We start from the raw sequence: 47,300 nt of genomic DNA on the forward strand, positions 1-47,300 counted from the left end.
GGTGTCGGAGTGCGGGGTGTCCGCGGCATGGATGCCGCGGCCAAGCCTACACGGACGTACTTGCGGCGTCCCCGCACTCCGACACCGCCCCGCCACCCCACGGAAAGCCCGCTGTTGCTGTTGCTGTTGAGGTTGCCGGCCAGCGGCCGGCACTACAGCAGGTGCAGGGCTGCAAGCCCTGCCAAACAACCCCTTACCTTCGCGGCAGGTAGGTCACCAGTGACAGGTCATGCCGGCTCTCCGGCACCAGCGCCACGTACTGCAGGTCCAGCAGCCCGCGCGTGGGATGGTTCAGCTTTTTCGCACCTTCGTCGAAACGACGCACATCGTGCTCGGGCCACCACTGGCGGAACTGCTCGCTGTGCGCACCGATGTCCTCGGCCAGTGCCAGGAACGGCGCCTTGTCCGGCGCCTGCGCCATCGCCGCGCGGAAGCTGGCCAGCAGCCCGCGGGTCATTTCTTCCCAGTTGAGGATCAACGTGCGGTAAGGCGGATACAGGAACATCAGCCGCAGCGTGTTGCGTTCGTGCGGCGCCAGCTGACCGTAATCAACAAACAGATCGGCGATGGCCGGGTTCCAGGCCAGGATGTCGAATCGGGTATTGCGCACGTAGGCGGGGATCGGCTGCATCGCCTCCACCAGCTGGCGCAGGCCGTCGGTCACCGTCTCGTCGGGCGATTCCAGCGGCACGCCATAGCCGGACAGCGCGAACGCGTAGGCGCGCTCGTCGTCGCTCAATCGCAGTACCTGCGCCAGGCGCTCCAGCACCTCGGGCGAGGCGCGCACTTCGCGGCCCTGCTCGATCCAGGTGTACCAGCTGACACTGACCCCGATCGCCAGTGCGACTTCCTCGCGCTTCAGGCCCGGCGTGCGTCGGCGGCCGGCTGGCAGCCCCAGCGTTGCTGGGTCGACCCGCGCACGGCAGGCCTTGAGAAAGCCTCCCAGTTCCTTGCGTTCGGCTTCACTGCGCATCATCGCCCTGCCCTGCAGGTTTCAACGGCGTTGCGGGACGCCGAAGACGTCCCGCAACGCATGGCCCGGGCAGCGGACGGTACCGCTGTCGCCGGGCACGCATCAGGCATCGATGCGCTTGGAGCCAACCGCCAGGCCGGCCTTCAGGCTGGCCTCGACGAACTCGTCCAGGTCACCGTCGAGCACCTTCTGCGTATCCGAACGCTCGATGCCGGTGCGCAGGTCCTTGATACGGCTCTGGTCGAGCACGTAATTGCGGATCTGGCTGCCCCAGCCGATATCGGACTTGGTGGCTTCCACCGCATCACGCTCGGCGTTGCGCTTCTGGATCTCCAGCTCGTAGAGCTTGGCGGCCAGCATCTTCATCGCGTTGTCGCGGTTCTGGTGCTGGCTGCGGCCGGTCTGGCAGGCCACGACCGTGTTGGTCGGGATGTGGGTGATACGCACCGCCGACTCGGTCTTGTTGACGTGCTGACCACCGGCACCGGACGAGCGGTACACGTCGGTCCGCAGATCGGCCGGGTTGATGTCGATTTCGATGTTGTTGTCCACTTCCGGCGACACGAACACCGAGGTGAAGCTGGTATGGCGGCGGTTGTCCGAGTCGAACGGCGACTTGCGCACCAGGCGGTGCACGCCGGTCTCGGTCTTCAGCCAGCCGTAGGCGTAGTCGCCTTCCACGCGGAGCGTGGCCGACTTGATGCCCGCGACGTCGCCACCGGACACTTCCATCAGCTCGGTCTTCCAGCCACGCGATTCACACCAGCGCAGGTACATGCGCAGCAGGATCTCGGCCCAGTCCTGGGCTTCGGTACCACCGGCGCCGGCCTGGATGTCGACGAACGCCGGGGCGGTGTCCATCTGCCCGGAGAACATGCGCTGGAACTCCAGCTTCTCCACGTGCGCCTGGTGCTTGTCCAGGTCGGCCACCACGGCCAGCGCGGTGTCCTCGTCCTGCTCGGACTCGGCCAGCTCCAGCAGTTCGGTGGCGTCGCTCAGGCCTTCCAGCACCGCGGCGATGCCGCCCACGGTCTTTTCCAAGGTCGAGCGCTCGCGCCCCAGGTTCTGGGCGTACTCGGCGTTGTTCCAGACGTCGGGGCTTTCCAGCTCCCGCGTTACTTCCTCAAGACGCTCTTTCTTGGCGTCGTAGTCAAAGATACCCCCGGAGCGACAACACGCGATCGGTCAGATCGGCGATGCGCTGGCGGACAGGATTCAGTTCGATCATGTCGGCGGTTATGCATTCAAAAGATGACTGCAAATGATACCGCAGGCCGGGGTGAACCGGCGCAGAAGCCGGTCCCGCCCTGCCACGCCCCTACCCGCCCAAGGCCTGGCGCAGCAACGGCAGCTGGCGCCGGCTGCAGGGCACCTTGGCCCCATCGGCCATGTGCAGCAAGGCCTCGCCGCCGTCCAGCGGCTCGATCGAGCGCAGCTGGTCACGGTTGACCAGCCAGCTGCGGTGGCTGCGTAGGAACAGGACCGGGTCCAGCCGCGCCTCCAGCACCGCCATGGTGATCCGCAGCGGGTAGTCATGCCCGCGCACCCGCAGGTTCACGTAGTTGCCGGCGGCCTGGGCGTACTCGACGTCGGCCGTGGCCACCAGGAACTCCTTGCCCAGCTTGCGCACCAGGAAATGGTCGGGGCGATCGACCGGTTCGACCGGCGGGCCCTCATCGGGGGCGGCCAGCAGGGTCGCTTCACCCTGGCGGCGGCGGCCGAACCAGGCCAGGGCATGGACTGCCGAGACCAGCAGCGCATAGGTCTGGATGTCCTTGAAGAACTCGTAGAACCATTGCGCCGGCCAGTCCCCAAAGGTGTAGTGGCTGCCAAGCACGGCGTGGGCGGCCTTGCGCAGCAGGACCATCGCACTCACATGCAGCAGCCACCACGCAACCGCGCCCAGCAGATACGGCGCCAAGCGCTGTCGCCAGGTATCGGTGTGCAGCGGCCAGCGCGACGCGGCGCGGATCAGCACCGCCAGCAGCAGCAGCGACACCAGCGCACTGCTGAACTCGTCAATCGTGGCCGCCATCCATTGGGAGGGCAGTCCATCGCGCGCCGCCATCATGGCCTTGGCCAGCACATTGGCCGCCGCCGTCCCCAGGAACAGTACGACCCAGAAAACGGCTGCCTGCCGCCCTTGCCTGCCGTTGCCCATCGATTCGCCACGCATGTCCGGGTCCTGCTGGTTGTACTCATCCATCACTGGATTATCGCCAACCACAGCCCCACTGACCCACGCCATTCGTCCCTCCGCCCCGCCATTGGGCCCTGCCGGGCATCCAATCGCCCCTTGCTGCTGGCGACAGCCCACAAGGACTTCCACTCTGCCAGGACGCCAACACGGATACCGCCATGACCCGCCGCCACGACCTCGACACCCTGCGTATCGGTGCCTTCGGGCTGTTGATCCTCTACCACGTGGCCATGGCCTACGTGGCCGGATGGGACTTCCACCTCAAGAGCATCCACACCGCGGAGTGGCTGCAATGGCCGATGATCGCGCTGAATCGTTGGCGCATGCCGCTGCTGTTTGCCATCTCCGGCATTGCACTGGGCCTGTGCCTGCCCGCGCAGGGCCGTTGGCGGTTCGCGTTGCGGCGCGGCGGGCAGCTGTTGTTGCCGCTGTTGTTCGGCATCGTCGCGGTCGTTTCGCTGCAGGCCTACTGTGAAGCGGTGGACAAGGGCGACGTCACGCCAGGGCTCGGTGCATTCCTGTGGCGCTACTGGCAGTTCCGGCCGTGGCCGGGAGCCAGCTTCACCGGTGCCGCCTATGGCTTCACCTGGAACCACCTGTGGTACCTGGCCTATCTGATCCCTTACACGCTGCTGGCGATCGTGTTGGCCAGCGTAGTGCGGCCGCTGCACCACCGCCTGCCGGGCCTGCCTGCGGGCGACCGCTGGGTGGCCACGCTGGGCCTGCTGCTGCCGGTGCTGTGGCTGGCGTGGGCGCTGCTGGTGATCCTGCCCGCCCACCCGCCAACCCATGCGCTGGTCGATGACCTGTACGTGCACGCCGAATCGCTGCCCCTGTTCCTCGGCGGCTTCCTCGCCGCGCGCTGGCAGCGCGGCTGGGATCTGCTGGTGCGCGGCCGGCGGTTGACCCTGGCGCTGGCCGTTGTCGGGCTGACTGTCGAACTGGGCATCCGCGCGTTGGGGCGGATGCCCGACCTCGGCGATCTGCCGCAGTGGGTGCTGGCGCTGCCGTGGGCGCAGACCGAGCGCGTTGGCCGAGCGCTGTACACCTGGTGTTCCCTGCTGGCCCTCTTCGGATGGGCGCAGGTCCTGCTAGCGCGGCCATGGCGTGGCCTGGGCTACTGCCGCGAGGCGGTGTTCAGCTGGTACATCCTGCACCAGACCGTGCTGATCGTGCTTCTGTACTGGTTGCGGCCCTTGCAGCTGGGCGCGTGGCTGGAGCCGGCGCTGGTGATTGTCGGCACCGTCGCCGGCTGCCTGCTGATCCACGAACTGCTGGTGCGCCGTGTGCGCTGGCTGCGGCCGCTGTTCGGGTTGCGTGCCGATCGCAACGGCGCAGTGAGCATCACGCAGGACCACAGCGCCGGCCGCCGGGCATGGCCCGGCGCTACCGCACCTCGAACTCGCCAACCAGCACCGTCTCGGCACGATCCTTCAGCCGCATCGTGATCATCTGGTCCTTCTGCTTCGGCGTGCCCCAATGGGTAGTCAGGCGCAGCATCAGCGTCGTCGCACCGGTCACCAGCTGCTGGCGGCTGCCGAAGTAGTTCGCCTCCACCTTGTACTTGCCCGGCTTGGCGTTGCGCAGCGAGAACTGTTCCGGACCATAGCCACCGGTGAAGTCCTGCGACATCTGCCCACCCTGGTAGGTCAGGCGGTTGCCGTAGTACGCACGCTCGCCGTTCGGGTCGGTGACCCACAGATCCATGTCGCTGTTGTCGGCATCCCAGGCCAGCACCACGCGCAGGTCCAGTGGCATCGCCTGCAGCAGGCGCGGGTCGATGCCGGTGGTATCCAGGCGCGGCTTGCTGCCGGCCACCAGGTTGGTCAGTTCATCCAGGGCGATCAGCGCAATGCCGTCGAAACGACCATCCCACGGCCGCACGACCACCTGGTACAGCGGCGCCAGCGCCTGCTGCGGCTTGCCCGCTGCGGACAGCGCCAGGCCCAGATCACGGAAACTCTGCGGTTCTTCCTGGCCCATCGCCAGCACCTGCTCGAACACCGGCACCGCCAGTGTGGGTGCATCGGCCTGCAGCAGGCGGTAGCCGAGAACGCGCAGCAGATGGCGGTTGTCCAGCTCCATCTCGGCCAGGTTGGACAGCACGCGCAGGGCAAGATCGCGCTGGCCCTGTTCGATCAACAGGTCGGCCACGTCGAGGAAGAACGCACTGCTGTTGGCGTTCGCAGCGCGCTCGGCCAGATAGCGGTCGTACAGTTGCGACGACGGTCCCTGGCGCAGGCGGCGGGCAACCGGCGAATCCGATTGCCAGGCGGCCAACCGGATTCCCAGCTGACCGTCATTGGCGGCGGCCGGTGCATTGGACGCCGTGGGTTCGATGGCAACGGCATCCATCGCGGCCTCCAGGCCCGCAGGTGCCCGCCGCGGCGGCGATCGACGGGCGCGCGCGCTGCTGGACTCCGCCCGCTGCTCGGCGGCAACGGCCATCGACGCTGGCGCGGGAGGAGGCGCGGCGAGCATCGCCACCGGGGCAGCCGCGTACGCGTCCTGACCGACCACTTCCAGCGCCTTCGCCTGCACGCGCATGCCCTTCGGCCAACGGCGGCTCCACCATTGCTGGCGCTGCTGCCACTGCGTCACCACCTTGTCCAGGCGCTGACGGTCGGCGGCATCGCGATCTGCAACCTGGCGTGCGAAGCGCTGGTCGTACTGGGCGCGCAAGGCACCTGCGGGGCGGATCGCGTAGCGCAGGTAGTCGTCCAGCGTTTCCAGCACGATCAGTGAAGTGTCCGGGCCCACCAGGCTGAACTGCTGCGACAGGCGCTGCATCGCCTCGCGATTGCCGCGCCGATCGGTCGACAACTTCTGCAGGCGTGCCTGTGCCCACAGGCCGGCCAGCAGATCGCCATCGGCGCTGGTGGAGCTCTCCGGCAGTGCCTGCCATTGCCCACCGGCAATGCGCACCCGCATCGGCACACCTTCGGCCGCCAACCGCGCATGCAACCACAGCCAGCCCTGGGCCTGGCTGCGGCGGTCGACCACCACGTCCTGCACGCCACGGCCGGCATCGATCTGGACATCCAGCGGCATCGACAGCAGCTCCCGTGCAGCGGCATCGATATCGCTGCCGAGCGCCACGAAACTGCCAGCATGCGCCTCGCTCCAACCGCGCAGGCGGGTGGCATCGGTGCGTGCGCCGGCACTACTGACCGCAAACAGGCGCTGATCGGCGGCCAACGCCGGCAGTGCTTGCGGCCCATAAGTCAGCAGGCCGTCGCTGACCATCAGGTACTCCTTCACCGAGGGCTGCGGCTGCCACTGCGCCAATGCACTGGCGCCATCCGGCTGCACCGCCATCAATGCGCGCCGCAGTTCACTCCAGTCACCGCTGCGTATACGGAAATGACGCACAGGCTCGGCGCGATCACGCAGCACGGTCAGCGCGACGTTGCCCTCGCCCATCGCAGCAAAGTAGCGATCCAGCAGCGCGAACTCGCGGGTGCGGTCGCGCTGGCCTGCGGAACCCGAACCGTCCCACAGCAGCCCCACTTCCGACGGCACACGGCGCGGCGCGGTCGACGTCGGCACCGGCAGCTGCGCCAACAGGTAGTGACCGTCCTGCCAGCGGGCAACCTGCACCTGTGCCTTGCGCTCGGCCGGCAGCGTCCATTGCAGCTGGGCCGGCAACTGCGCGCCACGTCCTTGCCAGTGCAGGCGGCCATCGGCGATGCGGAACGGCGCGCTTCCTGCCTCAGCCCCCTTCGGTGCCCGCACGTCCAGTTCGACGGCTGCGGCGCCGGCGACGAACTGCAGCGGCAGTGTCCAACGCCAGCCCTGCCCGGCATATGCCAGCGGCTCGCGTACGACCAACTGCACGCGGCGGCTGCCGCCGGCCGGCAGCGGATACACGCGCAGCCGGAACTGGTTGCCGGCGGTCTGCTCCAGCAGGCCCGGGTCGACGCCACGACGGGCGATCTCCTCGAACACCTGACGACCGCGGTCCTTGGGCACCGGTACTGCCTCGCGCAACTCGCCGTTGATGTCCAGGGCGAACCCCGTGATCTGCTGGCCCTCGGCCAGCGGGAACTGCAGCTCACCTTCCAGCACGCGCTGGTTGGGGTTATGGAACTCCAGGGTGATACGGGTCTGGGCGATACCGGCCTGGACCTCGCCTTCGATGCGGGCATGTCGCAGCTGCACGGGCTGTTCGGCGGCGGGCGCGATCAGCAGCGGTGTGGACGTCATCGGCGGTGCCGGACGCCGCGACGCCTGGGGCAGTGCCGGCCAGCTTGCCAGGGCCAACAGCAGTACGGTGCAGCAACGGGCGAAGACCATGACAGGACTCCAGTGGGATCGTGACTGCTTGAACGCACCAACCGGGAGGACGGGGTTAACGTGATTCGATGCTGGTTCTTCGCTGCCCCTGCGCGCACCATGTGCGACTTCCCGATCCCGTGCAAGGATGCCCATGCGTTCTCCCCTGCTTCCCACCCTGCTGGCCCTGTGCTGGCCGTTGGCCGCCGGCGCCGTCGATGCGCCTGCAGGCCTCTATTTCCAGCATCACGACTGGGTCGTGGCCTGCGACAACACGCGTACGTGCCGCGCGGCCGGCTACGCCAGTGGCGATGACAGCACCCTGAGCGTGCTGCTGACCCGGGCGGGCGGCCCCAATCAGGCCATCAGCGGTCGGATGTCGTTGCAGCCGATCGATGACCAGCCGCAGCCCAAGGGCGCGCTGCACCTGCGCATCCAGCAGCGTGACCTCGGTGTGCTGGCGCCGGCCACGGAGCCGCGTGTCCATGTGCTCAGCGCGGCACAGACCAGCGCAGTGCTGTCCGCGCTGGTGCGCGATGGTGGCATCGCGGTTGCCGATGCCGCCGGCCACACGTGGCCGCTGTCGGACAAGGGCGCAGCGGCTGTGCTGTTGAAGACCGACGAGTTCCAGGGCCGCGTGGGCACGCCGGGCGCGGTGATGCGCAAGGGGGCCGCTGCCGAAAGCAGCGTGCCTGCCGCCGTTGCCAAACCCGTGGTGCGCAAGGCACCGACGCTGTCGACGCCACCGGACGACCCGGCGTTTTCCAAGCTGGCCGCCTCGCCGGCGCTGCGTGCGGCGCTGCGCGCCACTCTGGAAGAACCCAGCTGCGAAGGCCTGCTCGACACCGACCCGGATCTTCCGATCAGCAATTCACCACTGCAGATCCAGCGCCTGGACACCAAGCATCTGCTGGTCAACGTCCCCTGCTGGCGCGCGGCCTACAACAGCGGTGATGGCTACTGGGTCATCGGTGAGAAAGCGCCCTACCAGCCGCAATGGGTGACCAGCGACGCGATCGACTACGGCGACGGACAGATCGTCGCCTCGCACAAGGGCCGCGGTCTGGCCGACTGCGTGTCGGATGAAACGTGGACGTGGGATGGCACCCGCTTCGTCGCGACCTCGGCGATCAGTGGCGGCCTGTGCCGCGGCGTTCCCGGGGGTACCTGGGAACTGCCGACGCGGGTGACCGACGTACGCTGACCCTTCCGAAGCGGTAGCGCCGGGCCATGCCCGGCATGGACTACGCCGGCAGGCAGTGCTCGACGATCAGCTGGATGGCGGCGCCGCCACGATAGTCATCGCAGGCGAGCCGGTAGGCGAGATGCACGTGGCGGCCGGGTGCATTGCCGTGCCAGCCACCGAAATGGATGGCGTTGATCGTGCCGGGTACGCCGGGCAGGCGCAGTTCCAGCTTCAGATGACGCTCCTTCAGCACGCGCCAGTTGGCCACTTCGAAGTGGCCATCGAACAGCGGCTCGGGAAAGCCCTGCCCCCATGGTCCCGCCAAACGCAGCGCATCGGCATGGCGATGATCGAGTTCGTCCGCGGCCAGTTCGCCGTCGCTGAGCACCTGCTGCTGCAGTGCAGCCGGGTCGAGCATCTCCAGCACGGTGGCGACGAACGCGGCTTCGAAGGCAGCCAGATGATCCAGACGCATGCTCAACCCGGCGGCCATCGCGTGACCGCCGAAGCGCTCGATCAAGCCGGGATGGCGTGCATCGACCAGCGCCAGCGCATCACGGATATGCAGGCCGGGGATCGAACGCGCCGAGCCGCGCAGGGTGTCGGCGCCCGGCTCGGCCGGAGCGAACGCGATCACCGGCCGATGCAGGCGATCCTTCATCTTTGAAGCAACCAGGCCAACCACGCCGGGGTGCCAATCAGCATCGAACAGGCAGGCCGCCACCGGGCGCTGCCCTGCGGTATCGAGCACCACCCGCGACAGCGCGTGTTCGGCGTCATCGGTCATCGACTGCTGGACCGCACGCCGCTCGGCGTTGATCTGTTCCAGCGTCTGCGCGATGTCGCGGGCCTGCCGCGGATCTTCGGTGAGCAACAGGGCAATGCCCAATGCCATGTCTTCCAACCGACCGGCCGCGTTCAAGCGCGGGCCAAGCCCGAAGCCGATGTCGGTGGCGGTCAGGCGTGCGGCGTCGCGACCACTGGCTTCGATCAGTGCCTTCAGGCCGACGCAGCCCTGGCCATTGCGCAGCCGGCGCAATCCCGCGCTGACCAGGGCGCGATTGTTGGCATCGAGCACCACCAGGTCGGCCACTGTGCCCACCGCCACCAGGTCCAGCAGCGTGGTCAGGTCCGGCCCTTTGCCATCGGCAAATACCCCCGCTTCGCGCATCTGCCGGCGCAGCGCCATCAGCACGTAGAAGATCACGCCGACACCGGCCAGCGCCTTGCTGGGGAAGGCGTCGCCGTCGAGGTTGGGGTCGACGATGACATCGGCCGGTGGCAGCTGTGGACCGGGCAGATGGTGATCGGTCACCAGCACCTGCCAGCCACGCGCCTTGGCCGCGGTCACGCCGGCATGGCAGGCAATGCCGTGGTCGACGGTGACCAGCAGATCCGGCTGCAGCGCAGCCAGCTCGTCCACCAGAGACGGCGACAGACCATAGCCGTGCACCATGCGGTTGGGCACTGCGTGGAAGACATGTTGCGCGCCCAGCATGCGCAGCCCACGCACACCAACCGCGCAGGCGGTGGCGCCGTCGCAGTCGAAATCGCCGACTACCAGGATGCGCTTGTCGGCGGCGATGGCTTGCACCAGCAGGTCCACTGCCGCGTCGATGCCGGTCAGCAGTTCCGGCGCATGCAGGTTGCCGAGCTTGGGCAGGGCCAGCTCCGGCGTCTGCGCACCGCGTGCGGCGTACAGGCGTGCCAACAGTGGCAACGTGCCCTCCGGCCAGCTATCGGGCGCGACTGCATCGCGACGGCGGATCATCGGGGTATCGGAAGACGGCAGCGCAGCATCGGCGGCAAGGGACATCGGCATCGCCGGGTTGCGGAAGACCCGCGCATGATACCCCGCTCGGCTCACCAGGCTCTTCCGGGCTTGGCGCAGGCGTGGCGATCGCCCATGCTTGTTCGCTTCTGAAACGGAATTCGCCATGTACCGCCTGCTGTCCGTACTGCTTGCCAGCCTCCTGCTGCCACTTGCTTCCCAGGCCGCAAACACGCCGCCAACCCCCGGTATCGAGTTCGTACACCACGACTGGTTCCTGGCCTGCGACAACACCGGCACCTGCCGTGCAGCCGGCTACAGCCCTGAAAAGGCGGACAGCCTGCTGGGCCTGATGCTGGAACGCGCCGGCGGCCCCGGCACGGCAGTGAAGGCGCGGCTGCGGGTCGGTGAGGATGGCGAAAGTGCAGTGCCTGAAGGTTCAATGCGCCTGCACGTGAACGGCCGTGATCTGGGCCCAGTGCAGGACACCGGGGCCGACGAGGCAGTGATGCTGCGGCCGGCGCAGGTAGAAGGCCTGCTGGCCGCCCTGCCCGGCCAGGCCCGTATCGAGGTGATCGACAGCAGGGGCACGCGCTGGCCGATTTCCGATCGTGGTGCCGCCGCGGTGCTGCTGAAAATGGACGAGGTCCAAGGGCGCGTGGGCACGCCCGGTGCGCTGGTACGCCGCGGCACGCGTGCCGAAGCGAGCGTGCCCGCCGCAGTGGCCAAGCCGGTGATCGTGCGCGGTGTGCTGGCGGCCGGCCGCCCCGGCGATAGCGGGCTGGGCAGCAGCGAAGCGCTGCGCGACGCGCTGATTGCCACGCTCGGCGACAACGACGACTGTCCGCGCCTGATCGAGTACAAGGGAACACCGGAAATGGTGATCGAGCGGTTGGACGACCACCACGTGCTGGTGCAGGCGTTGTGCCAGATGGGCGCGTACAACTACAGCAATGGCTTCTGGATCGCGCGCGATCAGCCGCCGTTCGCACCTGAGACGGTCACGCTGGAGGCAGAAGGCTTCTCGCGCTCCGATCGCACGTTGTACGCGCGCTACAAGGGCCGCGGCATCGGCGATTGCGTTTCCGGCTGGGACTGGGCCTGGGATGGCCGCAGATTCCAGCCAAGCAGTGCGTTCAGTACCGGTCTGTGTCGTGGCGTGGCGGGCGGGCACTGGACGCTGCCGACGCTTGTCAGCACGGTCCGCTGACCCGGAAACCTGGAACATGACTACGCTTCGATTTCCTCTACTGGCGCTGGCGTCACTGATGCTGGCACCTGTCAGCTTCGCCGGCACGCCCGCGCAGTTCACGTTCCTTGAACAGAACGGACACCTGGCATGCGATAACACAGGCACCTGCCGGATGGTGGCGTTCGGCCCACCGGCCGCGTTGATGCTGGGCGTGCTCATCGAGCGTGCCGCTGGACCAGACACCCCCGTGACGGCGCGATTGTCGCTGGCTGATGGCAGTGACGGCGCGCCCCGCAGCCCGCGGGTGCATCCAGAGGGCCGGCTACGGCTGCATGTGGATGGCGCGGACCTGGGTGATATCGGCCCGGTGGATGCGCTTGAGGCCGGCCTGGCTCTGGCACCACCACATGCGCAGGCGCTGCTGGATGCACTGGTGCGCGGGCGGCCGGTCAGGATGACCGACACGGCGGGCCAGGCATGGCCACTGGCAGAGAGCGGTAATGCCGCACTGCTGCTGAAGATGGACGAGGCACAGGGCCGCTTGCACACCCCAGGGGCGTTGGTGGGCAAGGGTTTGCGGCCGGAATCGCAGGTGCCGGCCGCACGGGTGGCACCTCGCCTGGTGCCGCCACCGCTGCTGGTTGAAGCCCACGACGAGGATGCCGCGCTGGCCGAACGTGCCGATCTACTGCAAGCGCTGCTACCGCGCGCCGAGGCCGGCGCGGGTTGCGCTGCAGCCTCTTCCCGCTACCTGCGCATCGAGCGGATCGATGCAACGCATGTGCTGGCGATGTTGAACTGCACGACCGGCCGCTACATCCGGCCAGCCGGCAGCTGGGTGATCCGCGACCGAACGCCCTTTGCGCCCGTGCCGATCACCGCATCCACGCTGTTCCCGCTCTACCCGCACGCCGTGTTCCTTGAAGAAGGCCTTGCAAGCGCTACGGACCGCTGCGGGACAGACCGGCATTGGGCGTGGGATGGAGCCCGCCTGGTGCTGGCGGCAACCTTCGTCGGCCGGCACTGCCTGGGCGCCGGTCAGCGCCACTGGCAACTGCCGACCTACGTTACGGAATTGCGCTAGGGCATCCGCCGGGCATAGCCCGGCGCTACCACCACGTCAGGCGTCGTGAAGCTGCCGTGGCTTCTTCCAGAACTGCCAGCGCTGGCCGCGATCCAGCTGGAACTGCAGGCCGTCCTCGAAATCCAGCACCAGCCGCTGCAGCTCGCCACGCTTGAGCGCGGCCAGCAGCGGCCGGATTGCATCGTTGCCCAGCTGCTGCAGCGAGCGCAGCTGGCGCAGGTCGACCAGTGCATCGACCGACTGCTCGCCATCCACCGCGACACCTGCGGCCTGGGCCAGGCCCTGCAGCAGCGCATCGCGGCTGCGCACCTGCGCGTGCGGCGTGGCCACCGATACCGGCATCACGCCACCACCCCAGAACCACAGCGAATTGATCGGCTGCTGGCCCTGCGCGGCGCGCTGCTGGTTCCACGAGTGGGTGTGCAGCAGCACCTGCGCTTCGGTCATCAGTGCGCGCCAGCGACGGCCCGCCTCGCCCGGCGGCAGGTGCGAGAACAGGTCATCACCCAGCACCTCGTCGGGGCTGTCGAACTCCGGCAGTTCAGTACCGATGGGCAGGCGCAGGTACCAGCGTGACGGATCGGGTGCATCCAGCACGAAGCCTGCATCCGCAAACAGCGGCTGCAGCACGGGCAGCAACGCCAGCGTATCGGCCAGGCTGGGCCGCAGCGTTTCGCCGTGGCCCATCATCCGCGCGCCATGCATGTCCGGCACCATGCAGGCCGGATCGGCACGCAGCCAGCAGGCGCCGGCGGCATCACCGACGTCACGCTGGCGGGTCAATGCGGCCACCGGCCAGTGCGGCGCGGCCACCGTGAAGTGGCGCAGCAGCTGCGCGCGTTCACCGGCGTCGCCCTGCGAGGTGGTGGCGCGGCCCAGGGCGCGCGCCACGTCATCCGGCAATGCAGCCACCGCAAAGCGGCTGCGTGCCGGCAACAGCAGGGTTGCCGTCGCCACGGATCAGTCCTGGTAGCTGACGCTGACGATCTCGTACTCGCGCTGGCCGGCCGGCGCATCGATCACGATCGAGTCACCTTCCAGCTTGCCGATCATCGCGCGGGCGACCGGCGAGGAAATCGCGATCAGGCCGAGTTTGATGTCCGCTTCCAGATCACCAACGATCTGGTACTTCTTCTCTTCGTCCGATTCCACGTCGGCCAGGATCACGCTGGCCCCGAACACCACCTTGGAGCCTGCATTGAGCTTGCTCACGTCGATGATCTCGGCGTGCGACAGCTCGCCTTCCAGCTGCTTGATGCGGCCTTCGATGAAGCCCTGTTCCTCGCGCGCGGCGTGGTACTCGGCGTTCTCCTTCAGGTCGCCGTGCTCGCGCGCTTCGGCGATCGCGGCGATCACCTTCGGACGCTTGACCGACTTCAGGTGATCCAGTTCGTCGCGCAGACGCTGCGCGCCCTTCATCGTGATGGGTGCTCTCATGCGTTCAACTCCTTGTGCAGTTCCTGCAGCGACCAGACCGGGCCGGTACCGCGGAATTCCAGTGAATCCACCAGCGCCTTGGCACCGGCAATGGTGGTCGAATAGGTGACACGGTGCTGCAGTGCCTCGCGACGGATCGAGAACGAGTCGTTGATCGCGGCACGGCCTTCGGTCGTGTTGACGATATAGACGATCTCGCCGTTCTTGATCGAATCGACGATGTGCGGGCGACCCTCGACCACCTTGTTGATGATCTCGCAGTCCATGCCGTGCTGCTGCAGCCACGCTGCGGTACCACGGGTGGCAACCAGGCTGTAACCACGCGCCAGCAGGGCCTTGGCCACCGGCAGCACGCGCTTCTTGTCCGGGTCGCGCACCGACACGAACGCCTTGCCCACTGGCGGCGCCTTGATGCCACCGGCTTCCTGCGCGCGCGCGAAGGCGGCGTTGAAGCTGCGGCCCACGCCCATCACCTCACCGGTGGAGCGCATCTCCGGCCCGAGGATCGGGTCGACGCCCTGGAACTTGGCGAACGGGAAGATCGCTTCCTTCACCGAGTAGTAGTCCGGCACGATTTCCTTGGTGGCGCCCTGCTCTTCCAGGGTCTTGCCGGCCATGCAGCGGGCCGCGATCTTGGCCAGCGGCATGCCGGTGGCCTTGGACACGAAGGGCACGGTGCGCGAGGCACGCGGATTCACTTCCAGCAGGAAGATGGTGTCGTTGCCTTCCTCATCGGTCTGGATCGCGAACTGGGTGTTCATCAGGCCCACCACGTTCAGGGCCTTGGCCAGCTCGACCACCTGGCGACGCAGCTCGGCCTGGGTTTCAGCCGACAGCGAGTAAGGCGGCAGCGAGCAGGAGGAATCGCCCGAGTGCACGCCAGCCTCTTCGATGTGCTCCATCACGCCACCGATCAGGACGTTGCCCTGGGCGTCGGCGATGATGTCCACGTCGCACTCGACGGCGTTGTCGAGGAAGCGATCCAGCAGCACCGGCGAATCGTTGGACACCTTCACCGCGTCACGCACGTAGCGGGCCAGATCGGACTCGCCGTAGACGATTTCCATCGCGCGGCCACCCAGCACGTAGCTCGGGCGCACCACCAGCGGGTAGCCGATCTCGCGCGCCAGCAGCAGGGCTTCCTGGTCGTTGCGGGCAATGCGGTTCGGCGGCTGCTTCAGGCCCAGCTGTTCCACCAGCTGCTGGAAGCGCTCGCGGTCTTCGGCCAGGTCGATCGAGTCCGGGCTGGTGCCGATCACCGGCACGCCGTTGGCTTCCAGCGCGCGTGCCAGCTTCAGCGGGGTCTGGCCGCCGTACTGCACGATCACGCCCTTCGGCTGCTCCAGCTCGACGATTTCCAGCACGTCTTCCAGGGTCAGCGGTTCGAAGTACAGGCGATCGGAGGTGTCGTAGTCGGTCGACACGGTTTCCGGGTTGCAGTTGACCATGATGGTTTCATAGCCGTCCTCGCGCAGCGCCAGTGCCGCGTGCACGCAGCAGTAGTCGAACTCGATGCCCTGGCCGATGCGGTTGGGGCCACCGCCGAGGATCATGATCTTGTCGCGGTTGCTCGGTGCGGCTTCACACTCGTCCTCGTAGGTCGAGTACAGGTAGGCGGTGCCAGTGGAGAACTCGGCGGCACAGGAGTCCACACGCTTGTACACCGGGCGCACCTTGTGTGCGCGACGCAGCGCACGCACGGCCGCTTCGTTGGTGCCGGTCAGCTGGGCCAGGCGGGCGTCGGAGAAGCCGGCACGCTTGAGCTTGCGCAGGCGCGCCGCATCCAGTGCGTCGATGCCATCGGCTGCGACCCGGGTCTCGGCGGCGATGACTTCTTCGATCTGGTCCAGGAACCACGGATCGATGTAGGACAGCTTGAAGATGTCCTCCACGCTCATGCCGGCGCGGAACGCGTCGGCGACGAAGAACAGGCGCTCCGGACCCGGCGCCTTCAGCTCGCGGCGCAGGGTCTGCAGATCGTCTTCACTGGTCAGGTCCAGGCCGGTCGGGTCGAAGCCGACCTTGCCGGTTTCCAGGCCACGCAGGGCCTTCTGCATCGATTCCTGGAAGGTGCGGCCCATCGCCATCACCTCGCCCACCGACTTCATCTGGGTGGTCAGGCGTGCATCGGCAGCCGGGAACTTCTCGAAAGCGAAGCGCGGAATCTTGGTGACGACGTAGTCGATGGACGGCTCGAACGAGGCCGGGGTCAGGCCCCCGGTGATCTCGTTCTTCAGTTCGTCCAGGGTGTAGCCCACGGCCAGCTTGGCCGCGACCTTGGCGATCGGGAAGCCGGTGGCCTTGGACGCCAGCGCCGAGGAACGCGACACGCGCGGGTTCATCTCGATCACCACCACGCGGCCGGTGTCCGGGTTGATGCCGAACTGCACGTTCGAACCACCGGTATCCACACCGATCTTGCGCAGCACGGCGATGGAGGCATCACGCAGGCGCTGGTATTCCTTGTCGGTCAGGGTCTGCGCCGGGGCCACGGTGATCGAGTCACCGGTATGCACGCCCATCGGGTCCAGGTTTTCGATCGAGCAGACGATGATGCAGTTGTCCGCGGTATCGCGGACCACTTCCATCTCGAATTCCTTCCAGCCCAGCACCGACTCTTCGACCAGCACTTCGGTGGTCGGCGACAGTTCCAGGCCGCGGTTGACGATTTCGATCAGCTCTTCGCGGTTGTAGGCGATGCCGCCGCCACTGCCGCCCAGGGTGAAGCTGGGGCGGATGATGGTCGGATAACCGACGCGGGTCTGGATCTCCAGCGCTTCGTCCAGCGTATGGGCAACGGCAGCGGTCGGGCACTCCAGGCCGATCTCGCTCATCGCCACGCGGAACAGCTCGCGGTCTTCGGCCATCATGATCGCTTCGCGCTTGGCGCCGATCAGCTCGACGTTGTACTTCTCAAGCACACCGTTGTCGGCCAGGTCCAGCGCGCAGTTCAGCGCGGTCTGGCCACCCATCGTCGGCAGCAGCGCGTCGGGCTTCTCCTTGGCGATGATCTTCTCGACGGTCTGCCAGTTGATCGGCTCGATGTAGACGGCGTCGGCCATCTCCGGGTCGGTCATGATCGTGGCCGGATTGCTGTTGACCAGCACCACGCGGTAGCCCTCATCTCGCAGGGCCTTGCAGGCCTGGGCGCCGGAGTAATCGAACTCACAGGCCTGGCCGATGACGATCGGGCCGGCACCGATGATGAGGATGGTCTTGAGGTCAGTGCGCTTGGGCATTTTCTTCTCTAAGTCAGTACAGCGTGACAAGGGGGAGTGATCGCACGCTGTCGATCAGGAAATCTCTTCGGGTTTCAGCGCAATCCCGCACTGGTCCTGCAATCCCTGGCTCAGTTTCACCGCAAATTCGTCAGGGACGCTCATTGCATCGAAACCAGCATCCAGGCGCTTGAAGGACGTACTGCCGAGAAAGGCGTCGAATCCGGCGGCGTACGCCTCGTCGTTGACGTTGACCGACGCGTCCGCTGCCGACTCCGGGAGCGCACGGGTGAGGATCAGGTAACCCTTTCCGGACGGTGTGGCCAGGAAGCGCGACCAGTCCGCGACGATCACGTCACCGTCCTCGCCAAGGCTGTTGATCAACGACTGGCGCGCATGAACGTAGAAGAACGACTGGATGGAGGTGCGGGCGCATTGGCGATCGCTTTCGGCCAGCGCTTTGAGCGTTGGCACCTCCTCGACCATCATCGCCGCCGACGACGCACCGACCGAGTCCTTCTTCAACGTGTGCAGCAGCGCGTCCATGTCCGCAGCGGACGCCGGCGCAGCCTGTGCCGCACCCGCGGCGCAGCACAGCGACAGCAGCAGAGCGGCGCTGCGCATCAAGCCTTCGCCTCGGCCATCAGGGTCACGAAACGATCGAACAGCGGACCGACGTCATGCGGGCCCGGCGAGGCTTCCGGGTGGCCCTGGAACGAGAACGCCGGCACATCGATGCGGGCGATGCCCTGGTTGGTGCCGTCGAACAGCGAACGGTGGGTCACCCGCAGCGTGGCCGGCAGACTGGCTTCATCGACCGCGAAGCCGTGGTTCTGCGAGGTGATCATCACCCGGCCGCTGTCCAGGTCCTGCACCGGATGGTTCGCGCCGTGATGGCCATGGCCCATCTTGATCGTCTTCGCGCCCGAGGCCAGGCCCAGCAGCTGATGGCCCAGGCAGATGCCGAAGGTCGGGATCTTCACGTCGATGAAGGTCTTGATCGCGGCGATCGCGTAGTCGCACGGTTCCGGGTCACCCGGGCCGTTGGACAGGAACACGCCGTCCGGCTTCAGCGCCAGCACTTCAGCGGCCGGGGTCTGCGCCGGCACCACGGTGACCTCGCAGCCGCGCTCGGCCAGCATGCGCAGGATGTTGGTCTTCACGCCGAAGTCGTACGCCACGACCTTGTACTGGGCCGGCACGCTGACGAAGGCGTTGGCATCCAGGTCCAGCTGGCCCTCGGTCCAGACGTAGGTCTTGTCGGTAGTCACGACCTTGGCCAGATCCATGCCCTTCAGCCCCGGGAACTTGCGGGCCGCTTCCAGCGCCTTTTCCACGTCGATGCCGTCGCCGGCCATCAGCGCGCCGTTCTGGGCACCCTTCTCGCGCAGGATGCGGGTCAGCTTGCGGGTGTCGATGCCGGCGATGGCGACCACGCCACGCTGGATCAGCCAGTCCTGCAGCGACACCTGGCTGCGCCAGCTGCTCGGGCGGCGCGGTACGTCGCGCACGATCAGGCCGGCCGACCACACCTTGGACGCTTCATCGTCCTGGTCGGTCATGCCGGTGTTGCCAATGTGCGGATAGGTCAGCGTGACCATCTGCCGGGCGTAGGACGGGTCGGTCAACACTTCCTGGTAGCCGGTCATGGCGGTGTTGAACACCACTTCACCGACGGACAGGCCGGGCGCGCCTACGGATTCGCCCTCGAATACGGTGCCGTCTTCGAGGACGAGGATTGCGGCTTGGGTCACGGAATTCTCACTTTGGCTACCGAGGGGGTGCCGAAGTCACGCCTGCGCTTCACGGAAATCCGGTTGCAAAAAAGCGCGGACGTACGGTCTGGGACCGGTCCGGCTTTCGTGATTCGGCGAGTGCGAATTGTAGCGGTGCCGGGGCGCTCGCGCCAGCGGTTATCGCCATTCATGAACAGGCGATTGCGCATTCATTTCAATCCGGGGCCGTATGCAGGCACCCAAGGGTAGCGGGGGGGGGGGGCCCCCCGGGGGGGCCCCCCCCCCCCCGGGGGGGCGGCCCCCGCCGCTACCGTTTACAGGGGGCCGTCCAGCAGGTCACGTACCCGGTAGCTGCCTGCCGCCCGGCCCTGCAGCTGGCGAGCGGCAAACAGCGCCCCGCGGGCGAAGATGTCGCGGTTGGTGGCCCGGTGCACCAGCTCGATGCGCTCGCCCAGGCCGGTGAACTGCACCAGATGCTCGCCGACGATGTCTCCGGCGCGCAGGCTGGCGTACTGCGGCTCGGCCCCGCCCCGCTGCGCCGCGGCCCCCAGGGTCAACGCCGTGCCCGAGGGCGCGTCCTTCTTCTGCGTATGGTGCGATTCGACGATGTCGCAGTTCCAGCCGGCCAGCGCCTGCGCCGCACGTTCCACCAGCTCATCGAGCACCGCCACGCCCAAGCTGAAGTTCGACGCCCACACCAGCGGGATCTTCGCCGCCGCCGCTTCCAGTGCCTGGCGCTGCACACTGGAAATACCGGTGGTGCCCGATACCAGTCCCGCACCGCGCTCCACGCACAGTGCCAGCAGCGCATCGAAGCCCTCGGGCAGGCTGAAGTCGATCGCCACATCGAACACCGGCGCCCCCGGCAACTCGCTGGCCGCGAAGAACGGCACGCCGTCGATCACCCGCTGCGCCGGCGCGCGGCCGGTCACCGCAGCGACGATCTGCAGGGAATCAGGATGTTCGGCGGCCAGCCGCAACAGGGCCTGGCCCATGCGCCCGGAGGCGCCGTGAATAAGCAATCGCAGGGGAGTCTGGTTCATGCACGCAGGCTAGCGGCAGCACGCATGGTCCGGCAAGCACTGTCGCTGCTACGCTGCGTGCCCCTTCAAGCGCTGGCCCGCACCTCATGCACCTTTGCAAACCGCCCGCGCCAAGCGCTGACGCCGTCATGCCGCCTGCGCGGATGCAGGGCTGAAACGGTGCGCATTTCCGAAGTCGCCCGCCGCACCGGCGCCAGCGCCAAGGCCATCCGCCTGTACGAGGCACGCGGCCTGCTGCCGCCAGTGCCGCGCCTGAACCGCTATCGCGACTACAGCGAGCAGGACGTGGCCTGGGTGCAGCTGATCCGACAGGCACTGGGGCTGGGCATCGGCTTGGCCGCCATCACCCGCCTGCAGCGCGGCGACGGCCAGCTGGACTGGCCAGCCGTGCTCGCCCTGCTGGAACGCCAGCGCACTGCGATTGCCGCCGAGCGCGAGCGCCTTGCCCGCACCGAGATCGAGCTGCTGCATGTGGCTGACGAGCTGCGGCAATGGCTGCAACAGGGCGATGGTCCCTGCGTGCTGGCCCCCGCTGGCTGCCCCGGCGGGGTTTGACTCTGCCCTTGGGGCATAGCGCAACGTCGGTCGCCTTCCAGCCTCCGAGACTGCCGTGTCCCGCTCCATCCTGATCCTGCTTGGCCATCCCGACCGCGACAGCCTGTGCGGCGCCCTCGCCCAGCGCTACGCGACCGCCGCCCGCAACGCCGGCCACCGCGTGCACTTGATCGCCCTGGGTGAACTGCAGTTCGACCCGGTGCTGCGCCACGGTTATCGCCAGATCCAGCCGTTGGAAACCGACCTGCAGGATGCAGCAGACGCGATCCACGCCTGCGACCACCTGGTGCTGGTCTACCCGACCTGGTGGGGCGCGATGCCGGCACTGCTGAAGGGCTTCTTCGACCGCGTGCTGCTGCCGGGCTTCGCCTTCCGCTACCGTCGCGATTCGGTGTGGTGGGACCGGCTGCTGGCGGGGCGCAGCGCGCGGGTCATCACCACGCTGGATACGCCGCCCTGGTACTACCGCTGGATCTACCGCGATCCGGGCATTACCCAGATCCGCGCCACCATCCTTGAGTTCTGCGGCATCCGCCCGGTGCGGGTCAGCCGGCTGGGCCCGGTGCGCAGCAGCACGCCGCAACAGCGCGAACGCTGGTTGGCACTGGCAGCGGAGCTTGGCACGCGGGCAGGTTGACGCATCGCCGCGAACCGGTCGCCTCACCCTGCCTGCAACGTAGATCCAAGTCCTGCGTGGATGATCAATTCCGACACCGCTGGAGGGCAGCGCTGGGGATGGGTAGATCCACGCCATGCGTGGATGATCAATCGGCAGTGCGGACCAAGGTCCGCACCCACCAGGGAAGGTCCGCACTCACCAGGGCAGCGCCCAGAAGCCTCTCTAATGCTGCTTCGGCGGTGTCGGTCCGCAGCTGTCGCAGCCGCCGCACGCCCCGCCACCGCCAGTGGCCGGCGGCGCGATCTTCCGGCCCAGCGCCTGCAGCCAGGCCGCACGGCCCGGCTTCAGCAGCGCCAGTGCCAGCGCGCCGCGCAGCTTGCGCACGGTGCCGGGCGCCTGCTTCTTCAACACCACCCACGCACTGACCAGCACGGCCACCGCGATGATCAGGTACTGGACCAGCAGGCCGGCATCCATCAGCCGCCTCCCAGCGCCACGGTCACCTGGTAGGTGATCAGCGCCGCGACATAGGCCGCAGCAAACAGGTAGAACGCCGAGAAGCCCATCGTCTTCCACGAGTTGGTCTCGCGCTTGATGGTGGCCAGCGTCGAAATGCACATCGGCGCGTAGATGAACCACACCAGCAGGGCCAGGCCGGTAGCCAGCGACCAGCCGTCGGCCACCACCGGCGACAGTGCGGAGATCGCCGCATCGTCATCGGCGGCCGACAGCGCATACACCGTCGCCAGCGAGGACACCGCTACTTCGCGCGCAGCGAGGCCCGGGATCAGCGCGATGCAGATCTGCCAGTTGAAGCCCAGCGCCGCGAAGATCGCGGTCATCGCATGACCGATCTGGCCGGCGTAGCTGTAGTCGATGGCCGGCATCGTCGCGTCGGCGGGCGCGCCCGGGAACGACAGCAGGAACCACAGCAGGATGGTCAGCGCCAGGATGATGCCGCCGACACGCTTGAGGAAGATCATGCCGCGCTCGTACAGGCCGACGGCGAGGTCGCGCGGATGCGGAATGCGGTACGACGGCAGCTCCAGCATCAGCGGGTGCTCGCTCTTGTCGCGACGCCACTTCTTCATCACCCACGACATCACCAGCGCGCTGAGGATGCCGGCCACGTACAGGCCGAACAGCACCAGGCCCTGCTGGTTGAAGATGCCGATCCTGCCGGCCGGTATGAACGCACCGATCAGCAGCGCATATACCGGCAGCCTTGCCGAGCAGGTCATCAGCGGTGCCACCAGGATCGTGGCCAGGCGGTCACGCGGGTCCTGGATGCTGCGGGTGGCCATGATGCCCGGCACCGCGCAGGCAAAGCTGGACAGCAGCGGGATGAACGACCGCCCCGACAGGCCGGCCGCCGCCATCATGCGGTCCAGCAGGAACGCGGCGCGTGGCAGGTAACCGGACTCTTCCAGCGCCAGGATGAAGGCGAACAGGATCAGGATCTGCGGCAGGAACACCACCACGCCGCCCAGGCCGGCGATGATGCCGTCGGTCAGCAGGCTGGTCAGCGGACCTGCCGGCAGCACGCTGGCGGCCAGTTCACCCAGCCAGGCAAAGCCGGCCTCGATGCCATCCATCAGCGGCGTGGCCCAGGCGAACACCGCCTGGAAGATCAGGAACATCACCACCACCAGCGTGATCAGGCCGAACACCGGATGCAGCAGCCAGCGGTCCAGCGTGTCGTCGATCTTCGCCGTCCGTGCCGGCATCCGCACGGCTGCGGCCAGGATCGCGCGCACCTGCGCGTGGTAGTCCACACCGCTCTCAACGCCGGCCAGCGGCGCATCCAGGTGCGGCACCATCGTATCCAGGCGTTCCACCAGTGCACGCGCGCCCTGCTTGCGTACCGCCACGGTTTCCACCACCGGCACACCGATCTCGCGCTCCAGCGCGGCCACATCGATCTGGATGCCGCGGCGCTGCGCGGCGTCGACCATGTTCAGGGCGATGATCATCGGCTTGCCCAGCTCGCGCAGTTCCAGGGCGAAGCGCAGGTGCAGGCGCAGGTTGGTGGCGTCGATCACGCACAGAAGGACGTCCGGCGCGGCCTCGCCCGGGTAGAACCCCCGGCACAGGTCGCGGGTGATCGCCTCGTCCAGGCTGGCCGGCTGCAGGCTGTAGGCGCCCGGCAGGTCGAGCACGGCGAACTCGCGGCCGGACGGCGCACGCAGGCGGCCTTCCTTGCGCTCAACGGTGACGCCGGTGTAATTGGCGACCTTCTGCCGGCTGCCGGTCAGCTGGTTGAACAGCGCGGTCTTGCCGCTGTTGGGGTTGCCGACCAGCGCGATGCGCAGCGGGGCGGCGGTTGCGGTGGCGCTCATGCACGTCCCTCCTGGCTGGCCGGGTCGATGACCACGCGCCGGGCCTCACTGATACGCAGCGCGAAACGGGTGAACCCGACCTGCACCAGCAGCGGCTCGCCACCAACCGGGCCTCGCGCCACCAGGCGCACTTCCTCGCCCTTGACGAAGCCCAGCTCGCGCAGGCGCCGGGCGATGGCATCGTTGGCATGCAGGTCCTGCACGGAATCGACCACGGCCGAGGCGTGCAGGGGCAGTTCGGACAGCGTCATCTAGCGTGTTCTCTGCTGGATGTAAATGGTTCTCGATTCTAACATTCCCGCGTCGCGTCATGGCCCATGACCAATGGCCCGCTATGATCCATACAGGTATGGAGCAACCCCCGGAATCCCATGAACGATGCTTTGCAGATCGAGCGCAACGGCGCTGTCCTGACCCTCTGGCTGAACCGGCCGGAGCTGCACAACGCCTTTGACGCCGGCCTGATCGCCCGGCTGACCGCAGCCCTGGAAGCGGCCGGCCGCGATGACACGGTGCGCACGGTGGTGGTGGCCGGCCACGGTGCCTCCTTCTCCGCCGGTGCCGACATGCAGTGGATGCGCGGCATGGCCTCCGCCAGCGAGGCAGACAACCGTGACGACGCCCTGGCCCTGGCCCGGCTGATGCGCACCCTGGACGAACTGCCCAAGCCCACCCTCGCCCGCGTCCACGGCGCCGCCTTTGGTGGTGGCGTCGGCCTGGTGGCCTGCTGCGATATCGCCATCGCCACCAGCGCCGCCCGTTTCGGCCTGACCGAAAGCCGCCTGGGCCTGCTGCCGGCAGTGATCTCGCCCTATGTGATCGAGGCCATCGGCAGCCGCCAGTCCCGCCGCTGGTTCGCCACCGGCGAGCACTTCGACGCCGACACCGCCCTGCGTATCGGCCTGATCCACCAGCTGGTGGAGCCCGAACGCCTGGACGAGGCGGTGCAGCGACAGCTGGCCCTGCTCGACAAGGCCGGGCCGATCGCCTCGGCTTCGGCCAAGCTGCTGGTCCGGCAGGTTCGCGACGCCCATGATCGCGACAGCCTGGACCGTGACAATGCCGCCCTGATCGCTCGCCTGCGGGTATCGGCCGAAGGCCAGGAGGGCCTGGGTGCCTTCCTCGACAAACGCGCGCCGCACTGGGTCACGGAGGCCTGACATGCTGGACCATATCGGCTTGAACAGCGGCGACCTGCCGCGCAGCAGGGCCTTCTTCCTGCAGGCGCTGGCACCGCTGCAGATCGGCGTGGTGATGGAGGTGAGCGCCGAACAGACCGGTGCCCACGACCACGTGGGTTTCGGCAACCACGGCAAGCCGTTCTTCTGGCTGGGCAATGCGGCGCCGCTCAGCCAGGGCGTGCACGTGGCCTTCGTCTGCGCCGGACGCGCCCAGGTTGATGCCTTCCACGCCGCCGCGCTGGCCGCAGGGGGGCGCGACAATGGTGCGCCCGGCCTGCGTCCCTGGTACCACCCGGACTATTACGCCGCCTTCGTGATCGACCCCGACGGCAACAACATCGAGGCGGTCTGCCACCTGCCCGGGTAGACCCCTGCGTCGCCACCAGGCGCAGGCGTGGCCGCTTGTGCGACCCGCCTGCGTATCTCATCTGGCAGCCTGGCGAAGACCGGGCCGCCCCCGTTTCCCAGGAACCGTCGTGACCCCAGCCGATCCCATCCGCCCTGCCCGCCCCGCCCCGCTTTTCATGGGGGTGCCGCGATGAGCGATTTCGTCCGCATCGTCGAGGTCGGCCCGCGCGACGGGCTGCAGAACGAAAAGCAGGCCGTGGCGACCACCGACAAGATCGCACTGATCGATCGCCTGTCGGCCACCGGCCTGCGTACGATCGAGGCCACCAGCTTCGTCAGCCCGCGCTGGGTCCCGCAGTTGGCCGATGCTGCCGAGGTCTATGCCGGCATCCAGCGCCGCCCGGGCATCGCCTATCCGGTGCTGGTGCCGAACGAACAGGGCTACGACCGTGCGCGCGCCGTCGGCGTGCAGGAAATCGCGGTGTTCACCGCTGCATCGGAAGCCTTCAACCGCACCAACACCAACGCCGGGATCGATGAATCGCTGGCCCGCTTCGAGCCGATCCTGCGCCGCGCGGCCGCCGACGGCGTGCGCGTGCGTGGCTACGTCTCCACCGTGCTCGGCTGCCCGTATCAGGGCGAGGTACCGCTGGCCGATGTGGTGCGCGTCGCCCGCGCCCTGCACCAGATGGGGTGCTATGAGATCTCGCTGGGCGACACCATCGGCGTCGGCACGCCACGCAAGGCCCGCGCGATGCTGCAGTCGGTGGCTGCCGAGATCCCGATGAGCGCACTGGCCGTGCACTTCCACGATACCTACGGCCAGGCCATCGCCAACATCGCCGCCTGCCTGGAAGAAGGCGTGCGCGTGGTCGACAGTGCGGTGTCCGGTGCCGGCGGCTGCCCGTACGCGAAGGGCGCCAGCGGCAACGTGGCCAGCGAGGACGTGGTGTACCTGCTGCAGGGCCTGGGCCTGGAATGCGGTGTCGACCTGCCGTCGCTGGCCGAGACCGGCCGCTGGCTGGCCGGACTGCTCGGCCGCGCGACCGCCAGCCGCGTCGGGCAGGCGCTGGCAGCGACATGAACGACAGCGGCCCGCGCGACCGTCCGGCCATCGGCGATACACCCGCCGCAACCGACGTCGCGCTGGCCGCTCTGGACGCGGCGCTGGCTGCTTCGCCGCCGCCGGCCCAGGCCAGGCTGCTGCGCCAGGCACGGCAGGCGCTGGCCGATGCGCAGCAGCGCGAACTGGATACCCAGGCACGCTATGCCGCGTTGTTCGACGCCGTGCCCGACCCGGTCAGCATCCTCAGCGCCGAAGGCGTGGTGCTGGACGTCAACCGCGCCGGCATCGTCGCCTACGACCGCCCGCGCGAGGACATCGTCGGCCAGCCGATCGAACTGCTCAATCCCGACCTGCCCAGCGACCATCTGCAACCGGTGTGGGAAGCGCTGAACCGCGGCGACACCTACGTCATCGAAGTGACCAACATGCGCGGTGATGGCAGCCGCTTTCCGGTGGAGGTGCACTCGGCCGGCTTCCAGGACCGCGGCCAACCCTGCATCGTCGCCGTCGCCCGCGACCTGAGCGGGCGCTGGCGCGCCGAGTCACGCTATCGCCTGTTGATGGAATCGATCGACAAGGGCGTGATCCTGTTCGACCGCGACCTGCGCGTGCTGTCGGCCAACCCGGCCGCACATCGCATCCTCGGCCTCACCGGTGGCGGCGTGGGCTTGAACGCGATGCTCGATCCCGAAGCGTGGATCATCGTCGACGAGCATGGCCACCCGTTGACCCAGTCACAGTGGCCGACCAGCCGCTGTTTCCAGGCCGGGCGGGTGATCCGCAGCACCATCATCGGCCTGTACCACCGCCCGCGCGGACGCATGCTGTGGTTGTCCACCACCAACGTGCCGGTGTTCGGCAACGGCTGCGACCAGGCCGACCATGTCTATGCGATGTTCAGTGACATCACCGAACTGAAGCGCAACAACACCCTGTTCGCGCGCGCGCAGTCACTGGCCCATATCGGCGGTTGGGAGTGGGATCGCGGCCTGCAGCGCCTGTACCTCACCGATGAAGCGCGGCGCATCGTCGGCCAGCCGGCCGACCTGGAGGACATGCCCGACCTGCTGGACTGCCTGCGCAGCGACGACCGCGCCGCCCTGCAGCAGGCGCTGGCCGACACCATCGAACACCGCAGCAGCTTCGGCCTGGAGCTGCAGGGCCAGCGCCGCGATGGCCACTCGTTCTGGATACGGATGATCGGCGAGGTCTCGGCCGGCGATGTCGATGCCGCCCGCATCACCGGCACCGTGCAGGACATCACCGAGCGCAAGCAGGCCGAGGAAACCCTGCGCGTGCAGGCCCGCACCGACCCGCTGACCGGAATCATGAACCGCGATGCGGTGCTGAGCGACCTCGGCGTGCGCATGGACAGCCCCAGCCACGACCGCGTGGCGGTGCTGTACATCGACCTGGACCGTTTCAAGGTGGTCAACGACCTGCTTGGCCACAACGCCGGTGATGAACTGTTGATCGAAGCGACCCGGCGCATCGCCACTGCGATCGGCACCGAAGGCCTGCTTGCACGCTTTGGCGGCGACGAGTTCCTGGTGATCTGCGACCTGCGCGACCAGCCGGACCAGGCCGAACAGCTGGCCGAGCGCATCACTGCGGCGTTCTCGGCACCGTTCCAGCTGGGCAGCGACGAGTTCCCGGTGACCGCCAGCATCGGCATCGCCCGCGCACCGCGCGATGGCAACCGGCCGCAGCAGCTGATCCAGAACGCCGACACGGCGATGTACGAGTGCAAGCGCCGCACCCGCAACGGTTGGCAGGTGTTCTCCCCGGAACTGGCACAGCGCCAGCATGACCGCCTGCAGATCGAGAGCCGGCTGCACAAGGCCCTCGATGGCGACGAGTTCCATCTGGTGTACCAGCCACAGGTCAACCTGCGCAGCGGCGCCACCATCGCCTGCGAGGCGCTGATGCGCTGGCACAACATACAGCTGGGGCCAATGCGCCCGGACCTGTTCATCCGCCACGCCGAGCACACCGGCGACATCGTGCGCATCGGCCAATGGGCGCTGCGCGAAGCCTGCCGGCAGGTACGGCAATGGCAGGATGACGGGCTCGGCCTGGTGCGGGTGGCGGTCAACGTGTCCTGGCGCCAGTTCGTCGGTGAGGATCTCGCCCGCTGGGTGCGGCAGGTGCTGGATGAGTTCGGCCTGCCCGGCAGCGTGCTGGAACTGGAGTTCACCGAGCGGGTGCTGATCGAGGATGCGCCGGACACCCTGCGCACCTTCGCCCGCCTGCGCGAAATGGGGGTGATGCTGACCATCGATGACTTCGGCGAAGGCTACAGCGCCCTGAACTACCTGCGGCGCCTGCCCATCCATGGGCTGAAGCTGAGCCAGTTGTTCGTCGAAGGCATTCCCCGCAACCGCTCGGATGTGGCGGTGTGCGAGGCAGTCTGCGCGATCGCGCGCAGCCTGGGCCTGGGCGTAGTCGCCGAGGGCGTGGAGACCGAGCCACAACGGCAGTGCCTGCTCGACCTAGGGGTGACCGTTGGCCAGGGTTTCCTGTTCGCCCATGGCCTGCCCGCCGCCGACTTCGAGCGTCGCCTGCGCCGCGCCCGCGAACTGGGCTGAGGCCGGCGGCGCAGTGCACAACGGCGGCTGCCGTCGCTTCCGTTAGAATCGGCGGTTCTTGAACCTGCAGGACCGTGCAATGCAGCTGTCTTCCGTACGTGCCGTGATCACTGGCGGCGTCTCCGGCCTCGGCCTGGCCGTGGCCCAGCACCTGGTTGCCGAGGGCGGCAAGGTCGCCCTGTTCGACCTCAACGACGCCAAGGGCGCGGCCGCTGTTGCCGGCTTGGGGCAGGACAACGCCCGCTATTTCAACGTCAACGTCAGTGATGAAGCGACCGTGTCGGCGGCCATCGACCAGGCCTGCGATTTCCTCGGCGGCCTGAATGTCGCCATGAACTGCGCCGGCATCCTCGGCGCTGGCCGCGTGCTGGGCAAGGAAGGCCCGATGCCGCTGGCCGGGTTCCAGGGCACGGTGATGGTCAACCTGGTCGGCAGCTTCAATGTCGCCAAGGCCGCAGCCAACCGCATGCAGCACAACGAGGCCGGCGTGGACGGCGAGCGCGGCGTCATCATCAACACCGCCAGCGTTGCCGCCTACGAAGGCCAGATCGGCCAGGCCGCCTACTCCGCCTCCAAGGGCGGCGTGGTGGCGATGACCCTGCCGATGGCCCGCGAGCTGTCGCGCTTCGGCATCCGCGTCAACACCATCGCGCCGGGCGTGTTCTGGACGCCGATGGTTGATGGCATGCCCGAAGCCGTGCAGGAATCGCTGGCCGCCTCGATCCCGTTCCCGTCGCGCCTGGGCAAGCCGGAAGACTTCGCCAGCCTGGTCGGCCACATCCTCGGCAACACCTACATCAACGGCGAGACCATCCGCCTGGACGGCGCCACCCGGCTCGCTCCGAAGTGATTCCCCCCGGGCGCCGGGACGGCGCCCTCCCCCAACGACCAACATCATCATGAAAGCCAACGACATCAAGAAGGGCAACGTCGTCGAGTTCAACAACGGCGTCTACCAGATCCGCGACATCGAGCGCAGCTCGCCGCAGGGTCGCGGCGGCAACGTCCGCTTCCGCTTCATCATGTACAGCGTGCCGGGCGGCAACAAGCTCGACGCCAGCTTCGATGCCGACGACAACCTGGTCGAAGTCGAACTGCTGCGCCGCCAGTCCACCTACTCGTACAAGGACGGCGATGCGTTCGTGTTCCTGGACGACGAGGACTACACCCCCTACACCCTGGACGCGGACGTGATCGGCGATGACGCCGGCTACATCACCGACGGCCTGACCGGCATCTACGTGCAGGTGATCGACGAGCAGCCGGTGGCCATCCAGCTGCCGGCCTCGGTGGTGCTGGAAGTGATCGAGACGCCGCCGGAACTGAAGGGCGGCACCGCCACCAAGCGCCCGAAGCCGGCCAAGCTCAACACCGGCATCGAGATCATGGTGCCGGAGTACATCGTCAACGGCGAGCGTGTGCTGGTGAACACCGCCACCGGCGAATTTGCCGGCCGTGCCGATTAATCGCGCTGCGCTGATCGCCTGCCTGTCCCTGCTCGTGGCGTGCTCGCCGCGGGCAGCGGACAGCACCGGTGACGTCGCCGCGGACGCGGTGACGCAGCCCCCCGCAGCGGACACCGCTGCCGCTGCGGTTGCACCGGCTGCAGATGAAGCAGATGCTGCGGCGACGCTGGCAGGTAGCCCCGAGGAGGAGCAACAGGCGCGGGCTGCGGCCGGTTGCAGCGTCCCCAACGACGTCGCTTTCGTGCAGGACATCCGCATCTACTGCGACATGCCCGCCGATGTGCAGGCCTTCATCGAACGGGAGAACAGCTGCCAGCATTTTGCCGGCGAAGAACCCTACGACGACGCCCGTCGTCGCGAGTTGGAGGCCGCCATCGCCAGGTTCTGCGACGATCGAGAGAAGATCTTTGCCGACCTGGTGGCCCGCCATCGCGATGACTGCGCGATCCGGCAGGCGTTGATCGGCGTGAACCTGCGCTACGACCTGTCCCCCGATCTGGATCTGAAGCCCTGCGAGGGCTGACGGAAAAAAAGGGGACGGAGGGGATTACATCGTTCATGGCACAAACAAGGTAATCCCCTCCGCCCCCTTTTCTTATTTGCCGCCGAAGTTGCCACAACCGTGGTACTGGCGCGTGCCCACGGCCAGCATCGCCTTGGCCTCGAATGTCTCGCCACTCATGCCGTCCTGGCAGGTGGTGCGCTGGAAGCTCAGCTTGATGTCGGTGCCATCCGCCGCCTTGCCAACCCAGCCATCGGCACCCTCGGTCGGTTTGGCGACGGTGAAGCGGCGCTCGCCGTAATCCACATCCACCTGCAGGCCCGGCGTATCGCCGTCGACGACGGCCAGCCAGCCCGGCTCGTTGCCGGTGGCACGGAACGCCGCGTTGCCGGCACTGCCATCGCCCTCGGTCGCTTCCACCGCGCTGCATTCACGGTCCGCCTCGCCCTTCAGGCTGAGCAGCGCGTCGTCACTGCCGCGGGTCCAGAAGCTGTTGCCCTTGCCGTCGCCATACTTCGCACCGGAGGCCGCACGTTCGGAGGACATCGCGAAACTGCGCCCGCCAATCACAACCGTCGCTGCGTCCTCTCCGTTGAAGGTCGCGCGCACATCAAGGTCGCCGCAGCGATAGAGGGTTTCGTTGCCGGCGCCATTGACGCCGCCGTCAGCGTCGGCGGCCACCGGTGCCGGTGCCGGCGTTGCGGCCGCATCGCCTGCATTACTGGCGGCCGGCGTCTGGGCCGGCTGGCAGGCGCTCAGCGCGAGGCCGAGGGAGGCAGCCAACAGACTGGAAATTACACGCATGGCTCGACTCCTTGTCGAAACTACAGAGACCCTGGACCCTACCATCTGCACGCAAACGGGGCCTGAAAGCCGCACGACCCTGTTCAGCCTGCCAGCACCGCCATCGACAGCAGCTGCGCGCCGCTGGCACTGGAAGCGCTTGTCCAGACGCGCAACAGGCGCAAGCGCTGCATGTGTTCGCGTCCCCGCCAATGCACATGCAGCTGAACATCGCCGGACAACAACGCCAGGCGTCCACACAGCAGCGTTTCAACTGCATGCACCTGCAGCGCAAGAATCTGCAGGCGCCCTTGCTGCCAGTCCCTCAACCAGGGCAGCTCGAGCACCCGCCCGCCCTGCCCATCCATCATGAACAACACCGGTGACAGCAGCGCAGTGGCTGCCCCATGGTCGCCGTCCAGCAGCGCATCCCGCAGCTGCTGCTCCAACACGCGCAGCTGCGCCTCGTACAGGCCCTCAGGGTTCCTGCTTTCCATCCACCTGCTTTCCATCCACGCTCCCTCCCGGCGTCGGCCGGCGTCGGCGCAGGCGCTGCGCAAGCCACTGCTGCGCCCCCTGCACCACCACATAGAACACCGGCACGAAGAACACGGCCAACACGGTCGCACTGACCATGCCGCCGAACACACCGGTACCGATGGCCTGTTGCGTTTCCTTTGAAGCCCCCTGCGCCAGCATCAGCGGCACCACGCCCAGCGCGAACGCCAGCGAGGTCATCACGATCGGTCGCAACCGCAGGCGTGCTGCTTCGATGGTCGCCTCGACCAGACCGCGTCCCTGCTGCTGCAGTTGGCGGGCGAACTCGACGATCAGGATCGCGTTCTTCGCCGAGAGTCCGATCACCGTGATCATGCCGACCTTGAAGAACACGTCATTGGGCATCCCGCGCAGCAACACCGCAGCAACAGCGCCGAGCAGGCCCAACGGCACCACCAGCATCACCGCCAGCGGGATCGACCAGCTCTCGTACAACGCCGCCAGCACCAGGAACACCACCAGCATCGACAGCAGCAGCAACCACGGCGCCTGGGCACCCGACTCGCGTTCCTGCAGCGACTGGCTGGTCCACTGCAGGGCAAAACCCGCTGGCAGCTGCTGGGCAAGGCGCTCCATCTCGACCATCGCCTGGCCGGTGGACACCCCGCCGGCAGGTGCGCCGGACAGATTCAATGCCGGGAACCCCAGGTAACGTTGCAGCTGCAGCGGCGCCTCGGTCCAGTGCGGGGTGACCAGTTCGGACAGCGCCACCATGCCGCCTTCGCTGTTGCGGACATACAGCTTCAGCACGTCCTCCAGCTCCATCCGGTACGGCGCATCGGCCTGCATGATCACCTGCTGCATGCGCCCACGATTGGGAAAATCGTTGACATACTGCGAGCCCATTGCCGCCGACAACGTGGCACTGATGTCGGTGAACGCCACGCCCATCACTTCGGCCTTGGCGCGATCGATGTCCAGCCGGACATTGCTGCCCGCCGGCAGGCCATCGGCATTCACTTCGGCCAGCAACGGACTTGCCTCTGCCAGCTTCAACAGCTGCTGCAGGGCAGCGCGCAGCTCGGCCTGGCCCTGTCCGGTACGCGCCTGCAGCGCCAGCGAGAAGCCGGAGGAACGGCCAAGGCTGTCGATGGCCGGCGGCATCACGCTCATCACCTCGCCTTCCGGGACCGTTGCCATGGCCTGCTGCGCCGCCTTCACCTCGTCCGATGCGGTGCTGCCGCCGCGTTCACCCCAGTCCTTCAACATGGTGTAGGTCAGCGCCGCACTTGGGCCGGAACCGGAAAAGCTGTAGCCGAGGATGGCCTGGTTGGACGCGATCGCCGGCCGCGAGGCGACATGCTGTTCGTAGGCTTCGACCACCGCCAGCGTACGCTCGGCGGTTGATTCGGCCGGCAGCTGGATGGAAGTCATGAAATAGCCCTGGTCCTCTTCCGGCAGGAACGCACCCGGCAACCAATGCAGGCCGATCAGCAGTGCCACCAGCAAGGCAGCGAACAGGCCCATCACCCGGCCACTGCGCCGCAGTACGGCCGCCACGCCCTGCTGGTAACGCCCGGTCATGCGCTCGAAGCCGCAGTTGAAAGCACCGAAGACGCCGCCGCGGCCATGGTGACCACGTGTGCCCTGCCGCAGCAGCGTCGCGCAGAGCGCCGGGGTCAGGCTCAGCGCCAGCAGTGCCGAGAATAGGATGGACACCGACATCGCCACGCTGAACTGGCGGTAGATCGCACCAACCGAACCACTGGCCAGCGCCATCGGGATGAACACCGCCGTCAGCACCAGGGTGATGCCGATCACCGCACCGGTCAGCTCACGCATCGCCTTGATCGTGGCCTCGCGCGGCGGCAGCCCCTCTTCGGCCATGATCCGCTCCACGCCCTCGACCACCACGATCGCGTCGTCAACAATGATGCCGATCGCCAGCACCATGCCGAACATGGTCAATACGTTGATCGAGAAACCCAGCGCCAGCATCACCGCGAAGGTGCCCAGCAGCGCGATCGGCGCGACCAGGGCGGGGATCAGCGTATAGCGCCAGTTCTGCAGGAACAGGTACATCACTGCAAACACCAGCAGCATCGCCTCGATCAGGGTCTGCAGCACCTTCTGGATCGATACTTTCACGAAGGGCGCGGTATCGAACGGAATGCTGGATTCGACACCCTGCGGCAGCAGCGGCTGCAGGTCGGCCATGCGTTCGCGCACCGCCGTGGCGGTACGCACCGCATTCGCACCGGGGCGCAGCTGCACGCCGGCGGCCGTCGCCGGATAGCCATCTTCGCGCGTACCCCAGGCATAGCTCTGCGCGCCCAGTTCGACCCGGGCAACGTCGCCAAGCAGCACGCGCGAACCATCGGCACCGGCGCGCAGCACGATCGCCGCGAACTGTTCGGGCGTGGACAGCTGGCCTTCGGCACTCAAGGGCACGGTGATGCGCTGGCCAGGAACGCCGGGCGAATCGCCGATGCGGCCCGGCGAGATTTCAAGGTTCTGCTGCTCGATCGCGCTGGCGACATCGCCCATGGTCAGGCCGTAGCCGGTCAGGCGGGTCGGGTCCAGCCAGATCCGCATCGCCTGTTCGGCACCGAACAGCTGCACGCGGCCGACGCCGTCAATGCGCCGCAGCTCCTCGATGATGTTGCGCGCCATGAAATCGCCCAGCGCCGCTTCGCTGACACTGCCATCGGGTGAGCGCAGGCCCACCAGCATCAGGAACCCCGAGTCGGCCGCCTCCACGAACAGGCCGTTCTGGCGCACGCTGCGCGGCAGGCGCGGCTCGATCGCCTTGATCCGGTTCTGCACGTCCACCTGCGCCAGCTCAGGGTCGGTGCCGGGCTTGAAGGTGGCGGTGATCGACGCTTCACCGGAGGTGTCCACCGACGATTCGAAGTACAGCAGGTGTTTGACGCTGGACAGCTCGCGCTCGATCAGGCCGACCACCGCATCATTCAATGTCTGCGGGCTGGCGCCGGGATAGCTGGCATAGATGCTGACGCTGGGCGGTGCGACCGCCGGGTAGCGCTCGACCGCCAGCCGCGGAATGGCCAGCACGCCGGCCAGGATGACGAAGATCGCCAGCACCCAGGCAAATACCGGGCGATCGATGAAGAAACGGGCCATGTCGTGGGTTCCTGGAAGGGCTCAGCCCTGGCGTTCGGATGTCGGCGGTGCGCTGGCACTGGCGACCGGCACCTGCCAGTTGCGCGGATCGACCAGCACGCCTTCCTGCAGGCGCTCCTGGCCTTCCACCACCACCTTCTCGCCGGCCTTCAGGCCGTGCCGCACCAGCCATTGCCGGTTGACGCTGCCGTCCACCTCCAGCGTGCGGATCACCGCCTTGCCATCGGCGGCGATGACCCAGGCATAGGCCTGGCCACCGGCGCTGCGCAGCACTGCCTGCTGCGGCAGCAGCAACGCGCTGGCCGGCGCACCACGCGGCACCCGCGCACGCACGTACATGCCCGGCAACAACTGCCGCTCCGGGTTGTCGACCAGGATGCGCAGGATCACATCGCCGGTGCGAGCATCGACATTGACACCGGAGAACAGCAGCCGGCCGCGCTCGGGCAGCGGCGTACCCGCCGCGCCGATGATCGTCACCGGCAACTCGCCGTCCACCGCGCTGCGCTGCAGGGACTGCAGCTGCGAAGCAGGCTGGCGCACGTCCACGTAGACCTGGTCGATCTGCTGCACCACCGCCATCGGATCGGCATCGGCGACGCCGACCAGCGCGCCTTCGGTCACCAGTGCCTGATCGATGCGGCCATCGATCGGTGCACTGACCGTGGCGTAGCGCAGGTCGAGCTGGCGTCGCGCAAGGATCGCGCGCGCCTCGTTGACCGCTGCCCGGGCCTGCTCATGCTCGGCACTGGCATCGTCGCGGTGCTGCTGGCTGACCGCCTGTGCGGCCGCCAATGCCTGCAGCCGCTGTGACTGCACCCGGCTGCGACCCAGTGCCGCCTCGCTGCGCTGCAGGGCAGCCAGCGCCGAATCGACGTCGGCGCGGAACGCCGCCGGGTCGATCTGGAACAGAGGCTCTCCGGCATGCACCTCCGCGCCCTGCTCGAACATCCGGCGCTGCACGATGCCGCCGACCTGCGCACGGATCTGCGCGGTGCGCACCGCCGCCACCCGACCGGGTAGTTCATCATCGCGCTGCACCACCTGCGGGCCAACGGTGACCACGCTGACACGCGGCACGGCTTCGACGGTGGGTTCGGGGCGGGAGCAGGCCGTCATGGCCAAGGCGAAGGCCGCGACCAGCGCGACCGGAGTCCTGAAGGTTCTCATTGCTGTGCACAGTGCCGCAGACGCGGCTGAGGAATCATGAAGCGCGCAGTGTGCGTGGCGATGATGGGGTTTCGATGGAGGAACTGTGGAGATACGATGGAGGACAAGCACCTTCCGGCCTCGCCTTGCCATGCATGCCTCCCCTGCCCTCGCGGCGCTGGTCCTGATCGTCGAGGACGAAGCCGAGATCGCCGACATCCTTGCTGCCTACCTTGAACGCGAGGGCCTGCGCACCCTGCGTGCGGCCGATGGCCAGATCGCCCTGGACCTGCATCGCAGCATGCGCCCGGACCTTGTGCTGCTGGACGTGCAGCTGCCGCGACTGGATGGCTGGAGCGTGCTGACCCAGCTGCGCCAGCGCGGTGAAACGCCGGTGATCATGCTGACCGCGCTGGACCAGGATCTGGACAAGCTGACCGCATTGCGGATGGGTGCCGATGACTATGTGGTCAAGCCGTTCAACCCGGCAGAAGTGGCGGCGCGCGTGCGTGCAGTACTGCGGCGTACGCTGCGCAGTCCGCGGGCGGATGCCCCCAGCGCCCTGCGCGTGGGCCCGCTGCTGATCGACACCGCCACCCACGCCGTGCATGTGGAAGGCGACGGCTACAGCCACGAACTGCTGCTGACCCTGACCGAGTTCAAGCTGCTGCATTGCATGGCATTGGCCCCGTCACGGATCTTCAGCCGCAGCGAACTGATGCACGAATGCCTGCCGGAAAGCGAAGCACTGGAGCGCACCGTGGACAGCCATGTCAGCAAGCTGCGGCGCAAGCTGGACGAAGTGGGTCTCACCCAGATTCCGGCCAGCGTGCGCGGTGTCGGCTACCGATTGATGGCCGACCGCTGATGCGTCGCTCCGGGCTCAGCCGGCACATCATCGTGTCGATGTCGCTGATGGTCGTCGGCGTCATCGTGATGGTGATCCTCTCGTCGTGGCTGCTGTACGCCGTACTGATCGAGTTCTTCCCGGCCAGCGCCGAAGAGCCGGAAGGTTGGCTGCCAAGCGGACCGGAGCTGGCCTGGATGGTCGGGGTGATCCTGACCGGTCTGGCGCTGGCGATCGCTGCCTCGTTCCGACTGGCCCACCGAATCCTGTCGCCGCTCAATTCACTGGTGGACAGCGTGCGTGCGCTGGCTGGCGGCGATCTCGGGGCGCGCGCCACGGCCGAGGCCAACTCGCCCGGCGAGGTCGCAGCGCTGGTGGACGATTTCAACGCAATGGCACGCCGCCTGCAGCATATGGAAAGCGAACGGGTGATGTGGCACGCGGCCATCGCCCACGAACTGCGCACGCCGGTGACGATCCTGCGCGGCCGCCTGCAGGGCCTGGCCGAAGGCGTGTTCCAGCCCGATGAGTCGCAGTTTCGCAGCCTGCTCGCGCAGGTCGAGGGCCTGTCACGGCTGATCGAGGACCTGCGGGTGTTGAGCCTGGCCGACAACGCCCGCCTCGACGTGCGCCGCGCCCGTACCGATGTGGTGGCCGAGGTGCATTCGGTGATGACCCTGGTGGATCCCGCGTTCCGCAGCGCCGGCTTCGTGCTGGAGCTGGAAACCAGCCGCGAGGAGCACCCCGCCCATTGCGACCCGACGCGGTTGCGGCAGGCGCTGCTGGCCTTGCTGGAAAACGCGCGCCGCTATGCCAACCCGGGCAAGGTACGCATCGCCGTGCATGACACCGTGGCCCATGTGCAGGTGGCGATTGAAGACGAAGGCCCGGGCATCGACCCGGCCCTGCATGCGGACATCTTCAATCCATTCATGCGCGGCGACGGCTCACGATCGCGCCTGGGCGGTGGCAGTGGCCTCGGCCTGGCGGTGGTCAAGGCCATCGCCGATGCGCACGGCGGCCAGGTCTACTGCACCCCGGGCACCAGCGGCGGCAGTCGTTTCATCATCGAGCTGCCGCGCCAGTAGGCGGCACTGCGGCCGCCTGCTCACGCACGCGCGCACCCAGCGCAGCGAGATTGCGGTCGATCTCATCCAACTCACGTCGCTGAGATTCCGGCAACTGCGCGCGCAGCTGCACGCGCAGTGCCTGCCAGGCAGGTACCGCCTGTACGCTGGCAGCGGCCGCTGCCCGTGCCACCTCCGCCTGTTCGTCCGCCTGCGGCAGGCCGTAGCCAGCGTCGGCCAGCAACTGGCCCGGCCGCAACCACTGCCCGCTCTGTTCCAGCAACGCGCGCAGCGAGCGGGTAGCGCTGCTGCCCGGGTTGGCCATCAACCGTCGCTTCAGTGCATCGCGCGCGCGCAGCTCCGCGCGCCGCTGCGCCGCCTGTTCCAACAGCAGCAGGCCGGCACTGGCACGTACATCACCGCGCAACAGCCACGGTGCGCGCCGTTGCGCCGGCAGCGCCAGCCATGCGCGCACATCGCGCGCCGGCAACGCCATCTGCGCGGCGGCAACCGCGAACAACTGCTGGTAGTGGTCGCGCGCAGAAGCAAAGTAATAGCCCTGCGCCTGGGCCTGCGCGGGATCGGCCAGCACCTGCTCGTCCAGTGCCTGCAGCCGCGCCAGGCGGCGGCGCAGCCCGCGCGGGCTCAGCTGTGCCAGGCCGGCTTCGCCCAGGCGCGGGACACCGGCCTGCAGCAGCTTCGCCGTCTCCACCGCGCAGTTGTTGCTGACGAAGTAATAGCGACCGTCATAGCTCCAGTGCACCTGGGCGGTGCGCTCGAGCAGGCTGGCGATCTCGCTGCGGTCCAGCTGCAGCGGCAGCGAGGCCAGTCCGCGCAGTTCGACCTTGGTGTATTCGTCCACCACCTGCTGCAGCGGCAGCACGAACAGGCGCGAAGGATAACCACCGGTCAGCCCGCGCCAGTTGGAGATCTGCACATCGCCGACGAAGGCGCGGAAGGACAGTACCCGATGATGCTCCAGGTCCAGCCTGCAGTCCGGGCCCGGCGCGCGGCCGGGACGGCAGATCACCAGCCGCAGCATGCTGTGGCCCCAGCGGCTCATCGGCTGCGCACTGCCTTCGGCGAACAGGTAGTCCACGGCATACACCCGCGCCGGGTCCAGTGCGAGCAGCGATGCAGCGCCCTCTTCCACATCGGCCTGCAGCAGCGGAACGGTGCCCGCACAGTGCGGCGCGGGCAGCGAGGGCGGCGTACCGAAATGCGCCTGGTACCACTGCGCCAAGGCCGGACGGCGGCAGGCGAACTCTGCATCGAGCACGAAGTGTTCGGCGTTCACCGCCAGGTACTCGGCCGGGTCGGTCAGTTCGTAGGCATCGGGACTGCGGTCGCGGAAGGCGTTGTCACCGCGACCCAGGTGCCAGGGCTTGCGCTGCCAACCTGCAAGGTCACGCCAACGGGCGCTGCGTGACCAGTGCGCCCCCGTGCGGTCGGCAACATGGGTCAATTCGTGCACCAGCGCACTGCGCCGTGCGCGTCGGGCACCGGCCACATCGTCGTCCAGCAGGTCGCGGCGCAGCGCGATGCCCCCGGCGAAGGCACGGCCATGCACGTCGGCGGGCAGGTCGTCACGCCAGCCGACCTGCACCTGCGCGGGCAGGGCTCGGAGCAGGCCGTCGGGCAGCAACGACTGCACATCAGCCAGTGTCTGCATTGCGACCTGCTGCTGCGCCGGGCTCAGCCCGGCCGGGTCCAGCTGCAGGCGGTCGGCGGCACGGGCTGTTGGAATGACCAGCCACGCCAACGCAGCGAGCCAGCCCATCCGCCTCCGTCGCGTTGGGCCATGGCCGGCAGCGTTCCACGCAGGTGTCATGAGGTTGCCGGCCAGCGGCCGGCACTACCCGGGCGCTGGATCAACGCGCCAGCAGGGCGCGTGCCAGCTGCAGGTCGCTCTGCTGCTGCGCAGCTGCATCCTGCTCACGCAGGTGCACCAGTGCCGCCTGCAGGCGCGCGCCACGGATCTGGCCATCGCTGGCGACAAACGCAGCCGCATCATCGCGGGCAGCCAGCACGACCTTGTCATCGCCCGAACTGCTGCCCGAGGAACCCGAAGAGGCGCCCGTCGCCGAACCGGCCGAGGTGCCGGCAAAACTCGAAGCGACGCCGGCCAGCGGCAGGGACAACAGGGCAAGCAGCAGGAGCGGACGGATCATGGTCAGGGAGTTCATCGATTGGGTGGGTGGAGCGTAACGGCTGGGTGAAGACTTTGCCCGTGTCAAAGGTCGAACAATTTGCCGGGATTCAGCCGCCCTTCGGGATCGAACGCGCGCTTGACCGCCTTCATCAGCGCGATCTCGGCCGGTCCACGCGTGCTGTCCAGGTAGCCCTTCTTGACCAGACCGATGCCGTGCTCGGCCGAAATGCTGCCATTGAAGCGCGCCAGCACCTGCGCCAGCAGCTTGGTGACATGCTCGCACTGGCTTACGAAGTCCGCGTCGCTGGTGCCGTCCGGCTTGAGCACGTTGATGTGCAGGTTGCCGTCGCCGATGTGGCCGAACCAGACCACGTCGAAGTGCGGGTAGGCCTCGCCGATCAGCGCCTGGGTCTCGGCCAGGAATGCCGGCATCGACGAGATCCGCACCGAGACATCGTTCTTGTAGGGCTTGTAGCGCGCCAGCGCCTCGGTGATGCCCTCGCGCAGGCGCCACAGCTGCGCCGCTTGGGCATCGCTGGCACTGATCACGCCGTCGCTGACCCAGCCGTTGCCCATGCAGTCCTCGAAGGCCGCCATCGCCGCCGCCTCCTGCGCCTCGTCACCGGCAGCAAACTCGGTCACCACGTAATACGGATGCACCTCATCGAACGGTGCCTGCGCACCATGGGCCAGAACATGTTCCAGCGCCCGGTCGGTGAAGAATTCAAAGGCCTGCAGCTGCAGCCGCGCACGGAAGGCGGCGAACACCTGCATCAGCACGTCGAAGCTGGGCAGCGCCAGCAGCATCACGTTGCTGGCCGGCGGCGGGTCGGTGAGTTTCACCGTGGCCTCGACGATCACGCCCAGCGTGCCCTCCGATCCGATCAGCAGCTGGCGGAAATCGTAGCCGCTGGAGTTCTTGATCAGGCCCTTGTTGAGCTCGAGCAGTTCGCCCGTGGCGGTAACTACTTTCAGTCCGGCGATCCATTCACGGGTATTGCCGTAGCGGATCACCCGGATGCCACCGGCATTGGTGGCGATGTTGCCGCCGATCGAGCACGACCCGCGCGCCGCGAAGTCCACCGGATAGATGAGGCCATGTTCAAGGGCCGCGTTGTGCAGCGCCTCCAGCGGCATGCCGGCCTGCACCACCAGGGTGCGGTCGACCGCATCGTAGTCCAGCGCCTTGTTCATCCGCTCCAGGCTCAGCACCAGCTCGCCATTGGCCGCTACCGCACCGCCGGAAAGGCCGGTGCGACCGCCGGAGGGAACCACCGCCACGCCCTCGGCCGAGGTCCAGCGCATCACCGCCTGCACTTCTTCAACCGTGGCCGGCAACGCGATCGCCAGCGGCGCCGGTGTCCAGCGCCGGGTCCAGTCGCGGCCGTAATGCTCCAGGTCGGCAGGGTCGGTCTTCAGCTTCAGGCCGGGACAGGCCTGCTGCAACGAGGCGATGCGGGAATCGGTCATGACGGTCCAGCGCGGGGCGTGAAGAACGGGCAAGCGTGCCAGTGGCCGGGCCCAGCGTCCAGCCCTGCAGAGCCTTCAATAGCTGCAGTTGCAACCAATTGCGCACTGCACCATGGGCGTTGCGATCTGGCATAGTGGTCAGCCCCTGTCCCACTGGCCGTGCCGCCCCATGTCGCCGAAGAAGACCTCGTTCCCGAAGCAGGATATCCGCGTGCTGTTGCTGGAGGGGGTCAGCCAGACCGCCGTGGAGGTGTTCAGCGCCGCCGGCTACAGCCAGATCGAGGCGCACACCAAGGCGCTTCCCGAGGACGAGCTGAAGGCGCGCATCGCCGAAGCCCACATCGTCGGCATCCGCTCGCGCACCCAGCTCAGTGCCGAGGTGCTGGCCGAGGCCAAGCGCCTGATCGCGGTCGGCTGTTTCTGCATCGGCACCAACCAGGTCGACCTGGATGCGGCCGAGCTGGCCGGCATTCCGGTATTCAACGCGCCCTACTCCAATACCCGCAGCGTGGCCGAACTGGTGATCGCCGAAGCGATCATGCTGACCCGCGGCATCCCGCAGAAGAACGCCGAATGCCATCGCGGCGGCTGGTCGAAATCGGCCAGCGGCAGCCATGAGGTGCGCGGCAAGGTCCTGGGCATCATCGGCTACGGGCACATCGGCACCCAGGTCGGCGTGCTGGCCGAATCGCTGGGCATGCAGGTGATCTTCCACGATGTTGAAACCAAGCTGTCGCTGGGCAATACCCGTGCGGCGGCCAGCCTGGACGACCTGCTGGCGCGTGCCGACATCGTGACCCTGCACGTGCCGGAGACGCCGTCCACGCAGTGGATGATCGGCAGCACCGAGCTGGCGAAGATGCGCCGCGGCGCGCACCTGATCAACGCCGCGCGCGGCACCGTGGTCGACATCGATGCGCTGGATGCAGCACTGGCCAGCGGCCACATCGGTGGCGCTGCACTGGATGTGTTCCCGGTCGAGCCGAAGGGCAACGGCGATATCTTCGAATCGCCGCTGACCCGCCACGACAACGTGATCCTGACCCCGCACGTCGGCGGCAGCACGCTGGAAGCGCAGGACAACATCGGCATCGAAGTGGCGGCCAAGCTGGTGCGCTACAGCGACAACGGCAGCACCCTGTCGGCGGTCAACTTCCCGGAAGTGACCCTGCCCGAGCACGCCGACAGCCTGCGCCTGCTGCACATCCACCAGAACGTGCCGGGCGTGCTGTCCAAGGTCAACGAGATCTTCTCGCGGCACAACGTCAACATCGATGGCCAGTTCCTGCGCACCGACCCGAAGGTGGGTTACGTGGTGATCGACATCACCGCCAGCGAGGAGCAGGCCAGCGCGGTGCGTGACGAGCTGGCGGCGATTCCGGGCACCTTGCGCACCCGCATCCTGTATTGAGATGTACGTCGCCGGGCGTGGCCCGGCGGAATGCGTCCGGCATTGCGTCATCCACGCGTGGCGTGGATGCGTCTTTCAGCGCGCCAGCCAACGGCGCGCCATGCGCTGCATCGATTCGTCCGACTGGGGATCGCTGGCGACCTCGGCCACCGGTCGCCAGGCCAGCTCCAGCGACTCTTCGCTGAGCACGAAATTCTCTCCGCCCAGCGCACGGATCACGAAACGCACGTCGTAGTGCCAGTGCCCCGGCACATCCTTGCGCTCGGGAATCCAGTGCTTGTCGATATCGAAGATGGCCGGATCATCCAGCACCAGGCCGGTCAGGCCCGATTCCTCCTCGGCTTCCTTCAACGCTACCCGGGCCAGATCGCGGTCGCCGTCGGCGTGGCCACCCAGCTGCAGCCAGCGCTGCAGCTTGCGGTGGTGGGTCAGCAGCAGCCGCTGGCCATCGGCGCTGACCAGCCAGCAGCTGGCGGTGAAGTGGCCGGCCAGGCGTTCGCGGCGGAATGCATCTTCCACATCGTCGATCAATGTGCTGAATTCGGCAGCAAGGGCGTCGTGGGCGGGTTCTTTGCGCGCATAGTCATGCAGCAGGCCGCGCAAGCGATCGTCAAGTGCGGCAAGGGATTCGGTGGTTTCGCTCATGAATGTGGGGTGCCTGGAAAAATACCAGCCATTATCGCCGTTCATTGTTGCGTTTGCGCTTGTGCGGTGCCTTCAGCATTGGCTAAGGTACAGCGGGCCGTTCGCACGGCTTTCACGATTCCAGGCCGCCGGCAATGTACTGGCGGCCCTCCCAATCCGATCATCAGGAAGTACTGCATGCTGAAAGCTCTGTTGAGGGTCAAGCCGGTCGAACCGGCCGGGCACGTCGATGCCGGCGAACCCATCGAAGGCAGCCTGGATGGCGAAGCCACGTTGAAACGGACCCTCACGGCGAAACACCTCATCATGCTTGGCATTGGTGCGGTGATCGGCGCAGGCATTTTCGTGCTTACCGGCCAGGCCGCGGCCAACCACGCCGGCCCGGCGGTCATGCTGTCGTTCGTGTTCGCCGGCATCGCCTGCGCGCTGGCCGGCCTGTGCTACGCCGAGTTCGCAGCGATGATGCCGGTCTCCGGCAGCGCCTACTCCTACTCCTACGCCACGCTCGGCGAGGGCATGGCCTGGTTCATCGGCTGGTGCCTGGTGCTGGAGTACCTGTTCGCGTCGGCCTCGGTCGCGGTGGGCTGGTCGGCGTACCTGATCAGCTTCATCACCACCACGCTGCACATGCCGTTCCCGGACGCGCTGAGCGCGGCGCCGATCGCCTGGAACGGGCACGAGTTCGCCGCCTCCGGCAAGCTGTTCAACCTGCCGGCGGTGCTGATCGTGGCGGCGGTGACCGGCCTGCTGTACGTGGGCGTGACCCAGTCCGCGTTCGTCAACGCGATCATCGTGGCCATCAAGGTCTTCGTGATCTGCCTGTTCGTGGGCATCGGCGCGGCCCACGTGGACCCGGCCAACTGGCACCCGTTCATCCCGGAAAACACCGGCGTGTCCGGCGAGTTCGGCTGGAGCGGCGTGTTCCGGGCGGCCACCATCGTGTTCTTCGCCTACATCGGCTTCGATGCGGTCTCCACCGCCGCCGGTGAAACCAAGGACCCGCAGCGCAACATGCCGATCGGCCTGCTCGGCTCGCTGGCGGTGTGCACCATCGTCTACATCATCGTCTGCGCGGTGCTGACCGGCATGCTGCCCTACCACCTGCTGGGCACCGACAAGCCGGTGGCCACCGCGCTGGAAGCCTACCCGAGCCTGTCCTGGCTGAAGACCGCGGTGGAAATCGGCGCGATCGCCGGCCTGTCCTCGGTGGTGCTGGTGATGATGATGGGCCAGACCCGCATCGCCTACACCATCTCGCGCGATGGCCTGCTGCCGAAAGTGTTTGGCAAGGTCCACAAGCGCTTCCGCACGCCGTACTGGGCCACGATCGTGGTCGGCGTCATCGCCGCGTCGCTGGCCGGCCTGGTGCCGCTGAACGTGCTGGGCGAACTGGTTTCCATGGGCACCCTGCTGGCCTTCGCCACGGTCTGCATCGGCGTGCTGATCCTGCGCTACACCCGCCCGGAGCTGCACCGTCCGTTCCGCGTGCCGCTGGTGTGGGTGATCTGCCCGCTGGGCGCGCTGTCGTGCCTGTTCCTGTTCTGGCAGGCGTTCGTGGTGCATTGGCACCTGTTCGTAGGCTGGACCGTGCTGGGCCTGCTGATCTACTTCGGCTACGGCATGCGCCACAGCAAGCTGGCCAAGTCGCCCTGATCCTCCCGACGGGCCGGCCCCTGCGCCGGCCCGTCGATATCCGCAAGCATTTCCGCCCGCGCCCGGTCACCGGGCGCATCGCACAAGACCACCACACATGTTCAAGCAACTGTGGGCCACCAAGCATCCGCATGCCGCCCATGAAGACGCCAACGGCCTGAGCCTGCGTCGCCACCTCGGCCCCTGGGGCCTGACCGCGCTCGGCATCGGCGCCGTGATCGGCGGCGGCATCTTCGTCATCACCGGCCAGGCCGCCGCCAACCACGCCGGCCCGGCCATCATGCTCTCGTTCGTGCTGGCCGCGATCTGCTGCGCCTTCTGCGCCCTGGCCTATGCCGAGTTCGCGGCGATGGTGCCGGTTTCCGGCAGCGCCTACACCTATACCTACGCCACCTTCGGCGAGCTCTCGGCCTGGTTCATCGGCTGGATGCTGGTGCTCGAGTACGGCGTCTCCGCCTCGGCCGTGGCGGTCAGCTGGACCGGGTATTTCCTCAGCCTGCTCAGCCATTTCGACATCCATCTACCGGCGGCGCTGGTCAGCGCCCCCTTGGACGCGCAGCTGCGGCCCACCGGCGCCATCGCCAACATTCCCGCCGCGATCCTGGTGCTGCTGTTGACCTGGCTGTGCTACGTCGGCATCAGCAAATCCTCGGCGATGAACATGGCCATGGTCATCCTCAAGACCGGGCTGATCGTGCTGGTCATCGTGGTCGGCTGGAAGTACGTGGACACCAGCAACTGGACCCCGTTCATCCCGGCCAACGAAGGCCCCGGCAAGTACGGCATGGAAGGCGTGCTGCGCGGCGCGGCGATGGTGTTCTTCGCCTACATCGGCTTCGAAGCGGTATCGGTGGCCGCGCAGGAATCACACAAACCGCAGCGCGACATGCCGATCGGCATGATGCTGTCGCTGGTGATCTGCACGGTGCTGTACATCGCGATGGCCGCGGTCATGACCGGCCTGGTGCCCTACCAGCTGTTGGGCACCGATGAGCCGGTGGTGACCGCCGTGGCCGCGCATCCGCAGCTGAGCTGGTTGCGCGTGGTGGTGGAAGTCGGTGCGTTGATCGGCCTGTCGTCGGTGGTGCTGGTAATGATCATCGGCCAGCCGCGCATCTTCATGATCATGGGGCGCGACGGCCTGTTGCCGCCGGTGTTCACCAAGATCCACCCGAAGTACCGCACGCCACATATCAACACCGTCATCACCGGCATCGGCATCGCCCTGCTGGCGGCGCTGTTCCCGCTGGACATCCTTGGTGAACTGACCTCGATGGGTACCTTGATCGCCTTCGCGGCCGTGTGCGCCGGCGTGCTGATCCTGCGCCGCACACAGCCGGACCTGCCGCGCCCGTTCCGCATTCCGGGTGCATGGCTGGTCTGCAGCCTGGGCGTGATCAGCTGCCTGGCGCTGCTGTCGGCGATGACGTTGCACAACTGGATGCTGATGGGCGTGTGGACGTTTGTCGGCTTCGTGATCTACTTCTTCTACGGCTTCAGGCACAGCCGCCTGCGCGGGAAGTAAGGTTTTCTGCATTGCAGGGCCTGCGGCCCTGCACCCGCCGTTGAAGCCGAAGCAACGGCAACAGCAGGGCTGAGGGTTTGGCGGGGCGGGTTGGGTTCGCGGGGGACGCCGTGAATCCGTCCCTGGAGGCTTGGCCGCGGCATCCATGCCGCGGACACCCCCGCGAACCCAACCCGC

Annotated in this window: 40 protein-coding genes; 18 read left to right on the forward strand and 22 right to left on the reverse strand. The window is 67.6% G+C overall.

Annotation, left to right across the window (positions count from 1 at the left end; translation table 11 throughout):
- Positions 1-193 precede the first annotated feature (193 nt).
- From M2299_RS18075 to M2299_RS18085, 3 genes are all read right to left on the reverse strand, one after another.
- Complete coding sequence (locus M2299_RS18075; RefSeq protein ID WP_025874707.1) at positions 194-976, reverse strand: helix-turn-helix transcriptional regulator; 783 nt, start codon at positions 974-976, stop codon at positions 194-196.
- Between the two features lie 99 nt (positions 977-1,075).
- Positions 1,076-2,201 (reverse strand): peptide chain release factor 2 gene (gene prfB, locus M2299_RS18080; protein ID WP_099818762.1). Its coding sequence is split into 2 segments (ribosomal slippage): positions 1,076-2,125 and positions 2,127-2,201, totalling 1,125 coding nucleotides; the frame shifts between segments, so codons are not numbered across the junction.
- A gap of 90 nt (positions 2,202-2,291) precedes the next feature.
- A complete protein-coding gene (locus M2299_RS18085; protein WP_223486317.1) occupies positions 2,292-3,134 on the reverse strand; it encodes a LytTR family DNA-binding domain-containing protein in 843 nt (280 codons plus the stop codon).
- 197 nt (positions 3,135-3,331) lie between these two features.
- Here M2299_RS18085 and M2299_RS18090 point away from each other — a divergent pair, with 197 nt between their 5' ends.
- Positions 3,332-4,621, forward strand: coding sequence for an acyltransferase family protein (locus M2299_RS18090; protein ID WP_280884786.1), 1,290 nt, complete (start codon positions 3,332-3,334; stop codon positions 4,619-4,621).
- Here M2299_RS18090 and M2299_RS18095 read toward each other — a convergent pair.
- Positions 4,560-7,469 carry a VIT domain-containing protein gene (locus M2299_RS18095; protein WP_280884787.1) on the reverse strand — a complete coding sequence of 970 codons (2,910 nt, stop codon included), beginning with the start codon at positions 7,467-7,469 and terminating at the stop codon, positions 4,560-4,562. The two genes, M2299_RS18090 and M2299_RS18095, sit on opposite strands and share 62 nt — an antisense overlap.
- 133 nt (positions 7,470-7,602) lie before the next feature.
- On the opposite strand from M2299_RS18095, the gene M2299_RS18100 reads away from it, so the two are divergent.
- The gene (locus M2299_RS18100; RefSeq protein ID WP_280884788.1) at positions 7,603-8,652 is read left to right on the forward strand and encodes a DUF1176 domain-containing protein; all 1,050 of its coding nucleotides are present in this window, start codon (positions 7,603-7,605) and stop codon (positions 8,650-8,652) included.
- 40 nt (positions 8,653-8,692) lie between these two features.
- On the opposite strand, the gene recJ is transcribed toward M2299_RS18100, so the two are convergent.
- Positions 8,693-10,450 carry a single-stranded-DNA-specific exonuclease RecJ gene (gene recJ, locus M2299_RS18105; RefSeq protein WP_280884789.1) on the reverse strand — a complete coding sequence of 586 codons (1,758 nt, stop codon included), beginning with the start codon at positions 10,448-10,450 and terminating at the stop codon, positions 8,693-8,695.
- A gap of 121 nt (positions 10,451-10,571) precedes the next feature.
- Here recJ and M2299_RS18110 point away from each other — a divergent pair, with 121 nt between their 5' ends.
- Together M2299_RS18110 and M2299_RS18115 are read left to right on the forward strand one after the other, a co-directional pair.
- Positions 10,572-11,615 carry a DUF1176 domain-containing protein gene (locus M2299_RS18110; protein WP_154880226.1) on the forward strand — a complete coding sequence of 348 codons (1,044 nt, stop codon included), beginning with the start codon at positions 10,572-10,574 and terminating at the stop codon, positions 11,613-11,615.
- Positions 11,560-12,681 carry a DUF1176 domain-containing protein gene (locus M2299_RS18115; RefSeq protein WP_165780891.1) on the forward strand — a complete coding sequence of 374 codons (1,122 nt, stop codon included), beginning with the start codon at positions 11,560-11,562 and terminating at the stop codon, positions 12,679-12,681. The genes M2299_RS18110 and M2299_RS18115 overlap by 56 nt, the downstream gene beginning before the upstream one ends.
- A gap of 36 nt (positions 12,682-12,717) precedes the next feature.
- Here M2299_RS18115 and M2299_RS18120 read toward each other — a convergent pair whose 3' ends face one another.
- The 6 genes from M2299_RS18120 to dapB form a co-directional block, all read right to left on the reverse strand.
- Complete coding sequence (locus tag M2299_RS18120) at positions 12,718-13,638, reverse strand: phosphoglycerate mutase (RefSeq protein ID WP_025874723.1); 921 nt, start codon at positions 13,636-13,638, stop codon at positions 12,718-12,720.
- 3 nt (positions 13,639-13,641) lie between these two features.
- A complete protein-coding gene (gene greA / locus M2299_RS18125; protein WP_025874725.1) occupies positions 13,642-14,106 on the reverse strand; it encodes a transcription elongation factor GreA in 465 nt (154 codons plus the stop codon).
- A gap of 8 nt (positions 14,107-14,114) precedes the next feature.
- On the reverse strand, positions 14,115-17,357 hold the full coding sequence (gene carB / locus M2299_RS18130; protein ID WP_280884790.1) for a carbamoyl-phosphate synthase large subunit: 3,243 nt from the start codon (positions 17,355-17,357) through the stop codon (positions 14,115-14,117).
- Positions 17,358-17,411: 54 nt separating this feature from the next.
- Positions 17,412-17,960, reverse strand: coding sequence for a hypothetical protein (locus tag M2299_RS18135; RefSeq protein ID WP_033831007.1), 549 nt, complete (start codon positions 17,958-17,960; stop codon positions 17,412-17,414).
- The gene (gene carA / locus M2299_RS18140) at positions 17,960-19,090 is read right to left on the reverse strand and encodes a glutamine-hydrolyzing carbamoyl-phosphate synthase small subunit (protein WP_100436222.1); all 1,131 of its coding nucleotides are present in this window, start codon (positions 19,088-19,090) and stop codon (positions 17,960-17,962) included. Before carA ends, M2299_RS18135 begins: the two co-directional genes overlap by 1 nt.
- Before the next feature lie 296 nt (positions 19,091-19,386).
- Positions 19,387-20,115, reverse strand: coding sequence for a 4-hydroxy-tetrahydrodipicolinate reductase (gene dapB / locus M2299_RS18145; protein ID WP_080277594.1), 729 nt, complete (start codon positions 20,113-20,115; stop codon positions 19,387-19,389).
- A gap of 159 nt (positions 20,116-20,274) precedes the next feature.
- Between dapB and M2299_RS18150 the strand changes: the two genes are divergently transcribed.
- On the forward strand, positions 20,275-20,670 hold the full coding sequence (locus tag M2299_RS18150; protein WP_099844283.1) for a MerR family transcriptional regulator: 396 nt from the start codon (positions 20,275-20,277) through the stop codon (positions 20,668-20,670).
- 55 nt (positions 20,671-20,725) lie between these two features.
- Entirely contained in the window at positions 20,726-21,307 is a 582-nt protein-coding gene (locus tag M2299_RS18155) for an NAD(P)H-dependent oxidoreductase (RefSeq protein WP_100436221.1), read from the forward strand.
- 204 nt (positions 21,308-21,511) lie between these two features.
- Here M2299_RS18155 and M2299_RS18160 read toward each other — a convergent pair whose 3' ends face one another.
- Genes M2299_RS18160 through M2299_RS18170 form a run of 3 tightly spaced genes read right to left on the reverse strand, consistent with a single transcriptional unit; the run spans position 21,512 to position 23,879 of the window.
- Positions 21,512-21,766: a DUF6587 family protein gene (locus M2299_RS18160; RefSeq protein WP_025874739.1), complete on the reverse strand. Its 255-nt coding sequence runs from the start codon at positions 21,764-21,766 to the stop codon at positions 21,512-21,514.
- Positions 21,766-23,628 carry a ferrous iron transport protein B gene (gene feoB / locus M2299_RS18165; protein ID WP_280884791.1) on the reverse strand — a complete coding sequence of 621 codons (1,863 nt, stop codon included), beginning with the start codon at positions 23,626-23,628 and terminating at the stop codon, positions 21,766-21,768. The genes M2299_RS18160 and feoB overlap by 1 nt, the downstream gene beginning before the upstream one ends.
- Positions 23,625-23,879: a FeoA family protein gene (locus M2299_RS18170; RefSeq protein ID WP_025874743.1), complete on the reverse strand. Its 255-nt coding sequence runs from the start codon at positions 23,877-23,879 to the stop codon at positions 23,625-23,627. Before M2299_RS18170 ends, feoB begins: the two co-directional genes overlap by 4 nt.
- Before the next feature lie 120 nt (positions 23,880-23,999).
- On the opposite strand from M2299_RS18170, the gene M2299_RS18175 reads away from it, so the two are divergent.
- The 7 genes from M2299_RS18175 (at position 24,000) to M2299_RS18205 (ending at position 30,800) form a co-directional block, all read left to right on the forward strand.
- Entirely contained in the window at positions 24,000-24,788 is a 789-nt protein-coding gene (locus tag M2299_RS18175; protein WP_033831003.1) for an enoyl-CoA hydratase-related protein, read from the forward strand.
- A 1-nt stretch (position 24,789) separates the two neighbouring features.
- A complete protein-coding gene (locus M2299_RS18180; protein ID WP_099783864.1) occupies positions 24,790-25,176 on the forward strand; it encodes a VOC family protein in 387 nt (128 codons plus the stop codon).
- A 171-nt stretch (positions 25,177-25,347) separates the two neighbouring features.
- Positions 25,348-26,241 (forward strand): hydroxymethylglutaryl-CoA lyase, encoded by an 894-nt coding sequence (locus M2299_RS18185; protein WP_099842398.1) that lies wholly within the window; start codon positions 25,348-25,350, stop codon positions 26,239-26,241.
- Positions 26,238-28,811 carry an EAL domain-containing protein gene (locus tag M2299_RS18190; protein ID WP_099842397.1) on the forward strand — a complete coding sequence of 858 codons (2,574 nt, stop codon included), beginning with the start codon at positions 26,238-26,240 and terminating at the stop codon, positions 28,809-28,811. Before M2299_RS18185 ends, M2299_RS18190 begins: the two co-directional genes overlap by 4 nt.
- Positions 28,812-28,890: 79 nt before the next feature.
- Positions 28,891-29,661: an SDR family NAD(P)-dependent oxidoreductase gene (locus tag M2299_RS18195; RefSeq protein ID WP_099783858.1), complete on the forward strand. Its 771-nt coding sequence runs from the start codon at positions 28,891-28,893 to the stop codon at positions 29,659-29,661.
- A gap of 49 nt (positions 29,662-29,710) precedes the next feature.
- Positions 29,711-30,277, forward strand: coding sequence for an elongation factor P-like protein YeiP (gene yeiP, locus M2299_RS18200; protein WP_006363947.1), 567 nt, complete (start codon positions 29,711-29,713; stop codon positions 30,275-30,277).
- Entirely contained in the window at positions 30,267-30,800 is a 534-nt protein-coding gene (locus M2299_RS18205) for a hypothetical protein (protein WP_280884797.1), read from the forward strand. The genes yeiP and M2299_RS18205 overlap by 11 nt, the downstream gene beginning before the upstream one ends.
- A gap of 72 nt (positions 30,801-30,872) precedes the next feature.
- Here the strand turns inward: M2299_RS18205 and M2299_RS18210 are convergent, their stop codons facing one another.
- The 4 genes from M2299_RS18210 to M2299_RS18225 all read right to left on the reverse strand — a co-directional run bounded on the left by M2299_RS18210 (position 30,873) and on the right by M2299_RS18225 (position 36,374).
- Positions 30,873-31,583 (reverse strand): MliC family protein, encoded by a 711-nt coding sequence (locus M2299_RS18210; RefSeq protein ID WP_280884792.1) that lies wholly within the window; start codon positions 31,581-31,583, stop codon positions 30,873-30,875.
- An 83-nt stretch (positions 31,584-31,666) separates the two neighbouring features.
- Positions 31,667-32,059, reverse strand: coding sequence for a nuclear transport factor 2 family protein (locus M2299_RS18215; RefSeq protein ID WP_080148853.1), 393 nt, complete (start codon positions 32,057-32,059; stop codon positions 31,667-31,669).
- A complete protein-coding gene (locus tag M2299_RS18220) occupies positions 32,040-35,204 on the reverse strand; it encodes a multidrug efflux RND transporter permease subunit (RefSeq protein ID WP_280884793.1) in 3,165 nt (1,054 codons plus the stop codon). Before M2299_RS18220 ends, M2299_RS18215 begins: the two co-directional genes overlap by 20 nt.
- A 21-nt stretch (positions 35,205-35,225) precedes the next feature.
- Positions 35,226-36,374 (reverse strand): efflux RND transporter periplasmic adaptor subunit, encoded by a 1,149-nt coding sequence (locus M2299_RS18225; RefSeq protein WP_099842393.1) that lies wholly within the window; start codon positions 36,372-36,374, stop codon positions 35,226-35,228.
- 130 nt (positions 36,375-36,504) lie between these two features.
- Between M2299_RS18225 and M2299_RS18230 the strand changes: the two genes are divergently transcribed.
- Together M2299_RS18230 and M2299_RS18235 are read left to right on the forward strand one after the other, a co-directional pair.
- Positions 36,505-37,221, forward strand: a complete 717-nt coding sequence (locus tag M2299_RS18230; protein WP_059064093.1) for a response regulator — start codon at positions 36,505-36,507, stop codon at positions 37,219-37,221.
- The gene (locus M2299_RS18235; RefSeq protein WP_025874770.1) at positions 37,221-38,288 is read left to right on the forward strand and encodes an ATP-binding protein; all 1,068 of its coding nucleotides are present in this window, start codon (positions 37,221-37,223) and stop codon (positions 38,286-38,288) included. Before M2299_RS18230 ends, M2299_RS18235 begins: the two co-directional genes overlap by 1 nt.
- Here the strand turns inward: M2299_RS18235 and M2299_RS18240 are convergent.
- The 3 genes from M2299_RS18240 to M2299_RS18250 form a co-directional block, all read right to left on the reverse strand.
- Positions 38,266-40,098 carry a DUF4105 domain-containing protein gene (locus M2299_RS18240; RefSeq protein WP_280884794.1) on the reverse strand — a complete coding sequence of 611 codons (1,833 nt, stop codon included), beginning with the start codon at positions 40,096-40,098 and terminating at the stop codon, positions 38,266-38,268. The genes M2299_RS18235 and M2299_RS18240 overlap by 23 nt on opposite strands.
- Positions 40,099-40,138: 40 nt before the next feature.
- A complete protein-coding gene (locus tag M2299_RS18245; RefSeq protein ID WP_223485431.1) occupies positions 40,139-40,438 on the reverse strand; it encodes a DUF2388 domain-containing protein in 300 nt (99 codons plus the stop codon).
- Between the two features lie 62 nt (positions 40,439-40,500).
- A complete protein-coding gene (locus tag M2299_RS18250; protein WP_099783848.1) occupies positions 40,501-41,889 on the reverse strand; it encodes an FAD-binding oxidoreductase in 1,389 nt (462 codons plus the stop codon).
- Between the two features lie 169 nt (positions 41,890-42,058).
- Between M2299_RS18250 and serA the strand changes: the two genes are divergently transcribed.
- A complete protein-coding gene (gene serA, locus M2299_RS18255) occupies positions 42,059-43,300 on the forward strand; it encodes a phosphoglycerate dehydrogenase (protein WP_032975510.1) in 1,242 nt (413 codons plus the stop codon).
- 75 nt (positions 43,301-43,375) lie between these two features.
- On the opposite strand, the gene M2299_RS18260 is transcribed toward serA, so the two are convergent.
- Positions 43,376-43,990 (reverse strand): NUDIX hydrolase, encoded by a 615-nt coding sequence (locus M2299_RS18260; RefSeq protein WP_280884795.1) that lies wholly within the window; start codon positions 43,988-43,990, stop codon positions 43,376-43,378.
- 132 nt (positions 43,991-44,122) lie between these two features.
- Between M2299_RS18260 and M2299_RS18265 the strand changes: the two genes are divergently transcribed.
- Both M2299_RS18265 and M2299_RS18270 read left to right on the forward strand, forming a co-directional pair.
- Entirely contained in the window at positions 44,123-45,598 is a 1,476-nt protein-coding gene (locus tag M2299_RS18265) for an amino acid permease (protein ID WP_025874781.1), read from the forward strand.
- Between the two features lie 97 nt (positions 45,599-45,695).
- Positions 45,696-47,123 carry an amino acid permease gene (locus M2299_RS18270; RefSeq protein ID WP_280884796.1) on the forward strand — a complete coding sequence of 476 codons (1,428 nt, stop codon included), beginning with the start codon at positions 45,696-45,698 and terminating at the stop codon, positions 47,121-47,123.
- Positions 47,124-47,300: the final 177 nt, after the last annotated feature.

Origin of the sequence: Stenotrophomonas sp. 1278, assembly GCF_029892765.1 — a bacterium.
In the GTDB taxonomy this organism is placed as follows: domain Bacteria; phylum Pseudomonadota; class Gammaproteobacteria; order Xanthomonadales; family Xanthomonadaceae; genus Stenotrophomonas; species Stenotrophomonas indicatrix.

Excerpts from the sequence above, each read along its gene's own strand:
- M2299_RS18075 (WP_025874707.1), bottom strand. The coding sequence starts at position 976 with ATGATGCGCAGTGAAGCCGAACGCAAGGAACTGGGAGGCTTTCTCAAG.
- M2299_RS18085 (WP_223486317.1), bottom strand. The coding sequence starts at position 3,134 with ATGGGCAACGGCAGGCAAGGGCGGCAGGCAGCCGTTTTCTGGGTCGTA.
- M2299_RS18090 (WP_280884786.1), top strand. The coding sequence starts at position 3,332 with ATGACCCGCCGCCACGACCTCGACACCCTGCGTATCGGTGCCTTCGGG.
- M2299_RS18095 (WP_280884787.1), bottom strand. The coding sequence starts at position 7,469 with ATGGTCTTCGCCCGTTGCTGCACCGTACTGCTGTTGGCCCTGGCAAGC.
- M2299_RS18100 (WP_280884788.1), top strand. The coding sequence starts at position 7,603 with ATGCGTTCTCCCCTGCTTCCCACCCTGCTGGCCCTGTGCTGGCCGTTG.
- recJ (WP_280884789.1), bottom strand. The coding sequence starts at position 10,450 with ATGTCCCTTGCCGCCGATGCTGCGCTGCCGTCTTCCGATACCCCGATG.
- M2299_RS18110 (WP_154880226.1), top strand. The coding sequence starts at position 10,572 with ATGTACCGCCTGCTGTCCGTACTGCTTGCCAGCCTCCTGCTGCCACTT.
- carB (WP_280884790.1), bottom strand. The coding sequence starts at position 17,357 with ATGCCCAAGCGCACTGACCTCAAGACCATCCTCATCATCGGTGCCGGC.
- M2299_RS18135 (WP_033831007.1), bottom strand. The coding sequence starts at position 17,960 with ATGCGCAGCGCCGCTCTGCTGCTGTCGCTGTGCTGCGCCGCGGGTGCG.
- dapB (WP_080277594.1), bottom strand. The coding sequence starts at position 20,115 with ATGAACCAGACTCCCCTGCGATTGCTTATTCACGGCGCCTCCGGGCGC.
- M2299_RS18160 (WP_025874739.1), bottom strand. The coding sequence starts at position 21,766 with ATGGATGCCGGCCTGCTGGTCCAGTACCTGATCATCGCGGTGGCCGTG.
- feoB (WP_280884791.1), bottom strand. The coding sequence starts at position 23,628 with ATGAGCGCCACCGCAACCGCCGCCCCGCTGCGCATCGCGCTGGTCGGC.
- M2299_RS18170 (WP_025874743.1), bottom strand. The coding sequence starts at position 23,879 with ATGACGCTGTCCGAACTGCCCCTGCACGCCTCGGCCGTGGTCGATTCC.
- M2299_RS18175 (WP_033831003.1), top strand. The coding sequence starts at position 24,000 with ATGAACGATGCTTTGCAGATCGAGCGCAACGGCGCTGTCCTGACCCTC.
- M2299_RS18180 (WP_099783864.1), top strand. The coding sequence starts at position 24,790 with ATGCTGGACCATATCGGCTTGAACAGCGGCGACCTGCCGCGCAGCAGG.
- M2299_RS18185 (WP_099842398.1), top strand. The coding sequence starts at position 25,348 with ATGAGCGATTTCGTCCGCATCGTCGAGGTCGGCCCGCGCGACGGGCTG.
- M2299_RS18190 (WP_099842397.1), top strand. The coding sequence starts at position 26,238 with ATGAACGACAGCGGCCCGCGCGACCGTCCGGCCATCGGCGATACACCC.
- M2299_RS18195 (WP_099783858.1), top strand. The coding sequence starts at position 28,891 with ATGCAGCTGTCTTCCGTACGTGCCGTGATCACTGGCGGCGTCTCCGGC.
- yeiP (WP_006363947.1), top strand. The coding sequence starts at position 29,711 with ATGAAAGCCAACGACATCAAGAAGGGCAACGTCGTCGAGTTCAACAAC.
- M2299_RS18210 (WP_280884792.1), bottom strand. The coding sequence starts at position 31,583 with ATGCGTGTAATTTCCAGTCTGTTGGCTGCCTCCCTCGGCCTCGCGCTG.
- M2299_RS18215 (WP_080148853.1), bottom strand. The coding sequence starts at position 32,059 with ATGGAAAGCAGGAACCCTGAGGGCCTGTACGAGGCGCAGCTGCGCGTG.
- M2299_RS18220 (WP_280884793.1), bottom strand. The coding sequence starts at position 35,204 with ATGGCCCGTTTCTTCATCGATCGCCCGGTATTTGCCTGGGTGCTGGCG.
- M2299_RS18225 (WP_099842393.1), bottom strand. The coding sequence starts at position 36,374 with ATGAGAACCTTCAGGACTCCGGTCGCGCTGGTCGCGGCCTTCGCCTTG.
- M2299_RS18230 (WP_059064093.1), top strand. The coding sequence starts at position 36,505 with ATGCATGCCTCCCCTGCCCTCGCGGCGCTGGTCCTGATCGTCGAGGAC.
- M2299_RS18235 (WP_025874770.1), top strand. The coding sequence starts at position 37,221 with ATGCGTCGCTCCGGGCTCAGCCGGCACATCATCGTGTCGATGTCGCTG.
- M2299_RS18240 (WP_280884794.1), bottom strand. The coding sequence starts at position 40,098 with ATGACACCTGCGTGGAACGCTGCCGGCCATGGCCCAACGCGACGGAGG.
- M2299_RS18245 (WP_223485431.1), bottom strand. The coding sequence starts at position 40,438 with ATGATCCGTCCGCTCCTGCTGCTTGCCCTGTTGTCCCTGCCGCTGGCC.
- M2299_RS18250 (WP_099783848.1), bottom strand. The coding sequence starts at position 41,889 with ATGACCGATTCCCGCATCGCCTCGTTGCAGCAGGCCTGTCCCGGCCTG.
- serA (WP_032975510.1), top strand. The coding sequence starts at position 42,059 with ATGTCGCCGAAGAAGACCTCGTTCCCGAAGCAGGATATCCGCGTGCTG.
- M2299_RS18260 (WP_280884795.1), bottom strand. The coding sequence starts at position 43,990 with ATGAACGGCGATAATGGCTGGTATTTTTCCAGGCACCCCACATTCATG.
- M2299_RS18265 (WP_025874781.1), top strand. The coding sequence starts at position 44,123 with ATGCTGAAAGCTCTGTTGAGGGTCAAGCCGGTCGAACCGGCCGGGCAC.
- M2299_RS18270 (WP_280884796.1), top strand. The coding sequence starts at position 45,696 with ATGTTCAAGCAACTGTGGGCCACCAAGCATCCGCATGCCGCCCATGAA.